This window comes from Leifsonia stereocauli, from assembly GCF_038432415.1.
Lineage (GTDB): Bacteria > Actinomycetota > Actinomycetes > Actinomycetales > Microbacteriaceae > Orlajensenia > Orlajensenia stereocauli.
In genome coordinates this window covers 1,134,488-1,192,158 of sequence record NZ_JBCAUN010000001.1, presented here as the reverse complement: position 1 = coordinate 1,192,158, position 57,671 = coordinate 1,134,488, and the positions used below count along the sequence as shown (strand labels likewise).

The following is a 57,671-nucleotide window of genomic DNA, read 5'->3' as shown; positions in this document are numbered from 1 at the left end:
CCTGGAGGACGTGCTCGAGGTCATCCACGCCGAGTCGCAGTCGGGCGAGCTCGTGGGCGTCGTGGTGCAGCTCGGCGGCCAGACCGCGCTCGGGCTCGCCAAGGGCCTGAAGGAGGCCGGCATCACCATCCTCGGCACCACGCCCGAGGCGATCGACCTGGCCGAGGAGCGCGGGGAGTTCTCGCGCATCCTCGACGAGGCGAACCTGCTCGCCCCGCGCAACGGCACGGCGTTCGACTTCCAGGGCGCCGTCACCGTCGCCGAGGAGATCGGCTACCCGGTGCTCGTGCGCCCCAGCTACGTGCTCGGCGGCCGCGGCATGGAGATCGTCTACGACAGCGCGTCGCTCGCGGACTACTTCGAGCGCATCGAGGGTCAGGGCATCGTCGGCCCGTCGCATCCGCTTCTCGTCGACCGCTTCCTCGACGACGCCATCGAGATCGACGTCGACGCCCTCTACGACGGCGAGGAGCTCTACATCGGTGGCGTCATGGAGCACATCGAGGAGGCCGGCATCCACTCGGGCGACTCCAGCTGCACCCTGCCGCCGGTGACCCTGGGCCGCGGCGTCATCGACCGCGTGCGTGAGGCGACCGAGGCCATCGCGAAGGGCATCGGCGTTCGCGGCCTGCTCAACGTGCAGTTCGCCATCGGCGCCGGAGTCCTCTACGTTCTCGAGGCCAACCCGCGTGCGTCGCGCACGGTCCCGTTCGTGGCGAAGGCCCTCGGCATCCCCCTGGCGAAGGCCGCCTCGCTCATCATGGTCGGCCGCACCATCGCCGACCTCAAGGCCGAGGGCATGCTGCCCGAGGTCGACGGATCCCGAGTTCCGTTCGACTCGCCGGTCGCCGTGAAGGAGGCCGTGCTCCCGTTCCGGCGCTTCCGCACCAAGGACGGCCAGATCGTCGACTCCGTGCTCGGGCCCGAGATGCGCTCCACCGGCGAGGTGATGGGCATCGACCGCGACTTCCCCCGCGCCTTCGCCAAGAGCCAGCTGGCCGCCTACGGCGGGATGCCGCTCGATGGCACAGTCTTCGTGTCCGTGTCCGACCGCGACAAGCGCGCCATCATCCTCCCCGTGCTGCGGCTGCAGGAGCTCGGGTACAGGATCATCGCGACTGAGGGAACAGCCGAGGTGCTGCGTCGCAACGGCATCGCTGCCGGCGTCGTCGGAAAGTTCAGCGAGAAGGCCGACGTGGAGGCGGACTCCATCGTCGAGCTCATCCACCGCTCAGAGGTGCAGGTCGTCATCAACACCCCGAGCGGTCGTTCGGCGCGTGCGGACGGCTATGAGATCCGAGCGGCGGCCGTCGCCAGCGACATCCCGCTGTTCACGACCATCGCCGAGCTCTCGGCCGCGGTCGGGTCGCTCGAGGCGGTGCGCGGCGGCTTCGAGGTCACCTCGCTGCAGGAGTACGCGCTGCAGCGGGCGGCGGCCATCGCATGAGCGTGACCCCGTTCGGCGACAGGCTCGGAGCCGCGTTCGACCGCTTCGGACACCTGTGCGTCGGGATCGATCCCCACGCCTGGCTGCTCGACCGCTGGGGCCTGGAGGACAACGCCGTCGGCGCCCGCGAGTTCGGACTCCGGGTGATCGGCGCCGCGCACGGGAGGGCGGGCATCGTCAAGCCGCAGGTCTCGTTCTTCGAGCGGCACGGCTCGGCCGGGTTCGCGGCGCTCGAGCGGGTGCTGGCCGAAGCCCGCTCAGCTGGAATCCTCACCATCGCCGACGCGAAGCGCGGCGACATCGGCTCGACGATGGAGGCGTACGCCGAGGCCTGGCTGCGGCCGGGGTCTCCCCTCGAAGCGGATGCCGTCACGGCGAGCCCGTACCTGGGGGTCGGGTCTCTCGCCACGAGCCTCGACTACGCGGCAGCGCGCGGCAAGGGTGTGTTCGTGCTCGCCGCGACCTCGAACCCCGAGGCCGCTCGCGTGCAAGATGCTCGGGTCACGGCAACGGGCACGACTGTCGCCAACGACGTCATCGGCGCCCTCACGGGGTGGAACGCGCAGCAGGGCGGCTCACGATTCGGCTCAGCCGGTGTCGTGATCGGGGCCACCGTCGCCCTGGCCGACTTCGGAATCGACATCGGCGCCGAGCAGCCGACGGCGACCCTGCCGGTGCTCGCGCCGGGATTCGGACACCAGGGAGCAGACCCGCGAGACACCCGGAGGATCTTCGGGAATCTCACTCCGGGTGTCATCGTGTCGGAGTCACGCACCATACTGGAGGCGGGACCCGAGGGCGTCGCGGACGCGATCGCCCGTCGCTCCGAGGAAGTGGAGTCGCATCGTGGCTGAATACGGCACGCCCCCCGAGGTCGATCGCGTCGCCGCATCCCGTGCCGCCGTCGCCGCTCGACGGGCACGTGCCGCGGTCAAGGCGGCCATCTCCGCCGGAGAGCGCAATCCGCTCGACGTGCTGCGGGTCGCTGGGGAGGATCCGGCAAGCGTAGAGGGCGGCATCCGCGTCACCGAGTACCTCACCAGCATCCCGTCCATCGGCGTCACCAAGATGCACCGCTTCATGGAGGAGCTCGGCATCTCGCCGGCGAAGCGCCTCGGCGGCCTCGGCCGTCACCAGCGCCGCCGGTTGCGCGGCTTCCTGACCGACAGGCTGGCTGCCCAGACCGGGCGCCACAATCGACTCGTCGTGCTCGCCGGGCCCACGGCCGTCGGCAAGGGCACCGTCGCCGGTCACATCCGCACGCACTACCCCGACGTCCTGCTCTCGGTGTCGGCGACGACCCGAGCCCCTCGCCCCGGCGAGACCGAGGGGGTCAGCTACTACTTCGTGGACGACGCGGAGTTCGACCGCCTCATCGAGGCTGGCGAACTCCTCGAGTGGGCGACAGTGCACAACGCCCACCGCTACGGCACGCCCCGCGGTCCCGTCGAGGAAGCGCTCGACTCCGGTCGCAGCGTGCTGCTCGAGATCGACATCCAGGGTGCGCGCAAGGTGCGCCGCGCCATGCCGGAGGCGTCACTCGTGTTCCTGCTCCCGCCATCGTGGGAGGAACTGGTGCGCAGGCTCATCGGGCGGGCCACGGAAGACGGCCCGGAACAGCAGCGCCGGCTGGAGACCGCGAAGGTCGAACTGGCCGCCATCGACGAGTTCGATTTCGAGGTGGTGAACACCGACGTGAGCACCGCCGCTCAAGAGGTCGTAGACTTGATGCAGACTCGCAAGCCGAAGCGCTGACCCGTTCGCCGCTTGCCCATCTTTTTCACGCGTTCATCCGACGCCTTCGGAACGCAACGCACGATCGCACTGAGGAGTGTTCTCACATGGCTGACAAGCTGACCGGAATCATCGACCCGCCCATCGACGAGCTGCTGTCGAAGGTGGACTCCAAGTACGCCCTCGTCATCTTCGCGTCCAAGCGCGCGCGCCAGATCAACGACTACTACGCCGACCTGCACGACGGCAGCCTGTTCGACAACGTCGGCCCCCTGGTCGACTCGTCCATCGAGGACAAGCCGCTCTCCGTCGCCATGCGAGAGATCAACGAGGACAAGCTCCAGCTCAGCCCGATCGTCGAGTAGCACCCGCTCACAGCACAGCAATCGACACCGTGGCGCTCAACGTCGTCGTCGGCATCACCGGCGGCATAGCGGCCTACAAGGCCGTCAACGTCGTGCGCTCGCTCGTGCTCGCCGGCCATGACGTGCATGTCGTGGCCACGGATGCCGCCCTGCGCTTCGTGGGGCGGCCAACTCTCGAGGCCATCTCGCGCAACCCGGTGCACTCCGAGTTGTACGAGGGGGTCGCCGAGGTGCGCCACGTGGCGATCGGCCAGGCGGCCGATCTCATCGTGATCGCCCCAGCGACGGCCAACACGATCGCCAAACTCGCGGCCGGCATCGCCGACGACCTGCTCGGCAACACCGTGCTCGCCAGCACGGCCCCGCTCGTCATCGCCCCGGCCATGCACACCGAGATGTGGCAGAACCCGGCGACGGTCGCGAACATCGCGACCCTGCGGAGCCGCGGCGTCTCCGTCGTCGGTCCGGCCGTCGGCCAACTGACGGGCCGCGACTCGGGCCCGGGCAGGCTCGAGGAACCCGAGACCATCGTGGTCGCCGCCCTCGCCGTGCAGGCAGAGCACGCTGCCAGGCTCGCGGCATCCGGCGACCTCTCCGGTCGACGTGTCGTCGTCACGGCCGGCGGAACCCGCGAACCGCTCGACCCCGTGCGTTTCCTCGGCAACCGCTCGAGCGGGCGCCAGGGCGTCGCCATCGCGGCGGCGGCCCGTGCGCGTGGAGCCGAGGTCACCCTCATCGCAGCCCATCTCGAGGTGGCTCCTCCCGAGGGCGTCACCCTCGTCGAGGCATCCACCGCCCGCGAGCTGCAGCATGCGGTGACGGATGCCGCGGCCGACGCCGACATCCTCGTGATGGCAGCGGCCGTGGCCGACTATCGACCAGCTGTAGTCGTCGACTCCAAGATCAAGAAGGAGGCTCAGGGCGACACGCTCGAACTCTCCCTCGTGAAGAACCCCGACATCCTGGCCGAGCTGGGCGCCTCCCGGCGCGCAGGGGAGTACCCCGGGCTGCGCCTCGTCGGCTTCGCCGCCGAGACCGAACCCGACCAGGCCGCATTGCTCGAGATGGGTCGCGCGAAGATCGCCCGCAAGGGCGCCGACCTCCTCGTCGTGAACCGCGTGGGCTGGACGCAGGGTTTCGCAACGGACGGCAATTCCGTCGTTGTGCTCGATGGGGCCGGCGATATAGTGAGCGAGGCCGCCGGCAGCAAGATGTCGGTGGCCGACCGTATTCTCGACGCCATCGTCGCACTCGACTGAGCTGCGGCGCCGGCGTCGAAACCCGATGCGGTCGCCGATCCATGACGCTCGTCACACTAGAAACGGGGCACCATGAGCGATCTCCGCCTGTTCACATCCGAATCCGTCACCGAAGGACACCCAGACAAGATCTGCGACCAGGTGTCGGACTCCATCCTCGACGCCCTCCTCGCGGTCGACCCTCATGCTCGCGTCGCCGTCGAGACCCTCGTCACGACGGGGCTCGTGCACGTGGCTGGTGAGGTGACGACCTCGGGCTACGTCGAGATCCCCGCGATCGTGCGCGACCGCATCACCTCCATCGGCTACACGTCCTCCGACGTCTGGTTCGACGGCCGCTCCTGCGGAGTCTCGATCTCGATCGGGGCCCAGTCGCCCGACATCGCTCAGGGCGTCGACGACGCCTTCGAATCGCGTGAGCAGGCCAGTGGAGACGCCCTCGACCAGCAGGGCGCCGGCGACCAGGGCATCATGTTCGGCTACGCCACGACCGAGACCCCGCAGCTCATGCCCATTCCCATCTGGATCGCGCACAGGCTCTCCGAGCGGCTCGCCGCAGTGCGCAAGGAGGGGCTCGTCGACTACCTGCGACCGGACGGCAAGACCCAGGTCACCGTCGGTTATGACGGCATCGTGCCGCGCACCATCGACACCGTCGTGCTCTCGACCCAGCACTCCCCGAAGGTCTCGACAGACGACCTCCGCCGCGAGGTGGAGGAGCTCGTCATCCGCCCGGTCCTCGACTCCGTCGAGCTGAGCAGCGCCGACCTGAAGGTGCTCATCAACCCGACGGGCCGCTTCGAGATCGGCGGCCCCCAAGGCGACGCCGGCCTCACCGGCCGCAAGATCATCATCGACACCTACGGCGGTGCGAGCCGGCACGGCGGTGGAGCCTTCAGTGGCAAGGACCCCTCGAAGGTCGACCGCTCTGCGGCCTACGCCATGCGCTGGGTGGCCAAGAACGCCGTTGCAGCAGGGCTCGCAGACCGGGTCGAGGTGCAGGTGGCCTATGCCATCGGCAAGGCGGCGCCCGTCGGGCTCTACGTCGAGACCTTCGGCACCGGACACCTGCCCGACGACGTGATCAGCGCCGCCATCCGCGAGGTGTTCGACCTGCGGCCCGCCGCCATCATCCGCGACCTCGACCTGCTGCGTCCCATCTACGCCCAGACGGCGACCTACGGCCACTTCGGCCGTGAGCTGCCCGACTTCACCTGGGAGCGACTCGACCGCGTCGACGACCTCCGCAGCGCAGCCGGACTGTAGCGGACGGTGCCGGGACTCATCGCCCGGGTGCTCATCGATTCTCCGCTTCCGCAACTCGATCACCCCTTCGACTACAGCGTTCCCGACGACCTCGTCGACGGAATCGGCGTGGGAGTGAGGGTGAAGGTGCCGTTCCGCTCCGCGACACGGCTCACGAGCGGGTACGTCATCGGTCTCGTCGATGCCGATGACGCTGAGTTCGGCGGCAGGCTCAGCGCCCTCGACTCCGTGGTGTCGTCGGCGCCGGTGCTCGACCCGGCGGTCTGGACCCTCGCCCGCCGGGTCGCCGACCGCTCCGGCGGCACCGCGAGCGACATCGTGCGTCTCGCCGTGCCGCCGCGGCAGGTGCGGGTCGAGAAGAGGTGGCTGGCTCGGCGGGCGGATATCGCTGCACTCGAGGCAACCGAGGCAACCGAGGCCACCGAAGCGGATGCCGCGGCACCCGCCGCCGAGTCCACGGTCGAGGCCGTCGCGGTCACCGGGTATCCCGTCGCCCTCGCCAACGCAGTCTCCGTCGGCGAGCGCATAGCCCTCCGGGCCATTCCCCGGCTGGTGGAACTGCCGGGCGGAGCCTGGGTCGGGCACTGGGCCATCACCCTCGCGGAGCTCGCCGTCACCATGCTCGCGTCGGGTCGGAGCAGCATCCTCGCCGTTCCCGACTACCGCGACCAGGCTCAGCTCGAGGCAGCGCTGGCTGCGGCCCTTCCGGCGGAGGCCGTCGTGCGCCTCGACGCCAGGCAGCCCGACGCCGAGCGCTACGCGGCCTTCCTGCGCTGCCTCGAGCCCGAGCCCGTGGTCGTCGTCGGCAATCGCGCATCGATCTACGCTCCTGCCGCCGCCCTCGGACTCATCGTGGTCTGGGACGACGGCGACCCGCTGTACGCCGAGCAGCTGGCGCCCTATGTGCACACCCGCGACGCCGCCCTCGTGCGGCAGGAGCAGTTGGGCTGCGCGCTCGTGCTCGCCGGCAACGCCCGCAGCGTCGAGGCGCAGCGGCTCATCGAGATCGGCTGGATGCGCGCCGTCGACCCCGATCGCGCTCCGCGACCCCGGGTGATCCCCACGGGACGCCAGTCGAGCGAGGATCCCGTTGCCCAGGCGGCCCGCATCCCGTCGACGGCTTGGCGCGAGGCCCGCACGGCACTCGAGACCGGCCCGGTGCTGGTCCAGGTGGCCAGCCCCGGCTACTCCCCGTGGATCGCCTGCGCCACCTGCCGCGAACCTGCTCGCTGCACCCGCTGCGGCGGGCCCCTCGGCGTCTCCAAGCCTGGAGCCATCCCGGCCTGCAGGCTGTGCGGCTCCGTCGCAGCCGATTGGAGCTGCTCGAACTGCCAGGGCCGCACCTTCCGCAGCATCGGCGCAGGCTCCGGACGTACGGCCGACGAGCTCGGTCGGGCCTTCCCCGGGGCACTCGTCGTGCTCTCCGACGGCGATCACGAGGTCCTCACGGTCGGTGAGAAGCCCGCCCTCGTCATCGCCACGCGCGGCGCCGAACCCATCGCGGCAGGCGGCTACCACGCGGTCCTGCTGCTCGATGGCGAACGGATGCTGGCCCGCGAGTCACTCCGCGTCGGTGAGGACTGCCTGCGCTGGTGGTCGAACGCCGCCGCCCTCGCCGCCCCGGGCGCCCCCGTCCTCCTGGCCGGCGCCACAGGCCCGGTGTCCGACGCCCTGTCGTCGTGGCGTCAGGACTCCTTCGCCGCGTCCGAACTCGCCGACAGGCGCGCCCTGCGGTTCCCGCCCGCCGTGCGGGCGGCATCCGTCACCGGATCCGCGGCAGGAGTGGCAGAGGCCCTCGCCGCGATCGAACCCATCGAGGCCGCTGAGGTGCTCGGACCGGTGCCCGTCGCCGACGGCCAGGTGCGCGCCATCGTGCGGTTCGACTACGCGGCCGGAACCGCTGTGGCGGGCGAGTTGCGAGCCGTGGTCGTGCGCATAGCGAGCCGCACCCGCTCGGGCCCACGTGGGGACAAGCGCCGGGTCGCGCCTACACTCAGAATCAGATTCGACGACCCGGAGATCCTGTAACGCCATGAAAATCCTCTTCGCCGGGACCCCCGAGGTCGCGGTGCCGTCGCTGCGTGCCCTGCACGCCGCCGGCCACACCATCGCGGCCGTCGTGACCCGCGCAGACGCGCCCGTCGGGCGCAAGCGCGTACTCACGCCGTCTCCCGTCGCTGCTGCGGCTGAAGAACTCGGACTCAGCGTCGTGAAGGCCAACCGCCTCGACGCCACCGTCACCGAGCAGCTGCTCTCCTTGGGCGCCGAGCTCGGCGTCGTCGTCGCCTACGGCGGACTCGTGCGCGAGCCGCTGCTCTCGACTCCCCGGCTCGGCTGGGTCAACCTGCACTTCTCGCTGCTCCCGCGCTGGCGTGGAGCGGCCCCCGTCCAGCGCGCCATCGCCGCGGGCGACGCCGTCACGGGTGCCGATGTCTTCCAGCTCGTCCCGGCGCTCGACGCCGGAGACGTCTTCGGCCGCATCGAACGCCCCGTCGCGGCCGACGACACCGCCGGAACCATGCTCGACGCACTGAGCGTCGACGGCGCCGCCCTGCTCGTCGACGTCGTGGGGCAGCTCGAGGCGGGAACAGCCGTGGCAGTTCCGCAGACAGGCGAGGTGACCCTCGCCCCCAAGCTCACGATCGACGACGCCCGCATCGACTGGACGCTCCCACTTGCGAGCATCGACAGCCGCATCCGGGGCATGACGCCGGAACCCGGCGCCTTCACCGAGATAGACGGGGCGCGCTTCAAGGTTCTCGAGGCGCGTCCGGCTCCGGATGCCGCCCCGCTGGCGCCCGGCGCCATCCGCAGCGTCGACGGCCGTGTGCTCGCCGGCACCGCCGATGCCCCACTCGAACTCCGCCGGGTGCAACCAGCCGGCAAGACCCCCATGGCTGCCGCCGACTGGTGGCGTGGCGCCGGAACAGACGAGGTGATCGCCGGATGAACTCCCGCATCCAACCTGCACGACGAGTCGCCTACGACGTGATCTCGGCTGTCAGCACGAGCGACGCCTACGCCAACCTGCTGCTGCCCGTGCGGATCGATCGCGCGAAGCTCTCGACGAGCGACGCCGCCCTCGCCACGGAACTCACCTACGGAACGCTCCGGATGCGCGGCTTCTACGACAGGGTCATCTCGCTCACGGCGGGCCGCCCGGTCGAGAAGATCGACGGCCCGGTCCTCGACGCCCTGCGACTCGGCGCGCACCAACTGCTCTCCATGCGCACGGCGGACCATGCTGCTGTCAATGAATCGGTGGAGCTCGCTCGCGAGTACGGCTCGCGCTCGGCCTCCGGATTCGCCAACGGCGTGCTGCGCACGATCTCCCGCTCCACGCTCGAGGAGTGGCGCGAAGCCGTCGTCGGCGAGGAGTCCGACCCCGACGAGAAGCTGGCCCTGCTCTACTCGCACCCGGCCTGGATCGTGCGGGCGCTCCGTCAGGGGCTCGACGCCGAGGGGCGCGCCGAGGAGCTCGAGGCCCTGCTCGCCGCAGACAACGCAGCCCCCCGGGTGAATCTCGTGGCGCTGCCGCACCTGGTCGATCCCGAGATCGCCGCGTCGCTCGGGGAGGCGAACCGCTACTCGCCGGTCGGTCACGATCTCGGCGGCGGCGACCCGACGGCCATCACGAAGCGCTCGCACGGCACTGTGCGCGTGCAGGACGAGGGCTCTCAGCTCGCCGCGTTGGCCCTCAGCCGCGTTCGTCCCATCGAGGCAGGGGAGCGCTGGCTCGACCTCTGCGCCGGCCCGGGCGGCAAGGCGGCGCTTCTGGCGGCCGAGGCGCTGGCAGGCGGAGCCGAGCTCCTCGCCAACGAGTTGGTGCCTGCGCGCGCCGAGCTCGTCCGATCGGCGCTCTCGGCAGTCTCCAGCGACATCGAGGTGGCCGAGTTCGACGGCACCGAGGTGGGGGAGATGCATCCTGCAGCCTTCGACCGCATCATGCTCGACGCTCCGTGCACAGGACTCGGCGCCCTCCGGCGGCGCCCCGAGGCGCGTTGGCGCAAGTCGCCGCGCGACGTCGCCGAGCTGAGCTCGCTCCAGGCTCGGCTGTTCGACGCCGCAGTCGTGGCGCTGAAGCCCGGCGGAGTGCTCGCCTACGTCACCTGCTCGCCGCACACCGGCGAGACCCTGGGCGCCGTCCGAGCCGCAGTTTCGCGCTGGAGCGGCGAACTGGAGCCCCTCGACACCAGGGCCGTGCTCGCCGACGTGGTGGAGCATCCGCTCGACCTCGCCGGAGACCCGCACACGGTGCAGCTCTGGCCGCACCGCCACGGCACAGACGCCATGTTCATCGCGCTGTTCCAGCGCCGCTAGCCAGATCGGACACCATGCCCGCCAGGATCAACCCGAGCATTCTCTCCGCCGACTTCGCCAACCTCGAAAGCGAACTCGGCCGAATCCGCGGTGCCGACGCCGTGCACGTCGACATCATGGACAACCACTTCGTGCCGAACCTCACCTTCGGGCTCCAGATGGCCACGCGCCTGCAGCAGGTTTCTCCGCTGCCCCTCGACGTGCATCTCATGATCGACGACCCCGATCGCTGGGCCCCGGGCTACGCGGAGGCCGGAGCGTTCTCGGTCACCTTCCACATCGAGGCTGCACGGGAGCCCATCGCCCTCGCCCGCGCCCTGCGCGAGCGCGGCGCCCGCGCCGGCCTCGCCCTCAAGCCGGGGACGCCCGTCGAGCCCTACCTGGAGATGCTCGACGAGTTCGACCAGATCCTCGTGATGACCGTCGAGCCCGGATTCGGCGGCCAGAGCTTCATGCCGTCGACCATGCCCAAGCTCACCCGACTCGCGGATGCCGTCCGTCGGACCGGCGCCGACGTCTGGCTTCAGGTAGACGGCGGCATCACGGCGGACACGATCCTGGTCGCCGCCGAGGCCGGGGCCGACACCTTCGTGGCGGGCTCCGCCGTGTTCAACGCCGACGTGCCCGACGATGCCATCGCCGGACTTCGCGCCGCCGCGGCGTCACACGTGCACGGTCACTAGTACCGTTGATGCTGTGAAGACATTCGACGAACTGTTCGCCGAGCTCTCCGAGAAGGCGCAGACGCGCCCCGAGGGCTCCGGCACCGTGCGCGAGCTCGACGCCGGCGTGCACGCGATCGGCAAGAAGATCGTCGAGGAGGCGGCCGAGGTCTGGATGGCCGCCGAGTACCAGTCCGACGAGGAGACCGCCGAGGAGATCTCGCAGCTCGTCTACCACCTCCAGGTGCTCATGGTCGCGAAGGGTCTGACCCCGGCCGACGTGTACCGACATCTGTGAACGAGAGTTCGCCAGTTGTCCAGCCACGTTTCGCCTGACCCATCGGAAGACCCATCACCATGCTGAGAATCGCAGTGCCCAACAAGGGCTCGCTGTCAGAGACCGCCGCCGACATGCTCTCGGAGGCCGGGTACGCCGGTCGCCGCGATGCCAAGGAACTCCACATCGTCGACGAGCGCAACGGCGTCGAGTTCTTCTACCTGCGCCCACGCGACATCGCCACCTACGTCGGCTCGGGCGCGCTCGACGTCGGCATCACCGGCCGCGACCTGCTCATCGACTCCGGCTCCGCCGCCACCGAGACCGCAGAGCTCGAGTTCGCCCGATCCACCTTCCGCTTCGCCGGTCCGGCCGAGCGCTTCAGTGACCTCGCCGACCTCGAGGGCGTGCGCATCGCGACGAGCTACCCGATCCTCGTCGGCGAATTCCTCGAGCGCCACGGCGTCTCGGCCACGCTCGTCACCCTCGACGGGGCCGTCGAGTCCGCCGTGCGTCTCGGGGTGGCTGACGCCATCGCCGACGTCGTCGAGACCGGCACGACGCTGCGCAAGGCCGGTCTCTCGGTCTTCGGGCCCGTCATCCTCGAGTCGACGGCCGTGCTCATCAGCTCGCCCGACGAGAAGCCGGGAACGGCCACGCTGCTGCGCCGCCTCCAGGGAGTGCTCGTCGCCCGTCGTTACGTGCTCATGGACTACGACGTGCCGGCCCGCCTGCTCGTGCAGGCCACGGCGCTCGCCCCCGGCTTCGAGTCGCCGACGATCTCGCCGTTGCACGACCCCGACTGGGTCGCCGTGCGCGTCATGATCCCGCGTGACGACACGAACAACGTCATGGACGCGCTCTACGAGCTCGGCGCCCGCGCCATCCTCGTCACGACGATCCACGCCGCGCGTCTCTAGGGAGCGAGAGATGTCACTCTCCGTGCGCGTCATCCCGTGCCTCGACGTGGCCGACGGCCGTGTCGTGAAGGGCGTCAACTTCCTGAACCTGCGCGACGCCGGCGATCCCGTCGAACTCGCCCGCACCTACTACGAGCAGGGCGCGGACGAGATCACCTTCCTCGACGTCACGGCGACGGTCGACGACAGGTCGACCACCTACGACATCGTGGAGCGCACCGCCGAGCAGGTCTTCATCCCCCTCACCGTCGGCGGCGGCGTGCGCAGTGCCGACGACGTGGCGCGGCTCCTCGCGTGCGGCGCAGACAAGGTCGGCGTGAACAGCGCGGCCATCCGTCGCCCTGCACTGATCGGCGAGATCGCCGATCGCTTCGGAGCCCAGGTGCTCGTGCTCTCGCTCGACGTGAAGCGCAGTCCGTCCACGGCATCCGGCTTCGTCGTGACGACCCACGGCGGTCGGACCGAGACGACCCTCGACGCCCTCGACTGGGCTCGGCAGGCCATCGAGCTCGGCGCAGGCGAGCTGCTCGTCAACTCCATCGACGCCGACGGCACCAAGGCGGGCTTCGACCTCGAGCTGGTGCGCGCCATGCGTGCCCTGAGCAGCGTTCCCGTGATCGCCTCGGGCGGGGCCGGTGCCCTCGAGCACTTCGCTCCGGCGATCGAGGCCGGGGCGGATGCCGTGCTCGCCGCGAGCGTCTTCCACGACGGACTGCTCACCATCGGCCAGGTCAAGCAGGAACTCGCACGAGAGGGAGCGGTGGTCCGCGTATGAGCACCACGGGACAGGGCGTTGCAGGACAGGGCGACTCCGAGGCAGCAACCGACGTCGACGCCGTCCTGGCGCGCGCCACGTTCGGGAGCGACGGCCTGCTGCCCGCCGTCATCCAGCAGTGGGACACCCGCGAGGTGCTCATGCTCGGCTGGATGGACGCCGAGGCTCTGCGCCGCACCCTCACCGAGGGGCGCGTCACCTTCTGGTCGCGTTCGCGTCAGGAGTACTGGCGCAAGGGCGACACGTCCGGCCACGCCCAGTACGTGCGCGGAGCCGCCCTCGACTGCGACGCCGACACCCTGCTCGTGCAGGTCGAGCAGATCGGTGCGGCCTGCCACACGGGCGAGCGCAGCTGCTTCGACGTCGATCCGCTGCAGCCCGTGACGGCATCAGCACCCCAGACAGTGAACCAGGACGAGAATCCGGAGGGATCATGACGGCCACCACCGCCACGACCACCCGTGAGGCGTTCGACGCCCTCACCCCAGACCACCGCGTCATCCCCGTCATCCGCGAGTTGTTCGCCGACGCCGAGTCGCCCGTCGCCATCTACCGAAAGCTCACCGGCGGACGCCCCGGCAGCTTCCTGCTGGAGTCCGCCGAGCAGGGCGGCATCTGGTCGCGCTACTCCTTCGTCGGCGTCAACTCCTTCGGCGTGCTCACCCAGCACGACGACGCCGTGCGCTGGATCGGCGCCACCGAGGGCGCAGACCGCATCCTCGGCGACATCGCCGGACTCGCCCCGCTCGAGGTGCTCGGCCAGGTCTACACGCGCTGGCAGACGGCCCCCGTCGACGGCCATCCGCCCCTCACCGGCGGACTCGTCGGGTTCATCGGCTGGGAGGCCGTGCGCCAGCTCGAGCACCTGCCGAACCGGCCGCCGGCAGACTACGAGGTGCCCGGACAGGCGTTCGCCTTCGTCGCGGACCTCGTGGTGCTCGACCACCGCTTCGGTACGGTGTCGCTGATCGCGAGCGTGCTGAACGACGGGCAGACGACGACGGATGCCGCCTGGGCGGACGCCCAGGCCCGGCTCGACGCGCTGCAGGCAGCCCTCGCGGCGCCCTCGGAGCCCGCTCTGGCCATCGTCGACCTGTCGACACCGGCCGATCCGACCCACCGCGTACCGCGGTCGGACTACGAGGACGCCGTCGAGAAGTCCAAGCACTACGTGCGCGAGGGCGACGTCTTCCAGGTCGTCGTCTCCCAGCGATTCGACCACCCGGCCGAAGCGCATCCGCTCGACGTCTATCGCGTGCTCCGCAGCCTCAACCCGAGCCCGTACATGTACCTGCTCAGCCTCGAGGACGTGGCCGGCGAGGCGTACTGGATCGTCGGGTCGTCGCCGGAGTCGCTCGTCAAGGTGCAGGACGGCCGCACCTTCACGCATCCGATCGCAGGGTCCCGCCCGCGAGGTGCGAACCCTGAGGAGGACGCCGACCTCGAGAAGGAGCTGCTCGCCGACGCCAAGGAGCGCGCGGAGCACCTCATGCTCGTCGACCTCGCGCGCAACGACCTCTCGAGGGTCTGCACGGCGGGAACCGTCGAGGTCACGGAGTTCATGCGCGTCGAGCGCTTCAGCCACATCATGCACATCGTCTCCTCGGTCGAGGGTGACCTCGCCCCCGGACGCACGGCCATCGACGCCTTCCGCGCGACCTTCCCGGCCGGCACTCTCTCCGGGGCTCCGAAGCCGCGCGCCCTGGAGATCATCGACGAGCTCGAGCCGGCCCAGCGCGGCGTCTACGGCGGCGTCGTCGGCTACTTCGGCTTCGGGGGAGACGCCGACCTGGCGATCGCCATCCGCACGGCCGTCATCGCCGGCGGTGTCGCTCACGTGCAGGCCGGCGCCGGCCTGGTGGCCGATTCCGACCCGGCGACGGAGTACGAGGAGTCGCGCACCAAGGCCGCGGCGCCCTTGCGAGCTGTCGCCATCGCCAACGCCATGACGCGGGTCGCGCAGTGATCGCGGGTCGCGCACCGATGAGGACCCCGTAGTGCAGAAGCCCAAGTACAAGGTCATCCTGGTCATCGTCGTGGGGGCGGCGTTGGCGCTGCTCGCGGCGACCCAGCAGTGGTTCACACTCACCGTGACGTCGGGAGCCGGCGGCTCGACCGAGCTCGAAGTGAGCGGAGCCGTCGCGGCACCGGCGCTCAGCGCCCTCGCCTTCGCGGCGCTGGCGCTGGCCGCTGCCCTCGCCATCGCCGGGCCCTTCATCCGGGTCGTGCTCGGCGCGCTCGGGGTGCTTCTCGGCGGCAGCGTGATCCTCTCCACGACTCTCGCCCTCGGCGATCCCGTCGCGGCCGGAGCCTCCGTCGTCACTGCGGCGACAGGAGTCTCGGGATCCGACTCCGTGCACGAGCTCGTCAGCTCCGTCGCGGGCAGCGCGTGGCCGGTGCTGGCGCTCGTCGCCGGCATCGTCATCGCCATCGGAGCCATCGGCGTCCTGGTCACGACCCGCCGGTGGCCGGCATCCGCCCGCAAGTACCAGGCCGTGCGACTCGAGAGCGCCGAGGTGAGCGCGAAGGACCGCGCCGTCGACGAATGGGACGAGCTCTCGCGTGGCGACGACCCGACCGCCGAGCCCGACGCCGGTCCGGCCAACCGGTAGACTTCCACAGCACCCCAACCCTCAGGAGAACCATGAGTACAGAGACCGCCGAGCTCGGGCACGGACATTCGCCGGCCGCCTGGACCGCTGTCATCATCATGCTGGTCGCTTTCACGATCGGCACGATCGCCTTCTTCTTCGAACTCGTCTGGCTCGTCTGGGCCTCGGCCGTGCTCCTCGTCATCGGTGCCATCGTCGGATGGGCGCTCGCTCGCGCCGGCTACGGCGTCGGCGGCTCGAAGACCACGGTGAGAGAACACTGAACCTCCTGACCGCCCTCACGAGCGGATCCATCGAGGACTCCGAGACGCGCCGCAGCGAGCGGTCGCTCGCCGTGGTCGAGCAGGCCGCTCTCGCGCGACCTGCGGCCCTCGATGTCCTGACCGCCCTCGCCCCCGCTGATGCCGTGCGCATCATCGCGGAGGTCAAGCGGGCGAGCCCGTCCCGTGGCTCCCTCGCCGCCATCGCCGACCCCGCCGCCCTCGCGCTCTCCTACGAACGCGGCGGAGCCTCGGCCATCAGCGTGCTGACCGAGGAACGTCGCTTCGGCGGCTCCCTCGCCGACCTCGAGGCCGTGCGGGCAGCCGTGCGCATCCCCGTGCTCCGCAAGGACTTCATCGGCACGGCCTACCAGGTCTTCGAGGCCCGCGCCGCCGGCGCCGACCTCGTTCTGCTCATCGTCGCAGCCCTCGACCAGCCCGTCCTCGCAGAGCTGCACGCCCTCATCGGCGAGCTGGGTATGACAGCCCTCGTCGAGACGCACAGCGCCGACGAACTGTCCCGCGCGATCGACATCGGCGCCGGCCTCATCGGCGTCAACGCCCGAGACCTCTCCACCTTCGAGCTCGACCGCGATCTCTTCGGCCGGCTCGCGGGATCCATCCCCGACGGCGTCATCCGCGTCGCCGAATCCGCCGTCAAGACCGTCGACGACGTCGCGCACTACCGTGCTGCCGGCGCCGACGTTGTTCTCGTCGGCGAAGCCCTCGTCACCCATGGCGACCCGGAATCCACGCTCCACGACTTCCTGCAGGTGTGAAAACGATGTCCCTCCGTACTGAAGAAGGCCCATACTTCGGCGATTTCGGCGGACGCTTCGTCCCCGAGTCGCTCATCGCCGCTCTCGACGAACTGTCAGAGGCCTACGAGCTGGCCAAGCTCGACCCAGACTTCACCGCCGAACTGACCGACCTGCTCGTGAACTACGTCGGCCGCCCGTCGCTCATCACCGAGGTGCCGCGGTTCGCCCAGCACGCCGGTGGTGCCCGCATCATCCTCAAGCGTGAAGACCTGAACCACACGGGCTCGCACAAGATCAACAACGTGCTCGGGCAGGCCCTGCTCACCCGGCGCATCGGCAAGACGCGCGTCATCGCCGAGACCGGCGCGGGCCAGCACGGCGTCGCCACGGCGACGGCGGCCGCCCTCTTCGGCCTGGACTGCGTCGTCTACATGGGCGAGGTCGACACCGAGCGCCAGGCCCTCAACGTGGCCCGCATGCGTCTCCTCGGCGCCGAGGTCATCCCGGTGACGGCCGGATCGCGCACCCTGAAGGACGCGATCAACGAGGCCATGCGCGACTGGGTCACCAACGTGGAACACACCAACTACATCTTCGGAACCGTCGCCGGGCCGCATCCGTTCCCCGCGATGGTGCGCGACTTCCAGAAGATCATCGGCGAGGAGGCCCGTGCGCAGGTGCTGGAGCGCACAGCCGCCCTGCCCACCGCCGTCGCGGCCTGCGTCGGCGGCGGATCGAACGCGATCGGCATCTTCCACGCCTTCCTCGACGACACCGACGTGGCGCTCTACGGCTTCGAGGCCGGGGGAGAAGGCGTCGACGGGCCCCGTCACGCCGCCACGATCACGAAGGGCAAGCCCGGCGTGCTGCACGGAGCGCGCAGCTTCATGCTGCAGGACGAGGACGGCCAGACCATCGAGTCGCACTCCATCTCGGCCGGCCTCGACTACCCGGGCGTCGGTCCTGAGCACTCGTGGCTCTCCGACATCGGTCGGGCGCAGTACCGTCCGGTGACGGATGCCGACGCCATGAGCGCCCTGCGCCTCCTCAGCCGCACCGAGGGCATCATCCCCGCCATCGAGTCGTCCCACGCCCTCGCCGGCGCCATCGAGCTCGGCAAGCAGCTCGGTCCCGACGCCGTCATCCTCGTCAACCTGTCGGGCCGCGGGGACAAGGACATGGAGACGGCCGGCCGCTACTTCGACCTCATCGACGCCGGAGCGGAGCAGTCATGACCACAAGCACCGTCGCATCCGCCATCCGCACCCGGGTCGATGCCGGCAGCGGCGCCCTGATCGGTTACCTTCCCGTCGGATTCCCCAGCCTCGGAGCCTCTGTCGACGCGGCCGTCGCGCTGGTGGAGAACGGCGTCGACGTGCTCGAGATGGGCCTGCCGTACTCCGACCCCGTCATGGACGGTCCCGTCATCCAGGCCGCCACCCAGCGCGCCCTGGCCGACGGCTTCCGCCTGCGCGACGGGTTCACGGCCGTCAAGGCGATCACCGAGCAGGTGTCTGCGCCAGTGCTCATCATGACCTACTGGAATCCCGTCGTTCAGTACGGCGTCGACAGGTTCGCCGACGACCTGGCCGCGGCCGGGGGAGCAGGGCTCATCACGCCCGACCTCATCCCCGACGAGGCGGCTCCGTGGCTGAGCGCATCCGAGCGCGTCGGCCTCGATCGGGTCTTCCTCGCCGCCCCGTCGTCGACGGATGCTCGCCTGCGGCAGGCCGTCGAGGTCAGCCGTGGCTTCGTCTACGCCGTCTCCACGATGGGCATCACCGGAGCGCGTTCCGATGTCGACGCCGCGGCGCGCACCCTCGTCGGACGCCTGCGTGATGCCGGAGCCACCAGCACCTGCGTGGGCATCGGGATCTCGACCGCAGCCCAGGTGCGCGAGGTGCTCGAGTACGCCGACGGCGCCATCGTCGGATCCGCGCTCGTCAAGGCCCTCTCCGAGGGTGGCATCGAGGCCGTCGGCGCTCTCGCCGCGGAGCTGTCGAGCGGCACGCGGATCCCGGCATAGCCCGCTGCGGTAAAGTGACCGAGCGACGCGGCCCCCTGCGGGGAGCGCGCTCGAGAGAACACAACGAAAGGTACGTCGTCCGGTGTCTGCACCCCTGAGCATCCCCAGCCCCTCCTGGGATGGTTTCGAGATCCCGCTGGGGTTCGTCACCCTGAACATCCACGCGTACGCGCTGTGCATCCTCGCCGGCATCATCGTCGCCACCATCTGGACCAGCCGCCGCCTCACCAAGCGCGGCGCCGAGCCCGGCATCGTTCTCGACATCGCCCTGTGGGCCGTGCCCCTCGGAATCGTCGGCGCGAGGCTCTACCACGTCTTCACTCACCCGAGCGACTACTTCTACGAGGGCGCCAACATCTGGAATCCGTTCCAGCCCGGTTCCATCTGGGCCATCTGGGAGGGCGGCGGAGCCATCTTCGGCGCACTGATCGGCGGCGCCGTCGGCGTGCTGATCGCCTGCCGCATCACCGGCGTCCGCTTCCTCTCCTTCGCCGACGCGCTCGCCCCCGGACTCTTGGCCGCTCAGGCTCTCGGCCGCCTCGGCAACTGGTTCAACCACGAGCTGTTCGGCCAGCCGACGACGATGCCGTGGGGCCTCGAGATCGAGTCGACCAACCCCGCGTGGCCGGCCGGTCTCCCCGAGGGCACCCTGTTCCAGCCGACCTTCCTGTACGAGATGCTCTGGAACATCCTCGGCATCATCGTGCTGGTCGCCTTCCTCGAGCGACGCTTCAACATGCGCTGGGGCAAGGCCTTCGGCTTCTACCTCGTCTGGTACGGGCTCGGCCGCTGGCCGCTGGAGACCATCCGTCTCGACCCGAGCGAGATCTTCCTCGGCGTGCGCGTCAACGTCTGGGCGGCCTGGGGAGCGATCCTGCTCGGCATCATCATCATCCTCGTGCAGAACCGCCGTCACGTCGGCGCCGAGCTCTCTCCCTACAGCCCCGGCCGGGAGTGGAACGCGCCAGTGGACAGCGACGAGTACGCTGATGACGCTGAGGTAGACTCGCAGGGAACCGATGAGATCGAGCCTGGCGACGATGCCTCTGTGATCGATTCGAGCGATGCCGGTGCCACAAGCACGACCGGCTCGCGCGCTTAGGTCCGGGCAACCCCGCAGTCCTCTTCGCGACAGGATCCCCACCGGGGACGTACGCGACTTGTTTCCTTTCGGGCCGACGTCGTCCCGCCTCCGATAGCTTCCTGAGGGCGGTCTCCATGGCAGTAACACCCGTGTTCTCACGTTTCAGTGCGGTCCCCGCGCGACAGGGTCTCTACGACCCCGCCGCCGAGAAGGACGCCTGCGGTCTGGCGATGGTCGCGACGCTCCGCGGCACGGCCGGTCACGACATCATCGAGACAGCGCTCAACGCCCTGCGCAACCTCGAGCACCGTGGCGCCGTCGGCTCCGACGCCGGAACCGGCGACGGTGCCGGCATCATCACCCAGATCCCGGATGCCTTCCTCCGTGCCGTCTCCGGCTTCGGCCTGCCCGAGGTCGGGCGCTACGCCGTCGGCAACGCGTTCCTCCCGACGGACCCCACGGCCCGCAGCAACGTGAAGCGCCGCCTCGCGCAGTTCGCGCAGGAGGAGGGGCTGGTCGTGCTCGGCTGGCGCGAGATCCCCGTGCGCCCCGACGAGGTCGGCTCGCTCGCCCGCGCGGCCATGCCGGCCATCCAGCAGCTCTTCCTCTCCAGCGCCCAGACCGACGAGAACGGAGACGCCCTCAGCGGCCTCGCCCTCGAGCGTCAGGCCTACAGGCTGCGCAAGCGCGTCGAGCGCGATCTCGAGGTCTACTTCGCGTCGTTGTCCAGCCGCACCCTCGTCTACAAGGGCATGGTCACCACGCTCCAGCTCGAGCCGTTCTACCCAGATCTCTCCGACGAGCGCTTCGCCTCGAAGCTCGCCCTCGTGCACTCGCGGTACTCCACGAACACCTTCCCGTCCTGGCCGCTGGCGCAGCCGTTCCGCATGATCGCCCACAACGGCGAGATCAACACCATCCAGGGCAACCGCAACTGGATGCGCGCGCGCCAGTCGCAGCTGGAGTCGGAGGTGCTCGGCCCGATCCAGCCGCTGCTTCCCATCGTGACCCCTGGGGGCAGTGACTCGGCCTCCTTCGACGAGGTCGTCGAGTTGTTGCAGCTCACAGGCCGCTCGCTTCCGCACGCCGTCATGATGATGGTCCCCGAGGCGTGGGAGAAGCAGACCGAGATCGACCCGGAGCGTCGGGCGTTCTACGAGTACCACTCGATGCTCATGGAGCCGTGGGACGGCCCGGCGGCGATCGTCTTCACCGACGGCTCGCTCGTCGGCGCCACCCTCGACCGCAACGGCCTGCGCCCCGGTCGGTTCCTGGTGACCGATGACGGTCTCGTCGTGCTCGCCAGCGAGATCGGCGTCATCGACGTCGACCCGTCCAAGGTGGTGCGCAAGGGGCGTCTGCGCCCCGGACGCATGTTCCTCGTCGACACCGAGGCCGGGCGGCTCATCGAGGACGACGAGATCAAGGCGGAGCTCGCGGCCGCCCAGCCGTGGGGCGACTGGCTCACCGACGAGCGGATCAAGCTCTCCGACCTGCCCGAGCGAGAGCACATCGTGCACCCGCCGGCATCGGTCGTGCGCCGTCAGAAGACTTTCGGCTACACAGAGGAGGAGGTGCGCATCCTCCTCTCGCCGATGGCGAGGAACGGAGCCGAGCCTCTCGGCGCCATGGGGTCGGACACCCCGATCGCCGTGCTCTCGGATCGTCCGCGCCTCATCTTCGACTACTTCACGCAGCAGTTCGCCCAGGTGACGAACCCGCCGCTGGACAGCATCCGTGAAGAGGTCGTCACCTCGCTCGGAACCTCCGTCGGCCCCGAGCGCAACCTGCTCAGCGCCGGGCCGGAGCACGCCCGCCAGGTCGTCCTCACCTTCCCGGTGATCGACAACGACGAGCTCGCCAAGATCCAGCACATCGATCCAGACCCCGGGGCGCGCACCGCGTCGACGATCAAGGGCCTGTACCGGGTGGATGCCGGCCCCGAGGCCCTGCGCGACCGCCTGGCCGAGATGTGCGCCGAGGTCGACGAGGCCATCGCAGCCGGCGCGGAGTACATCGTGCTGAGCGACCGCGACTCCACCAAGGAGCTCGCGCCCATCCCCTCGCTGCTCATGACGGCTGCCGTTCACCACCACCTCATCCGCGCCCAGAACCGCATGAAGGTCGGACTCCTCGTCGAGGCCGGCGATGTGCGCGAGGTACACCACGTGGCGCTGCTCATCGGCTACGGGGCATCCGCCGTCAACCCCTACCTCGCCATGGAGACCAGCGAGAACCTCGTGCGCTCCGGCGTGCTGCAGGGCGTCACTCCCGAGAAGGCCGTGGCCAACGTCATCAAGGCCCTCGGCAAGGGCGTGCTCAAGATCATGTCGAAGATGGGCATCTCCACCATGGCGTCCTACGCCGGCGCCCAGGCCTTCGAGGCGATCGGCCTCTCCGACGACTTCATCGCCGAGTACTTCACCGGAACCACGTCGAAGCTCGGGGGCATCGGCATCGACGTGATCGCTGCCGAGAACCTGGCGCGCCACACGGCCGCCTACCCCGAGGACGCAGCTGCCACGGCGCACGAGCGTCTCGCGACGGGGGGCGAGTACCAGTGGCGCCGCGACGGCGCCCCGCACCTGTTCAACCCCGAGACGGTTTTCAGGCTGCAGCACTCGACGCGCACGCGCCGCTACGACATCTTCCGCGAGTACACCAAACTCGTCGACGACCAGGCCGAGCAGCTCATGACCCTGCGCGGCATGTTCAGGTTCAACGGCGCCCAGCGCACTCCCGTTCCGATCGACGAGGTCGAATCCGTCGCCTCGATCGTGAAGCGCTTCTCCACGGGGGCGATGAGCTACGGCTCCATCTCCAAGGAGGCGCACGAGACCCTCGCCATCGCGATGAACCGCCTCGGCGGCAAGTCGAACACCGGCGAGGGCGGCGAGGATCTCGACCGTCTGCTCGACCCGGAGCGCCGCAGCGCCATCAAGCAGGTCGCCTCGGGCCGCTTCGGCGTCACGAGCATGTACCTGACCCACGCGACGGACCTGCAGATCAAGCTGGCCCAGGGCGCCAAGCCCGGTGAGGGCGGGCAGCTGCCGTCGACCAAGGTCTACCCCTGGATCGCCCGCACCCGCCACGGCACCGCCGGTGTCGGCCTCATCTCGCCGCCGCCGCACCACGACATCTACTCGATCGAGGACCTCAAGCAGCTCATCTTCGACCTCAAGCGGTCGAACCCGAGCGCGCGGGTGCACACCAAGCTGGTGAGCCAGTCCGGCATCGGTGCCGTCGCAGCCGGAGTGGCCAAGGCGCTCTCCGACGTCATCCTGGTCTCCGGCCACGATGGTGGAACCGGCGCCAGCCCCGTCAACTCGCTGAAGCACGCGGGAACGCCGTGGGAGCTCGGTCTCGCCGAGACCCAGCAGACCCTCATGCTGAACGGCATGCGCGACCGCGTTGTGGTGCAGGTCGACGGCCAGCTGAAGACCGGCCGCGACGTGCTGATCGGCGCCATGCTCGGCGCCGAGGAGTTCGGCTTCGCGACGGCCCCGTTGATCGTCGAGGGCTGCATCATGATGCGCGTCTGCCACCTCGACACCTGCCCTGTGGGCGTCGCGACGCAGAACCCCGTGCTGCGCGAGCGCTTCAACGGCAAGGCGGAGTACGTGGTGAACTTCTTCGAGTTCATCGCCCAGGAGGTGCGCGAGTACCTCGCCGAGCTCGGCCTCCGCAGCCTCGACGAGGCCATCGGACGCCGGGACCTGCTCGACGTCGACCACGCGGTCGAGCACTGGAAGGCGTCCGGCCTCGACCTCGCGCCCATCCTCGTCGGGCCCGACTTCTCCGATTCGGAGCCGCGCAAGAACGCGCGCGGCCAGGAGCACGAGCTCGACAAGCACTTCGACAACGAGCTCATCAGGCTGAGCGCCGACGCCCTCGACCACGGATCGCCCGTCGAGATCGCCCTGCCGATCCGCAACACCGAGCGTGCCGTCGGCACGATGCTGGGTCACGAGGTCACGGTGCGCCACGGCGAGAACGGACTGCCGTCCGGCACCATCTCGGTCACCCTCACGGGATCGGCCGGACAGTCGTTCGGCGCATTCCTGCCCAGCGGAATCTCGCTGCGGCTCGTCGGCGACTCCAACGACTACGTCGGCAAGGGTCTGTCCGGCGGCCAGATCGTCGTGCGCACCCCTGAGGGGTCGACCTTCGAAGCTGAGCACAACGTCATCGCCGGAAACGTGATCGGCTACGGCGCGACCCAGGGTGCGATGTTCATCGGCGGCATGGTCGGCGAGCGCTTCCTGGTGCGCAACTCGGGAGCCACAGCCGTCGTGGAGGGCGTGGGCGACCACGCGCTCGAGTACATGACCGGCGGCCTCGCGCTCATCCTCGGGGAGACCGGCCGCAACCTGGGCGCCGGCATGTCCGGAGGCACGGCCTACGTGTTCGACCTCATCCCCGAGCGCGTCAACACTGACTCCCTCGCATCGGGGGAGCTCGACCTGCTCCCGCTCGGCAGCGCCGATCGCGAGATCGTGCTCGATCTGCTGCGCCGGCACGCGTCCGAGACCGGATCGGTGCTCGCCGAGCGCCTGCTCTCGGATGAGGAGGCGACCCTCGGTCGCTTCACGAAGGTGCTCCCGCGCGACTACGCCGCGGTGCTCGAAACTCGCAACACGGCCGTCGCCGAGGGGCTCGACCCCGACGGGGAAATCGTTTGGACGCGCATTCTGGAGGTCACTGGTGGCTGAGAGAGCTGTTCGTCTGGACAAGGCTGTGCTTATTCAAGACTCGGAGGTGACCGGTGGCTGACCCCAAGGGATTCCTGAAGACCACGGATCGCGAACTGCCCGCCCGCCGCCCGGTTCCGGTGCGGCTCATGGACTGGAAAGAGGTGTACGAGCAGGGGGACGCCACCCAGCTCCGACGCCAGGCCGGCCGCTGCATGGACTGCGGCGTGCCTTTCTGCCACCAGGGCTGCCCGCTCGGAAACCTCATCCCCGAGTGGAACGACCTCACCTGGCGCGGCGAGGGCCATGCGGCGATCGAGCGACTCCACGCCACGAACAACTTCCCGGAGTTCACGGGCCGTCTGTGCCCGGCGCCCTGCGAGTCGGCCTGCGTCCTCGGCATCAACCAGCCTGCGGTCACCATCAAGCAGGTCGAGGTGTCGATCATCGACCAGGCATTCTCGAGCGGCTGGGTGCAGCCGCACCCGCCCGGACGCCTGACCGGCAAGACCATCGCCGTCGTCGGTTCCGGCCCCGCCGGCCTCGCCGCGGCCCAGCAGCTGACGCGTGCCGGCCACACAGTCGCCGTCTTCGAGCGCGACGACCGCATCGGCGGTCTGCTGCGCTACGGCATCCCCGACTTCAAGATGGAGAAGCGCCACATCGATCAGCGCCTCCAGCAGATGACCGCGGAGGGCACCCGCTTCCGCGCCGGAGTGAACATCGGCGTCGACATCACCTGGGACGAACTGCGTCGCCGCTACGACGCCGTGATCGTCGCCACCGGCGCCATGATCCCGCGCGAGCTCCCGATCCCCGGCCGTGACCTCTCAGGCGTGCACTTCGCCATGGAGTACCTCACCCAGTCCAACCACGTGGGCGCCGGAGACAAGGTGTCCGACCAGATCACCGCAGAGGACAAGCACGTCATCGTCATCGGCGGCGGGGACACCGGTGCCGACTGCATCGGAACCGCGCACCGCCAGAGTGCCGCATCCGTCACCAACCTCGCCATCGGCAAGCAGCCGTCCACCGGGCGTCCAGAGCACCAGCCCTGGCCGATGGACCCGACGGTCTTCGAGATCTCGAGCGCACACGAGGAGGGCGGCAACCGCCAGTTCCTCGCCTCGACGGTCGAGTTCCTCTCGAACGAGGCCGGTGAGGTGCGCGCCCTGCGCGTCGCCGAGACCGAGTACCTCGACGGACGCCGCGTTCCCAAGGCCGGCACCGAGCGCGAGATCCCCGCCGACCTCGTGCTCATCGCGATGGGCTTCACCGGCCCGGAGCAGCAGGACCTCGGTTCGCAGCTCGACGTGGCCTTCGACGGCCGCGGCAACGTGGAGCGCGACGGCGACTACGCGACGGGTCACGCCGGCGTCTTCGTGGCAGGCGACGCGGGTCGCGGGCAGTCGCTCATCGTCTGGGCGATCGCCGAGGGACGGGCTGCGGCTGCGGCCGTCGACCGGTACCTTGAAGGAACGACGGAACTGCCGTCGCCCGTGCGCCCGACTGACCGCGGCTTCACCATCTAAGACTTTTCACGAGGCCCCACAAGGGCTGCACAACAATCGGAGTAGAAACGCACATGAGACGCGCGAAAATCGTCGCAACACTCGGCCCGGCAGTGTCGAGCTATGAGAACATCCGGGCGATCATCGACGCCGGCGTGGACGTCTGCCGGATGAACCTGAGCCACGGCAGCTATGACGTGCACGAGGGCATCTACCAGAACGTCCGCAAGGCGGCCAACGACTCGGGCAAGGCCATCGCCGTGCTCGTCGACCTGCAGGGCCCGAAGATCCGTCTCGGCAAGTTCGAGGATGGACCCTACGAGCTCGCTGAAGGCGACATCTTCAAGATCACCACGGAAGACATCATCGGCAACAAGGACATCTGCGGCACGACCTTCAAGGGCCTGCCCCAGGATGTCGCCCCCGGCGACTTCCTCCTGATCGACGACGGCAAGGTGCGCGTCGAGGTCGTCGAGACCGACGGCACCGTCGTCACCACCAAGGTGATCGTCGCGGGCCCGGTCTCCAACAACAAGGGCATCAACCTGCCCGGCGTCGCGGTCAACGTTCCCGCGCTGTCCGAGAAGGACGAGGCCGACCTGCGCTGGGGCCTGAAGCTCGGCGCGGACATCATCGCGCTGTCGTTCGTGCGCGACGCCCACGACATCGTGCGCGTGCACGAGATCATGGACGAGGAGGGACGCCGCGTCCCCGTCGTCGCCAAGATCGAGAAGCCGCAGGCCGTCGACCACCTCGAGGAGATCGTCGAGGCGTTCGACTCGATCATGGTCGCCCGTGGCGACCTCGGCGTCGAGCTCCCGCTCGAGGCCGTCCCGATCGTGCAGAAGCGCGCCGTCGAGATCGCGCGCCGCCTGGCCAAGCCGGTCATCGTGGCGACGCAGATGCTCGAGTCGATGATCCACAGCCCGGTTCCCACCCGCGCCGAGACCTCCGACGTCGCCAACGCCGTGCTCGACGGTGCAGACGCCGTCATGCTCAGCGGAGAGACCAGCGTCGGCGAGTACCCCGTCATCACGGTGCAGACCATGGCACGCATCGTCGAGTCGACGGAGCAGCACGGCCTGGAGCGCATCCAGCCCCTCGGCACCAAGCCGCGCACGCAGGCCGGCGCCATCACCCTCGCCGCGGTCGACGTGGCCAACTTCGTCGAGGCCAAGTACCTCTGCGTGTTCACCGAGTCCGGTGAGTCCGTGCGACGGATGTCGCGTCTGCGTTCGCAGATCCCGATCCTGGCCTTCACACCGGATCCCGCCATCCGTCGCCGCATGGCGCTCAACTGGGGCGTCGAGTCCTTCGTGGTGGACCGCGTGACCCACACCGACCAGATGGTCGGACAGGTCGATGAGCTCCTGGCCAAGACCGGCAAGGCGCAGATCGGCGAGAAGGTCGTCATCATCTCCGGATCCCCTCCCGGAATCCCCGGCACCACCAACGACGTGCGCGTGCACATCGTCGGTGAAGTTCTCTAGGGGATCGTTCTCCTGACGTTCGACGGGCCGGTGCGGATCATTCCGCACCGGCCCGTCGTGCGTTCCTAGGATGGAGGTACGCAACGCGACGGAGGAACACGATGGCCGCAGGTGCAGCATCCGATCAGAGCTGGAACAGCCGGGCGGACTCTCCGCTCACCGATGAGACCATCGCCGAGATCGACGCGTGGTGGCGGGCGGCCAACTACCTCTCGGTCGGGCAGATCTACCTCTTGGCCAATCCGCTGCTGCGCGAGCCGCTCACGCGCGAGCACATCAAGCCGCGCCTCCTCGGGCACTGGGGCACGACGCCCGGCCTGAACTTCATCTACGCCCACCTCAATCGCGTCATCCGCGAGCGCGACCTCGACACGATCTACATCGCGGGCCCAGGCCACGGCGGTCCGGGCATGGTGGCCAACGCCTACCTCGACGGAACCTACAGCGAGATCTACAACGACATCGACAGGTCAGACGAGGGAGTGCGCAAGCTGTTCCGTCAGTTCTCGTTCCCCGGTGGCATCCCGAGCCACGCGGCTCCCGAGACCCCCGGATCGATCCACGAGGGCGGGGAGCTGGGCTACGCGCTCTCGCACGCCTACGGTGCGGCCTTCGACAACCCCGACCTTCTGGTGGCCGCCGTCGTGGGCGACGGCGAGGCCGAGACCGGTCCGCTCGCCACCGCCTGGCATTCGAACAAGTTCCTGGATCCGGCCACCGATGGCGTCGTGCTGCCGATCCTGCACCTGAACGGCTACAAGATCGCCAACCCCACGGTGCTGGCGCGCATCCCCGAGGAGGAGCTGTTCGAGCTGATGCGCGGGTACGGCTATACGCCCTACCTCGTCTCGGGCGGCTTCGACGGCGAGGACCCCATCGCCGTGCACGAGCGCATGGCGTGGATCCTCGACGAGATCCTCGACCGCATCGCCGAGATCAAGCGCAGCGCGGCCGACGGCACCCTCGAGGGCCGGCCGGCCTGGCCCATGCTCATCCTCCGCACTCCGAAGGGCTGGACCTGCCCACCTGCCATCGACGGGCATCCGGCCGAGGGCAACTGGCGGTCCCACCAGGTTCCGTTGGCTGATGCGCGGGACACCCCGGAGCACACGCGTGTGCTCGAGGAGTGGATGCGCTCCTACAGGCCGGAGGAGCTGTTCGACGAGTCAGGCGCCCCCGAGCCCGACGTCGTCGCTCTGGCGCCGGTCGGGGAGAGAAGGATGAGCGCGAACCCTCACGCCAACGGCGGGTTGCTGCGGCAGGCGTTGCGCCTGCCGGACTTCCGCGACTACGCGGTCGACGTGCCGGAGCCCGGCGCGACGATCGGGGAGGCGACGCGGGTGCTCGGCACCTGGCTGCGTGACGTCATCCGTGACAACCCGTCGAACTTCCGCATCTTCGGGCCGGACGAGACGGCCTCGAACCGCCTGAGCGACGTGTTCGAGGTGACGGACAAGCAGTGGAACGCCGAGCGCTGGCCGATCGACGACGACAACCACCTCGCCCGCTCGGGGCGGGTCATGGAGATGCTCAGCGAGCACCAGTGCCAGGGCTGGCTCGAGGGCTACCTGCTCACGGGGCGGCACGGCATCGTGAACTCCTACGAGGCGTTCATCCACATCGTCGACTCCATGTTCAACCAGCACGCCAAGTGGTTGAAAGGCTCGCGCGCTCTTCCATGGCGTCGCCCGGTGTCGTCGCTCAACTACCTGCTGAGCTCGCACGTCTGGCGGCAGGACCACAACGGAGCCTCGCACCAGGACCCCGGCTTCATCGACCACGTCGTGAACAAGAAGGCCGACGTGGTGCGGGTCTACCTGCCGTTCGACGCGAACACGCTGCTCTCGACGTACGACCACTGCCTGCGCTCGGTCGACTACGTCAACGTCGTGGTGGCCGGGAAGCAGCCGAGTCCGAACTGGCTCGCGATGCCCGAGGCCATCGAGCACTGCACGCGCGGCCTCGGGATGTTCGACTGGGCCGGCACCGAGGTGTCGGGGGAGGAACCGGATGTGGTGCTCGCCTGCGCAGGCGACGTGCCGACGGTGGAGATCCTCGCTGCAGCGCAGATCCTCCGCGAACGGGTGCCGACGCTGCGGGTACGCGTGGTCAACGTCGTCGACCTCATGAGGCTGCAGAGCGAGGGCGAGCATCCGCACGGGCTGTCCGACAGAGAGTACGACGCCGTCTTCACGCCGGACAAGCCGGTGATCTTCGCCTATCACGGGTACCCGTGGCTCATCCACCGGCTGACCTACCGCCGAACCGGGCACGCGAACCTGCACGTGCGGGGCTTCAAGGACGAGGGGACCACCACGACGCCGTTCGACATGGTGATGCTGAACGACATCGACCGGTTCCACCTCGTCACCGACGTGATCGACCGCGTTCCCGGGCTCTCAGCCCGGGAGGGGATGCTGCGTCAGGAGATGCAGGATGCCCGCATCAGGGCGAAGGCGTACACCCGGGAGCACGGTGAGGACATCCCCGAGGTCGCCGAGTGGTCGTGGACCGGATCGACTCCGGCCGGTCCGTTCTCGACCGGCGGCGACAACGACTGAGTCAGTCGCGCGGGTCGACGCGCTCGGGGGCCCGGGGAGCGCTGCCGTACCGGATGGCGCGCCCATCGGCCTCGTCGCCGTCGGCGCGGGCGGCTCGCTTCTCGGCGAGTGCCGTCGTGCGTGGCGGCATCCGGAGCGTCTCCTCGGCGGCGATGCCCGACTGCAGTTGCCTGCCGCGTTCGACCTCTGAGTCGAACTCGGCGCCGAACAGCAGCGCCAGGTTCACGATCCAGAGCCAGACCAGGAAGATGAGGGCGCCGGCGAGCGACCCGTAGACGCGGCCGTAGTTCGAGAAGCTGAGCACCCAGAGGAAGAACAGCGCCGAAGACACCACCATGGTCGTGAGCGCCAGCAGCGCGCCCATGCTGAGCCAGCGGAAGCGGCGCTGGTGCACGTTCGGGGTCGAGTAGTAGAGCAGGCCGATGACGACGATCGCGAGCAGCACGAGCACGGGCCACTTGACGATCGCCCAGATGCCGAGCCACGGTTCGCCGATGCCCACGGCCTCGCCGACGGCGTCGGCCACGGAGCCCGACAAGACCAGGATCGTGCCCATGATGCCGAGCAGCAGGGTGAAGACCAGGCTGATGAGCAGTTGCTGCGGCTTGAGGACCGTGAAGCCGCGACCCTCGTCGACCTCGTAGATGCGATTCATGGCGCGGCTGAAGGCGCCGACGTAGCGCGAGACCGTCCAGATGGTCAGGGCGACACCGAACACCAATGCGAACCATCCGGACGAGTTCGCGAGCTGGCCGAGCGCATCCTCGATCTCGCCGAGGTCGGTGTCGGGGAACGCCTCCTTCAGGATGCCGAGCACGGAGGTGATCGAGCTGTCCCCGTCGCCGAAGACCACGAAGCCGGCCACGACGGCGATGAGGGCGGGGAAGATCGACAGCACGCCGTAGTAGGTGAGCGAGGCTGCGGCGTCGGGCAGGTCGTCGAAGCCGAACTCACGGGTGGTGCGCTTGAGGATGTACTGCCACGTCTCCCGGCGCAGGTCCTGGGGTCCGGAGGGCTCGGCGTCCTCGTCGATGGCACGCGTCTGGTCCTGCGTCACGGATGCTCCCGATCTCTGTCGGGAATGGTCACTCCCGCTTCTGCTCCGTCGGCTCGTTCAGCTCTGTCGGCTCTAGCAATGTACCGTCTAGTCTGGGCGGCGTGAGCCAGCAGCAGACAGCGCCCGAAGGTCTCGTCCGCACCCCACGGCACGCGCAGTGGTTGGAGCTGTTCTTTGACCTCGTGATGGTCGCCTTCGTCGGCGTACTGGCGCACCGCCTGCACGGGGAACCGTCCGCCTTCGACTTCGCGACCTTCGTGGTGCTCTTCTTCCCTGCGTGGTGGGTGTGGGTGAATGTCACGATCACGATGAACCTCTACGGGGCCGTCGTCACCCCGAGGATCTGGGTCATGGTGAGCGTGGTCATGCTCTCGGTGGGGATCATGGCCGCTGCGGTGTCCGAGGGGCTGGGGGAGCGCGCCTGGGCCTACGCGGCAGGCAACGCCGTCATCCGTCTGGTGATCCTCATCCCGTGGTGGATGGCGAGGCGGCGAGGCGGAGTGCCCTGGTATCGCTCACTCACCTACAACGGCCTGACGGCTCTCATCTGGGCTGTCTCGATCGTGGTTCCGCAGCCTGCGCAGTTCGTGCTCTGGGGCGTCGCGATCGGCGTCGAGGTGCTCCTCCTCGCCTTCCTCGGCAACCAACGCACCTGGCTGCGCGACAACCTCGACATCGACCACATCGCCGAGAGGGTAGGCCTCTTCGTGGTCATCGTGTTCGGCGAGACGATCCTCTCGATCATCGCCGAGATCGACCAGCACTGGACAGCGGCATCCGGGATCACGGCGATCCTCGCATTCGCGGCCATCTCCGGCCTCGCGTGGGCGTTCTTCCAGTACGGGGCCCGGAGCGCGGAGGACGGATGGCACCGACTGCAGCGCGTCGGAGACATGCGCGCGCTCCGTGACACCGTGATGTACCTGCCGTTCGTGCTCGTGGTCGGCATCGTCATGCTCGCGGCCGGGCTCGGAACCGCGGTGGCCGAGGCCGGTCACCCTCTCCCCGTGGGAGCCACGACCTGCATAGTGGCCGGCATCGCGCTGTTCTACGCGGCCAACGCCGCCGTCGCCCTGCGATACGGCGAACCGCCGCGTCGTGTGGCCCGGTGGGGGATCATCGGGGTGCTGCTGCCGTTCCTGCTGTTCGCGGTGGCGGCCCTCGCCGATGCGGGCGTCGTCGTCGCGGCCGTCGTCCTGGTCATCTCGGGAATGGTCGCCATGGCCGAGATCAGCCGGCGGCGTCCTCGGTCCGGTCGGGCGCGATCCACCCGCTCGTGACCGCCTGCACCGCCGAGCCGTCGAGATCGCGCAGGGTGACGCCGACGAAACGCTGGGCCGCGGCGGAGGTCTGCACGCGCGTAGGGGGAGAGTCGGCACCGATGACCTCGAGGATGACCGCAGCGATGTCGCCCGGCTTCTGCGCTGCCGCCGGGTCGAAGGTCGCGCGGGCGTGCCGCACGTACGCATCGAGGGCCGGCGCGTAGTCGGTTCCGGCGACACGCTCCAGTGCGGCGCCGATGCCCGCGTTCCCGGCGAACTCCGTGTTCACGGCTCCGGGCTCCACGATGGTCACTGAGACGCCGACGGATGCCGCCACCGGCGCGAGGCTCTCGAGGAATCCCTCGACGGCGAACTTCGCGGCGCAGTAGGCCTCGTTGAACGGCTGCCCGACGATGCCCCCGACGCTCGAGACCGTGACGATCCGGCCGCCGCTGGCACGCAGGTGGGCGAGTGCGGCCTTCGTCAGCGCCACCACTCCGAAGTAGTTGACCTCCATGGCCGTTCGGTACTCCTCGAGCGAGTCCTGCTCGATGGTGCCGACGTGGCCGGCGCCGGCGTTGTTGACCAGCACGTCGAGGCGGCCGTGGTCGGCCACGACGGCGTCGACGACGGCGACGACGGCAACGGCATCCGTCACATCGAGAGCACGGATGTCGAGTTCGACCCCGGCCTCGCGCGCGGCATCCCGCAGCGGACCCGCCTTGGCGACGTCGCGCATCGTCGCCACGACGGTGGCGCCATCCGAAGCGGCGGCCACCGCGGTGGCCAGGCCGATCCCCGAGGACGTTCCGGTGATGAGGACGATCGATTCGTTCATGGGAGCCCCGATTCCGCGCAGGATGCGCATCAGCCATTCCACCACGGATGCCGCACCCCTACTGTTGGCAGCAGGCCGACAGTGGGGAGCATCATGGATCTGGGACTGACCGACAGGACAGCCGTCGTGACCGGGGCGAGCAAGGGCATCGGTCTCGCCGTGGTGCGGGCGTTCGTGGCCGAGGGCGTGCACGTGATCGCGGGTGCGCGATCGTCGTCGGCCGAACTCGACGAGCTCGCCGCCGGCGGATCCGTCGACGTCGTCGCCGTCGATCTCTCCGAGCCCGATGGCCCCGGGCGTCTCATCGCCTCCACCGACAGGCAGGTCGACATCCTGGTCAACAACGTCGGCCTGGCCACCGCCCGCACCGACGGCTTCCTCTCCGTCAGCGACGAGCAGTGGGTCGCCTCGCTGAACCTCAACCTCCTGGCCGCCGTGCGGGCCTGCCGCGCCGTGCTGCCCGGCATGATCGCGGCTGGTTCCGGCTCGATCGTCAACGTCGCCTCGGTGAACGCCTACCTGCCCGACCCGGCAGTGATCGACTACTCGGCAGCGAAGGCGGGCCTCGCGAACTTCGCCAAGTCCCTGTCGAAAGAGGTCGGCCCGTCAGGCATTCGAGTGAACAGCGTGAATCCGGGGCCGGTGAAGACGGCGCTCTGGCTCGGCGACGGCGGCATCGCGAGCTCTGTGAGCGGCGCGACAGGACTGAGCCGCGAGCAGGTGCAGAACGGTGCGGTGGCGGATGCAGCCACCCGGCGCTTCACCACACCGGAGGAGGTGGCCGACCTCGTCGTCTTCCTCGCCGGCGATCGCGCGGCGAACATCACCGGTGCCGGCTTCGCCATCGACGGCGGCCTGGTGCAGTCGCTCTGATCAGCCCGTCGGCTGGCCGAGCCGGTCGCGGAGCCGGGTCCGGTGACGGTGGCTCCGCCTAGCGTGAGTGTATGACCGAACGCACCCCAGGACGATGGAAACGGGTCGGTCTGACGACGCTGCGGATAGCCGTGCTGGCCGTCGTCGCGGCCGGTGGGCTGGTTCTCGAAGCGAGGCAGGACGCCGTGGGCGACTTCCTCGACGGCTTCAGCTGGCAGTGGTTCTACACAGTCGCCGGTTGGGCGTTGATCCTGCTCGGAATCGTGTCGCAGGTCGTGTGGGGGTGGCGGGTCGATCTCATCGAGGCACGCAACACCAACGACGTCGCCCAGATCCGCGTCTCGATGAAGGACGCGCTGAAGCCCGTGCTGGCGAAGGTGTCGGAGATGCCCGACCTCGATGCCGATGGCCGAGCCGCCCACCTGGCCGTCGTGGCCTCCGACGCCTCGTGGGCTCTGGCCACGTTGCTCCTGCGGCACGTCGATCGGGCGCGGGTGGGCGTCTACGGGATGTCCGGTGACGGGAGTGCCCTGCGCATAGTGGGGTACGGCGGACGAGGAGAGAAGCCCGGTGAGTTCCTCGCCGGGCGCCCCGGTGCCGATCTCGCCCTGCAACGGGTGAAGGACGGCTCGCCGCTGATCGTGCATGATCGACGCAGCGATCCGCCGCCGGGCTGGGATCGTGAGAGTGCCGAGTGGCGGTCCTTCGTGTCGGTGCCCGTCGTCAGCAACGACGGCTTCGCGTACGGCATGCTGAACGTCGATTCGCCCAGCGAGGAGATGTTCCAGGACACCGAACAGCAGATCGTGTCGGTGGTTGCGGAGATACTCGCCATAGCATTCGCTCTCGCCTTCCCGAAGAGCGAACGACGGGCTCCCGCCAGGGGGCGAAAGGTAGGAGCACGAACATGAGCACAGTGTCCATTGCCGGTCTGCCCAGTGCAATCGGCCGCGTGCGCGTGAGCAACCACACCCGCATCGAGACGCCCGACCTGAGTGATCGCTCGGCGGTCGAGGCGATCTTCGCGGATGCCGCCCGCATCGTGAAGGCCGAACGTGCGCGCCGCAGGCCCTGGAGCCGCGGGGCTCGCTGAGGGGTCCTGCCCTGCATGATGAACGGCCCGACTCCTGCAGGGTCGGGCCGTTCTCTCTGTGTATCGTGCCGGTGGTGGGACTCGAACCCACACGTCTCTCGACAAAGCATTTTGAGTGCTCCGCGTCTGCCATTCCGCCACACCGGCGCACGAGCCTGCATCAGGATACCGTAGGCTTTCCGACGTGACTGACGCAGATACCTCCACCGTTCCCCCTCGGCGCGTCGTCGTCGCAGAGGATGAGTCCCTCATCCGTCTCGACATCGTCGAGATCCTCCGCGACAACGGCTTCGACGTCGTCGGAGAGGCCGGAGATGGCGAGACGGCAGTGGCCCTCGCGACCGAGCTGCGCCCCGATCTCGTCATCATGGACGTCAAGATGCCGAAGATGACGGGCATCCAGGCTGCAGAGCAGCTCTCCAAGAACCACATCGCCCCGGTCGTCCTCCTCACGGCCTTCAGCCAGAAGGAGTTGGTCGAGCAGGCCAGCGAGGCCGGTGCCCTCGCCTACGTCGTCAAGCCGTTCACGCCGAACGACCTGCTGCCCGCCATCGAGATCGCCCTCGCCCGGTATGCCCAGATCATCGCCCTCGAGGCCGAGGTCGGCGACCTCGTCGAGCGTTTCGAGACCCGCAAGCTCGTCGATCGCGCCAAGGGCCTGCTCAACGAGAAGATGGGCCTGTCGGAGCCCGAGGCGTTCCGCTGGATCCAGAAGGCGTCGATGGACCGCCGTCTCACCATGCACGACGTCGCCCAGGCGATCATCGAGCAGCTTGCGCCCAAGAAGGCGTAGCGGTCTCACCCGCTCGCTGAGGACCGGACGAGGTCCGCGGCCGAAGCGCCGATTGTGGCGTGCACCGCGTTCGCTTCGGTCGCGCCCTTCGCGCGGACCTCAGCGAGCGAAGGCTCAGCGGCCGGAGACGTCCTTGATCAGGTTCGTGATCCTGATGGTCGAGCAGCGCCGCCCCTGATCGTCCGAGATGGCGATCTCGTGCGTCGTCAGCGTACGCCCGAGGTGGATGGGCGTGCAGACGCCCGTGACCCAGCCGCTCGTGGCGGAGCGCGTGTGCGTGGCGTTGATCTCGATGCCGACGGCGAGCTTGCCCTCGCCGGCGAAGAGGTTCGCGGCCATCGATCCGAGCGACTCGCCGAGCACGACGTAGGCGCCGCCGTGCAGCAGCATCGCGGGCTGCGTGTTGCCCTCGACCGGCATCCGCGCCACCGATCGCTCGACGCGGAACTCGGTGAACTCGATCCCCATCTTCTCGGCGAGGGCTCCCATGCCCCGGGTCTGAACCCAGTCGATCCGGTCGGGGGTCTCGTCGCTCATCGTCGCCTGTCGGTCGGGGCATCCGCGGTGCCGGAGCGTGTCGGATGCGGCTTGTAGTCTGGGGTCGTGTCAGACGCCGAAAAGCCTACCCTCCTCGTCATCGACGGCCACTCGCTCGCCTTCCGGGCCTTCTACGCCCTCCCCGTCGACAGTTTCCGTACCCGCGACGGGCAGCACACGAACGCCATCCACGGCTTCCTGTCGATGCTCCTGCTGCTGCTCCAGAACGAGAAGCCGACCCACATCGCCGTGGCGTTCGACATCTCGCGGCACTCCTTCCGCACCCGCGAGTACGCCGAGTACAAGGGCACCCGCGGCGAGACCCCGCCCGAGTTCATCGGGCAGATTCCGCTCCTGCAGGATGCGCTCGCTGCGATGAACATCGTCACGGTCGAGAAGGAGGACTACGAGGCCGACGACATCCTCGCCACCTTCGCTAAGCAGGGTGTCGAGCAGGGCTTCCACGTGCTCCTGGTCTCGGGCGACCGCGACACCATCCAACTGGTGAACGAGAACGTCACCCTGCTCTACCCGAACTCCCAGGGGGTCTCGCAGCTCAAGCGCTACGACCCTGCGGCGGTCGAGGAGCGCTACGGCATCCGCCCTGAGCAGTATCCCGAGGTCGCTGCGCTCGTCGGAGAGACCAGCGACAACCTTCCCGGCATCCCCAAGGTCGGAGAGAAGACGGCCGTCAAGTGGCTGGGCCTCTACGGTTCGCTGCAGGGCATCCTCGACAACGCCGACGAGATCAAGGGCGTCGTCGGCCAGAACCTCCGCGACAACCGCGAGAACGCCGTGCGCAACCGACGCCTCAACCGCCTGGTCGACGACGTCGAACTCCCCGTCGGCCCGACGGACCTGACGCGCCAGAAGATGAACGAGGACGCGGTGCGGGAGATCTTCGGCCGCCTCGAGTTCCGCACACTCCTCGACCGCGTCTACAAGCTCGAGGGCAGCGGCACGACCGCCGGTGCCGAGGGTGCCGCCGAGATCGCGGCCGCCGCCCCGGGCGTTCCGGCCACTCCGACCCCGCGCCAGCTCCTCGACGAGGAGCTGCGCGCCTGGTTCGAGAAGGCCACAGCCGCCCACCCCGACGGACTCGGCCTCTCGGTCGAGACCCTCGACGGCAAGGTCATCGGCTTCGGCGTCGCGAGCGCCACCGAGGTGCTCGACATCCCGTGGCAGGCCGGCCGAGCCGACTACCTGCCGTTCGAGACCTGGCTCGCCAGCGACGCCCCCAAGATCCTCACCGACGCCAAGCCGCAGCTGAAGGCCCTGAAGCGCAGCGACCTCGTCCTCGGTGGCCTCCGCACGGACAACCTGGTCGCCGGCTGGCTGCTGCGCCCGAGCCTGCAGGAGAAGAACCTCGCCCAGCTCGTGCAGCGCTACCTGCACGAGGTCATGCCGGAGGCCGACGCCAATCAGCTGGTGCCAGACGACTCCGTTGTCGCCGGCCCGCCCATCCAGGCCTGGTACACGCTGCGGGTGGCTCCGGTCATCCTCGGCGAACTCTCCGAGGGCTCCCGCAGCGTGCTCTCCGACATCGAGATCCCGGTGCTCCTCGCCCTCGTCGACATGGAGCTCCGCGGCGTCACCGTGAGCCACGAGCAGCTCTCCGCCCTCTCCAGCGAGCTGGGCGAGAAGGCAGCTGGCCTCGCGGCATCCGCCTACGCCGAGATCGGCCGGGAGGTGAACCTCGGTTCGCCGAAGCAGCTCCAGGACGTGCTGTTCGACCAGCTGGGCATGCCGAAGACCCGCGCGAACAAGACGGGGTACTCGACGGATGCCGGTGCCCTGGCCGACCTGCAGGAGTCGAACCCGCACCCCTTCCTCGACCTGCTGCTGCAGCACCGCGACGCGACGAAGCTGCGCCAGATCGTCGAGACGCTCGACAAGGCGATCGACGCGACGGGCCGCATCCACACCACCTACGTGCAGGTGGGCTCGGCCACCGGGCGCATCTCCTCCAACGACCCGAACCTGCAGAACATCCCCGTGCGCACCGAGGAGGGTCGCCGCATCCGTGCGGCCGTCCAGGCCGGCTCCGGCTACCAGACACTGCTCACCGCCGACTACTCGCAGATCGAGATGCGCATCATGGCACATCTGTCGGGTGACCCCGGACTCATCGAGGCCTTCAACTCCGGTGAGGACCTCCACAGGTTCGTTGGCGCGCGCATCTTCGGCGTCGAGCCCGAGGACGTCACAGCACTCCAGCGCACCAAGGTCAAGGCCATGTCGTATGGCCTGGCCTACGGCCTCAGCGCCTTCGGCCTGTCGAAGCAGCTCCGCATCGACACGGCGCAGGCCAAGCAGCTCATGGGCGACTACTTCGAGCGCTTCGGCGCCGTACGCGCCTACCTCCGCCAGGTCGTCGAGCAGGCCAAGGTCGACGGCTACACAGAGACGATCTTCGGTCGCCGTCGTCCGTTCCCCGAACTCGCCAGTCCCAACCGCGTGCTGCGCGAGGGTGCTGAGCGTGCGGCGCTCAACTCGCCGATCCAGGGCTCGGCCGCCGACATCATCAAGATCGCGATGATCGGCATCGAGCAGGACGTGACCGAAGCCGAACTGGGCTCGCGCATGCTCCTCCAGGTGCACGACGAGCTCATCTTCGAGGTCGTCGACGGCGAGTGGGAGCGGCTCGAGAAGATCGTGCGCGGTCGCATGGCCGGCGCCGCCGACCTGTTGGTGCCGCTCGAGGTGCAGGTCGGCCGCGGAGACGACTGGGACTCCGCGGCGCACTGACCGGTTCGAGCACGGGGGCGCTCCCAGCCCATAGGCTCGAAGAATGACGGCTGACACCCCGCGTACCCCCACTGCCATCGACCGCATCGCCGAGGACTGGGTCGACACCCTCGTGGTGCTCGAACCGACCCTCGGTACCTACATCGGACGCACCGAGGTCAACGACCGCTTCGCGGACCTGTCTCCGGCCGGCCGCGATGCCGTCGTCGACGCCGGTCGAGAGGTGCTGTCCGCGCTGGAATCGGCCGCTCCCGTCGACGACATCGACACCGTCACCCAGGCCGACCTGGCGAGCGAGTTGCGGCTGGCCATCGAGAGCCACGATGCCCGCCTGCACCTGCGGGACCTGAATGTGATCGCCAGCCCCGTGCAGGACCTGCGTGACGCCTTCGACCTCATGCCCACGGACACCGTGGAGGACTGGGAGACCATCGACACGCGCCTCGGCGCCCTTCCGGAGGCTCTCGACGGCTACATCGAGACACTGCGCCAGGGCATCCGAGAGGGTGTCACTCCAGCCAAGCGCCAGGTACGCGAGGTCCTCACCCAGGCGCGCAAGCTCGCCGCGAACGACGGCTTCTTCTCCAGCTTCGTCGCCGACGCGGAACTCGCCGATGGCGACCTCCCCGCCTCCCTCGCCAAGCAACTCTCCGCCTGCGCCGGAGCATCGGCCACCGCCTACGGCGAACTCGCCGAGTTCCTCGCCAACGAACTCGAGCCTGCAGCAACCGACCGTGACGCCGTCGGCCGCGACATCTACGCGCTGCAGTCGCGGCACTTCCTCGGCGCCACCATCGACCTCGACGAGACCTACGAGTGGGGCATCGAGGAGCTCGCCCGCATGGTGGCCGAGCAGGAGGCGATCGCCCGCGAGATCAAGCCCGGGGCATCCGTCCAGGAGGCGATCGAGTTCCTCGACGGCGATGCCAGCCGCAAGCTGCACGGCACGGATGCCCTCCAGCGCTGGATGCAGGAGACCAGCGACCGCGCGGTCGCCGAACTCGGTGCCACGCACTTCGACATCCCCGAGGAGATCCGCACGCTCGAGTGCATGATCGCCCCCACCCAGGAGGGCGGCATCTACTACACCGGGCCGACCGACGACTTCTCCCGCCCCGGCCGCATGTGGTGGTCCGTGCCCGTCGGCGTGACAGAGTTCGACACCTGGCGCGAGCTCACCACCGTCTACCACGAGGGTGTTCCCGGCCATCACCTGCAGATCGGGCAGGCCGTCTACAACCGCGCGAAGCTCAACACCTGGCGACGTCAGCTGGCGGGCACCTCCGGCCACGCCGAGGGGTGGGCTCTCTACGCCGAGCGACTCATGGAGCAGCTCGGCTACCTCGACGACCCCGCAGACCGCCTCGGCATGCTCGATGGCCAGCGGATGCGGGCCGCCCGCGTCGTGCTCGACATCGGCGTCCACCTCGAGAAGCAGCGTCCGGACGGCAACGGGCCGTGGACCGCGGAGTACGCACTGGAGTTCATGCGCGCCAACGTCAACATGAGCGACGAGTTCATCCGCTTCGAGGTGAACCGCTACCTCGGCTGGCCGGGCCAGGCGCCGTCCTACAAGGTGGGCCAGCGCATCTGGGAGCAGCTGCGCGACGACGCCGCCGCCCGCGAGGGGTCGGCGTTCTCCATCAAGGAGTTCCACCGGCGCGCCCTCGACCTGGGTGGCGTCGGCCTCGACACCCTCCGCTCCAGCCTGCTCGGCTGAGCGTGGGGCATCCGCTCTCTCCCTACGAGCGCGCGCTCGGTGACGCGGTCGCGGAGCTGCATCCGCGTCTCCATGCCTACTTCGCGCCGGTTCCGGCCGGCTCGGTCGGGCGGGGCAGCGGCGTGTTCGACGTCGTCGGCACCCCGCGACGATGGACTTGGCCCGTGCTCGCCGTGCTCGCCCGCTCCGGGGTGGTGTTCCCGGTCTGGCAGCGCGATGTGCCGTTCACCGTCGAGAATCGCTGCACTCCCGATGGGGCCGTCGTCGCCCGCAGGATCTTCGACCTCGACGGTGGCGAGCGCACCATGGTCGACAGGGTCTCGATGACCCCCATCGGCCTCATCGACGAGCTCGGCCACGGCCGCCGCGGGGGAGTGGTGCGGGCTGCGTTCCGGGCCGCCGTCGTCGACGGCGCACTGGTCCTCGACTCGACCCGGGTGGGCGTGCGGCTCGGATGGCTGCGCTTCGAGCTTCCCCGACTCCTCGCGCCACGAGTGACGCTGGTCGAGCGCTTCGACGATGCCAGCGCACGGCAGCATGTGGCCGTGGCGATCGACCTGCCCGTCGTCGGGCGGTTGTACGAGTACTCGGGTTCGTTCGCCTACGCCATCACCATCGCAGCAACCGAGATCGCAGTGACCGCGGGGGAGAAGTGACGCGGAGAGTCGTCATCGCCGGAGCATCGGGCTTCATCGGGCGGGTGCTGATCGCACGCTACGAGGATGCCGGGTGGGAGGTGCGCACCATCGGCCGCTCCGGTGCCGATGCGCGGTGGGGTGACGCTGCCGGCATCACGGCCATGCTCGACGGCTCCGAACTGCTCATCAATCTCGCGGGAAAGAGCGTCAACTGCCGGTACACGGAAGCGAACCGGGCCGAGATCTTCCGCTCGCGTCTCGAGACCACGGCCGAGCTGCGCCGCGCGATCGCGGCGACGACCGCGCCTCCGGCCCTCTGGGTCAACTCGTCGACGGCGACCGTCTACCGGCACGCCGAGGACCGACCGATGACGGAGAGTACCGGCGAGCTCGGCACGGGATTCTCCGTCGCCGTCGCGAAGGCCTGGGAGGCCGAACTCTTCGCCGACGCCCTGCCCGGCACCCGCAGGGTCGCGTTGCGCATGGCGATCGTGCTCGGCGACGGGAGCGTCATGCCACCGCTCGTGATGCTGGCGAGGTTCGGCCTCGGCGGCCCGCAGGTCGACGGCCGCTGGTTCGCCACGCGCGCGCGGAAGCGGAACGGAACACAGCACGCGTTTCGTGCCCGTGGGGGAGCGCAGAAGTTCAGCTGGATCCACATCGACGACGTCGCTGGCATCATCGACTTCCTGGTCGAGCATCCCGACGTCGACGGCATCGTGAACGCCAGCTCGCCGCATCCGTCGGACAACCGCACGTTCATGGCGACCCTGCGGCGCGTGCTGGGCGTGCGCTTCGCCCTGCCCGCCCACCGCTGGATGCTCGAGGTGGGATCCGCCGTCATCCGCACCGAGACCGAGCTCGTCCTGAAGAGCCGGTGGGTGGTGCCGGAGCGTCTGGATGACGCCGGCTACGCCTTCATCTGGCCTGATCTGGAGCCGGCGCTCCGCGACATCCTGCTGCCGGCCGGGCCTGCGGCGGACGGTTTGCGATCGGCCCCTCGAAACGGGTAGTCTGGACTGTCACATTTGTGACATCTATCCGCACGCCTCTCGCGGAAAACCAAACTCTGCAACATCACCGCGAGCGGCCTGATCCTGTCCGTACTGGAGCAACTACTACATGACAACCGCAACGACCGAGAAGGCAACGAAGCAGGTCGCCATCAACGACATCGGCTCAGCCGAAGACTTCCTTGCCGCGGTCGAGAAGACACTGAAGTTCTTCAATGATGGAGACCTCATCGAGGGCACCGTCGTGAAGATCGACCGCGACGAGGTTCTCCTCGACGTCGGCTACAAGACCGAGGGTGTCATCCCCTCGCGCGAGCTTTCCATCAAGCACGATGTCGACCCCTCCGAGGTCGTCAACGTCGGCGACACCGTCGAGGCCCTCGTTCTCCAGAAGGAGGACAAGGAAGGCCGGCTCATCCTGTCGAAGAAGCGTGCTCAGTACGAGCGTGCGTGGGGCGACGTCGAGAAGATCAAGGAGGCCGACGGTGTCGTCACCGGTTCGGTCATCGAGGTCGTCAAGGGTGGACTCATCGTCGACATCGGACTCCGCGGATTCCTCCCGGCATCGCTCATCGAGCTTCGCCGTGTGCGCGACCTCACGCCGTACCTCGGCCAGGAGATCGAGGCCAAGATCCTCGAGCTCGACAAGAACCGCAACAACGTGGTCCTGTCGCGCCGTGCCCTGCTCGAGCAGACGCAGTCCGAGAGCCGCACCACCTTCCTGAACAACCTCCACAAGGGCCAGGTCCGCAAGGGCGTCGTCTCGTCGATCGTCAACTTCGGTGCGTTCGTCGACCTCGGCGGCGTCGACGGTCTCGTCCACGTCTCCGAGCTCAGCTGGAAGCACATCGAGCACGCCAGCGAGGTCGTCGAGGTCGGTCAGGAAGTCACCGTCGAGATCCTCGAGGTCGACCTCGAGCGCGAGCGCGTGTCGCTTTCGCTCAAGGCCACCCAGGAGGACCCGTGGCAGGTGTTCGCCCGTACCCACGCGATCGGTCAGGTCGCTCCGGGTAAGGTCACCAAGCTCGTTCCGTTCGGTGCGTTCGTGCGCGTCGCAGACGGCATCGAGGGCCTCGTCCACATCTCCGAGCTCTCCGGCAAGCACGTCGAGCTCGCCGAGCAGGTCGTGTCCGTCGGCGAAGAGGTCTTCGTCAAGGTCATCGACATCGACCTCGAGCGTCGCCGCATCTCGCTGAGCCTCAAGCAGGCCAACGAGGGTGTCGACCCCGAGGGCACCGAGTTCGACCCGGCGCTCTACGGAATGCTCACCGAGTACGACGACGAGGGCAACTACAAGTACCCCGAGGGCTTCGACCCGGAGACCAACGACTGGCGCGAGGGCTTCGAGACCCAGCGCGAGAAGTGGGAGCAGGAGTACGCAGCTGCCCAGGCTCGCTGGGAGGCTCACAAGAAGCAGGTCGCAACGGCCAACGACGAGATCGCCGCGGTTCCTGCCGCTGCAGGTTCCTCGTTCACGAGCGAGTCGGCTTCCGCCGGCACGCTCGCTGACGACGAGTCGCTCGCCGCGCTTCGCGAGAAGCTCTCGAGCAACAACTAGATCCGTCTGACGGAATGAACGGCCGGGTCCTTCTGGACCCGGCCGTTTCATCGTTCCTGGCCGGTGAGCAGTCCTCGGGTGTGGCCGCCTTTGGGGTGACGGATGCTCGCCTTCGGGCATCCGCTCCGTGTTAGCGTGACTCGTCCCATGCTCCCCACCCAGGCGAACCAGCCTCGGAACACCACCCGAAGGACCTCGTGTGAAGCGCTGGATCCTCATCACCGCAGCCCTCGTGGTCGGCGTGATCGCGGCCGCCGTCGCGCTTCCGGGTGTCGTTGGAGCCAGCTATGCGGCGTGGAACGCGACCGCTCCGGTGACCGCAGGGGTCTCGGCCGGGACCTGGTCGTCGACACCCACGCCGACGCCGACTCCGCCCACCAGCGGGAACCCGATCATCTCGGGCTCGGGTCCGACGACCATCGTGGCCCTGAACTGGCAGCTCGGGAGCCCCGTGCAGTTCTGCACCTCCGGTCTGAAGGTCGGCACGACCTCGAGCACTCCCGTTCCCTGGGTTCTGACCATCGACACGAAGCGGGCACCTTTCAACGGTGCCGTCCCCACGCAGATCGAACCCGGCGCGACGACCAGCGGACCGAACGCGAGCGGAATCCTCACGATCACCGGGCTGAACTCGCTCTCGGGGAGCCAGGCGCAGGACGTCTCCATCTGCGTGTACGTCGAGGGCAAGCCGCCGGCGGTCTCCGCTGCCGGCCCGTCCACCTATACCGTCGGGCCCTTCGAGATCACCAGCTACAACGGCTTCGAGTACGCGTGCATCCGCGGAACAGTGACGGGGTACTCGCAGTTCTACGTCGGCTGGACCGCGACTGTCGACTGGGATGCCGTGCTTGCCGCGAAGTACGGCCGCGGATCGACCGAGTACCAGAAGCTCATCGCCAAGCCGCTGGGCTCGTGGCTCGCCACCGGGCCGCGCGGCGGAGGCACCATGGCAGTGACGCGGAGCGGCACCACCTACACCGGCTCGGGAAACGAGGGCTGGACCAGTTCCGGAACCAAGGTCGGCGAGACGCAGGTCGTGACGGCCTGCACCTAGGCTGTGCGGCATGGTTCGTGATTCACACCACGCGGCGTCGTTCGGCGCGAACGCCGGCGGCTACGACGCGCATCGGCCGTCTTACCCGCTTGAGACCGTCCGCTGGCTCATAGGCGGCTCGGCGAATGCGTCGGACGAAGCCGCCGGCGATCTCGAGGTGCTGGATCTCGGCGCCGGGACCGGCAAGCTCACCGAGCGGCTCGTCGAGCTCGCGGCATCCGTCACCGCCGTCGATCCCTCGCCGGAGATGCTCGAGGTCCTGGGCGAGCGGATGCCGCAGGTGCGCACTCTCGTCGGCTCGGCCGAGGCGATCCCGCTCGCCGACGACTCGGTCGACCTCGTCACGGTGGCCCAGGCCTGGCACTGGGTCGACCCCGAGGCCGCGTCACGTGAGGTCCTGCGTGTCCTCCGACCCGGCGGACGGCTGGCGCTGATCTGGAACTCCCGCGACGACACGATCCCGTGGGTCGACGCGCTGTCCGCAGCGATGCACCGAGGGCTGCACGAGGCGACCGCCTTCCACCCGACCCTCGGGGCCGGACTCGAGTTGACGGCCAAGCGGGAGGAGCGCTGGACCTCCCGCACCACCCGGCAGGGCCTGCTCGAGCTCGCGACGACGCGCAGCTACTACCTCACAGCCGCCGCGACCGACCGCTCGGCGATGCTGGAACGCATCGAGCGCGTACTCGATTCCCACCCAGAGACCCGGGCGCCCGAGATCCAGCTGCCGTACGTCACAGATGCCTGGATCGCCGAACCGTGGCTTCCCGGATGCTGACCTCAGTCCGCTGAGGCGGCCCTGCGAGTAGGATCACCACTGTGTACCTCATCGGACTGACAGGCGGAATCGCCTCGGGGAAATCCACCATCGCACGGCGTCTCGTGGAGCACGGTGCCGTGCACATCGATGCGGACCAACTGGCGCGCAAGGTCGTCGAGCCGGGAACCGAAGGGCTGGCCCAGATCCGCGAGGCCTTCGGCGACGCGGTTATCGCCCCGAACGGATCCCTCGATCGGGCGGCTCTCGGTGAGCTGGTGTTCTCGGATGCCGCGGCTCTCGATCGGCTGAACGGCATCGTGCACCCTCTGGTGCGTGCACTGTCTGCCCGTCTGTTCGCCGCGGCCGACGCCGCGAGGCCCAACGCCGTCGTGGTCTACGACGTCCCCCTGCTCGTGGAGGCCGAGGTGGATCATCCGTTCGACCTCGTCGTCGTGGCCCACGCCACGAAGAAGACCCGGGCGGAGCGCCTCGTCGACATCCGCGGCTTCTCCGAGGAGCACGCGCAGGCGCGTATCGACGCCCAGGCGTCCGACACCCAGCGCCTGTCGATCGCCGATGTCGTGATCGACACCGACGGCACGCTGGGTCACACCGTCAGCCAGACGGATGCACTCTGGGCGCGCGTGCGCGAAGAGCTGGCCACCCGGGCCTAGAGCGCCTCGGCGGCGGAGACCTGTCCGCCGTCAGCGGACCCCGCCCCGTCGAAGTGTCGGTGGGCGAACCTAGACTTGAAACCATGCAACCGACACGTTCCGTGCGCCCTTTCGAGGTCATCAGCGAGTACACGCCGAGCGGCGATCAGCCGACAGCCATCGCCGAACTGGCCGGCCGGATCAACGCGGGCGAGACCGATGTAGTGCTGCTCGGGGCCACCGGAACCGGCAAGTCGGCGACAACGGCCTGGCTCATCGAGCAGGTGCAGCGGCCCACTCTCGTGCTCGCGCACAATAAGACGCTCGCCGCGCAACTCGCGAACGAGTTCCGCGAGCTCATGCCGAACAACGCCGTCGAGTACTTCGTCTCGTACTACGACTACTACCAGCCCGAGGCCTACGTTCCGCAGACGGACACCTTCATCGAGAAGGACTCGTCGGTCAACGCCGAGGTCGAGCGCCTGCGCCACTCCACCACGAACTCGCTGCTGAGCCGGCGCGACGTCATCGTGGTCTCCACGGTGTCGTGCATCTACGGCCTCGGCACCCCCGACGAGTACATGAACGCGATGATGGCGCTGCAGGTGGGGCAGAAGGTCGACCGCGACTGGCTCATCCGCAAGTTCGTCTCGATGCAGTACCAGCGCAACGACGTCGACTTCTCCCGCGGAAACTTCAGGGTGCGGGGCGACACCATCGAGATCATCCCCATGTACGAGGAGCTGGCGATCCGCATCGAGATGTTCGGTGACGAGATCGAGGCGCTCTACAGCCTGCATCCGCTCACCGGCGACATCGTGCGCAAGCTCGATGCCGTCGCGGTGTTCCCCGGATCGCACTACGTGGCGTCGACGAACGTCATGCAGCGCGCCATCGGCACGATCCAGACCGAGCTGCACGAGCGGCTCATCGAGCTCGAGCGCGAGGGAAAGCTTCTCGAAGCCCAGCGCCTGCGCATGCGCACGTCGTTCGACCTCGAGATGATGGAGCAGATCGGCTTCTGCTCGGGCATCGAGAACTACTCTCGGCACATCGATGCCCGCGCGCCGGGGGAGGCCCCGCACTGCCTGCTCGACTACTTCCCCGACGACTTCCTGGTCGTCATCGACGAGTCGCACGTGACGGTTCCGCAGATCGGCGCCATGTACGAGGGCGACTCCTCGCGCAAGCGCACTCTGGTCGAGCACGGCTTCCGCCTGCCGAGCGCTCTCGACAACAGGCCGCTCAAGTGGAACGAGTTCAAGGAGCGCGTCGGCCAGACAGTCTACCTCTCGGCCACCCCCGGCCGGTACGAGATGGGCATCGCCGACGGCGTGGTCGAGCAGATCATCCGTCCGACAGGACTCGTCGACCCGCAGATCGTCGTGAAGCCGTCCAAGGGCCAGATCGACGACCTGCTCGAGGAGATCCGCCTGCGTGCGGCCAAGGACGAGCGCATCCTGGTCACGACGCTGACCAAGAAGATGGCAGAGGAGCTCACCGACTTCCTCACCGAGGCCGGGGTGCGCGTGCGCTATCTGCACTCGGATGTCGACACCCTGCGTCGCGTCGAACTGCTCACCGAACTCCGGGCCGGCGTCTACGACGTGCTCGTCGGCATCAACCTGCTGCGTGAGGGGCTCGACCTGCCCGAGGTGTCCCTGGTGGCGATCCTGGACGCCGACAAGGAGGGCTTCCTCAGGTCGTCGACCTCGCTCATCCAGACCATCGGTCGCGCCGCCCGCAACGTCTCCGGCGAGGTGCACATGTACGCCGACGTGATGACGGACTCCATGGCGAAGGCCATCGAGGAGACCACGCGGCGCCGCGAGCGTCAGGTCGAGTACAACACCCTCAACGGAATCGATCCGACTCCTCTGCGCAAGCGCATCGCCGACATCACCGACGTGCTCCAGCGCGAGGAGGCCGACACCGCGGAGCTCCTGCGTGGCCGCGATGCCCGCAAGAAGGCGCCGACACCGAACCTGCGGCGCGAGGGCATCGCCGCCGCCGGAGCGAATCAGCTCGAGGATCTCATCGCAGACCTCAACTCGCAGATGCTCGAGGCTGCCGGTGAGCTCAAGTTCGAGCTCGCCGGGCGCCTCCGCGACGAGCTCTCCGATCTGAAGCGCGAGTTGCGTCAGATGGAGAAGGCCGGCCACATCTGACCTTGTCCCTCATGCGCATGGTGTGGGGCTGGCTCTTCCGGAGTGGCGCTGCGACTGGCGCCTACTCCGTCACCGGGGTTGCAGGGCTGAGCGGGCCCGGGCCGGGTCGATGCCGAGTCTGGAGAGCAGTGCGGCGGCAGGGTCTGGCTCGGGCCGCTCGAGAAGGGCGAGCACGAGGTGGCGGAGTTCGATCCGCCGTGACCGCTCCACGACCGCGTACTCGAGTGTCCGCTTCATCACGACCTTCCCGCCGGCCGTGAGGCGCGGCCGCGGCGTTCCGACGGCGTGCACCAGTGGCCCGTAGGCGGCGACATCGACGCCGATCTCGGACAGTGCCTCTCGGTCCGCCGCGTCGGCCGCGGCCTCGGCTGCTGCTGCATCGACGCCGAGCGCTGACGCGATCCCGTCGTCGTGGAGTGCGGCCAAGAGCAGGTGCTCGGTTCCGAGTCGTCGGTCGCCCCGACGGCCAGCGACCTCGACGGACCGCACCACGGTGTTCCTGGCCTCAACTGCGAATCGCTCGAACATGGCGTTCCTCCTTCGCGTACTTCGTGTGCACGGACTGGCGGGTGACGCCGAGCGCGTCCCCGATCTGCTCCCACGACCATCCGGCCGCGCGCGCTGCGGCGACGTGGGTGGCCTCGACGCGCTCCGCAAGTCGATGCAGGGCCAGCACGGCCCGCAGGCCGGTGGCGGGATCCACCGCCTCGGTCTTCTTTTCATGGTCCATGCTGTCAGTCTGAACTGACAGATGCGATCTGTCAACTCAAACTGACACTTTGCCCATCGGAGCACATGAGTGTCGAGGGCGGGATCGTCGAGGTCGGGGTTCGGCGGGCATCCTTGGGCGGACCTCGAGGATCCCGCCCTCGACACGACCCCCGCGTCACCTCCCAGCTCGGTCCCGTTCGCTGTGGGCACGTGCCACCCGGGGGAGAGTGTCAGTGGGGCCTCGTAGACTTCTGGGGTGTCTGTGTCAAAGGTCGAAAACCACTCCCAACTGAGCGTTCGCGGTGCCCGCGTGCACAATCTCCAGAACGTCGACCTCGACATTCCGCGTGATTCGCTCGTCGTCTTCACCGGCCTCTCGGGCTCTGGCAAGTCGTCGCTCGCGTTCGACACCATCTTCGCCGAGGGGCAGCGTCGCTACGTCGAATCGCTGTCGGCCTACGCCCGTCAGTTCCTCGGCCAGGTCGACCGCCCCGACGTCGATTTCATCGAGGGCCTGAGCCCAGCCGTCTCGATCGACCAGAAGTCGACGAACCGCAACCCGCGCTCCACCGTCGGCACGATCACCGAGATCTACGACTACATGCGCCTGCTCTGGGCGCGCATCGGCGTCGCCCACTGTCCCATCTGCGGCGAGACCATCCAGCGCCAGACCGTGCAGCAGATCGCCGACCAGCTGATGGAGCTCGATGCCGGCATCCGCTACCAGATCGTCAGCCCCGTCGTTTCCCAGAAGAAGGGCGAGTTCGTCGACCTGTTCAAGGAGCTGGCCGCATCCGGCTACTCCCGTGCCATCGTCGACGGCGAGGCCATCCAGCTGAGTGAGCCTCCCGTGCTCAAGAAGCAGGTCAAGCACGACATCTCCGTCGTCATCGACCGCCTCGTCGCGGGCCCCGAGATCCTCGGCCGTCTCACGGACTCACTCGAGACCGCCCTGCGGCTCACCGACGGTCTCGTCAGCATCAACTACGTCGACGCGACGGGCCCCGACGCCTGGCAGAACTTCTCCGAGAAGCTGTCATGCCCGAACAACCACCCGATCCAGCTCACCGAGATCGAGCCGCGCACGTTCTCGTTCAACGCCCCGTTCGGCGCCTGCCCCGAGTGCTCCGGCCTCGGCACGCGCATGTCGGTCGACGAGGACCTGCTGCTCGGCGACCACGAACTCAGCATCGCCGAGGGCGTCATCCTGCCGTGGACCTCGCAGGGCAAGAGCCTCTACAACTACTACGAGAAGCTGCTCGAGGGCCTGTCCCGAGACCTCAAGTTCTCGCTGAAGACGCCCTGGAGCGAGCTGCCCGAGAACGCGCGCAACGCCGTGCTGCGGGGCGAGAACTTCGAGGTGCGCGTCAAGTGGCGTAACCGCTACGGCCGCGAGATGAGCTACACCTCCGGCTTCGAGGGCGTGGTGCCCTACATCGAGCGTCAGTACCTGCAGGCGGAGACCGACGTCCAGCGTGCTCGCTGGTCGGAGTACCTGCGCGAGGTGCCGTGCCCCGTCTGCGACGGCAAGAGGCTGAAGCCCGAGGTGCTCTCGGTGCTCATCCACGGCTCGAGCATCGCCGACGTCGCCGAACTCAGCCTCACCGACGCCCGCGGCTTCATGGACCAGATGGTGCTCACCGACCGTGAGCAGACCATCGCAGCGCAGGTACTGCGCGAGATCAAGGTGCGCCTCGACTTCCTCATCAGGGTCGGGCTCACCTACCTCAACCTGTCCCGCGCCGCAGCGACCCTGTCGGGCGGCGAGGCCCAGCGCATCCGTCTGGCAACCCAGATCGGGTCGGGGCTCACCGGCGTGCTCTACGTGCTCGACGAGCCCAGCATCGGCCTGCACCAGCGCGATAATCGCCGCCTCATCGAGACGCTCCTCGCGCTGCGCGACCTCGGCAACACGCTCATCGTCGTCGAGCACGACGAGGACACCATCCGCACCGCCGACTGGATCGTCGACATCGGACCCGGCGCCGGCGTCAACGGCGGCAAGGTCGTGCACTCCGGGTCCTACGATGACCTGCTCGCGAACCAGCGCTCGCTCACCGGCGACTACCTGTCGCGCCGCAAGGAGATCATCACGCCGCACACCCGGCGCAAGATCGACAAGGAGCGCATGATCTCCGTCGTGGGCGCCGAGGTGAACAACCTGCGCAAGGTCACCGTCGACTTCCCGCTCGGCACCTTCACAGCCGTCACCGGCGTGAGCGGCTCCGGCAAGTCGTCACTCGTCAATGACGTGCTCTACCGAGTGCTGGCCAACAAGCTCAACGGTGCCCGCAAGCTCCCCGGCAAGCACACTCGCGTCACCGGGCTCGACCACCTCGACAAGGTCGTGCACGTCGACCAGGCTCCGATCGGCCGCACTCCGCGCTCGAACCCGGCAACCTACACCGGTGTGTTCGACCGCATCCGCAACCTGTTCGCCGAGACCAATGAGGCGAAGGCCCGCGGGTACCTGCCCGGCCGGTTCAGCTTCAACGTCAAGGGCGGCCGCTGCGAGGCATGTTCCGGCGACGGCACCATCAAGATCGAGATGAACTTCCTGCCTGACGTCTACGTCGCGTGCGAGGTCTGCGGCGGCTCGCGCTACAACCGCGAGACCCTGCAGGTGCACTACAAGGGCAAGAACATCTCCGAGGTGCTCGAGATGCCGATCAGCGAGGCAGCCGAGTTCTTCGAGCCGATCAGTGCCATCCACCGCTACCTCAAGACCCTCGTCGACGTCGGCCTCGGCTACGTCACCCTCGGCCAGAGCGCCACGACGCTCTCGGGGGGAGAAGCGCAGCGCGTGAAGCTGGCGACGGAACTGCAGCGCAGGTCCAACGGGCGCAGCGTCTACGTTCTCGATGAGCCGACCACGGGTCTGCACTTCGAAGACGTGCGCAAGCTCCTCATCGTGCTGAACGGACTCGTCGACAAGGGCAACACCGTGATCGTGATCGAGCACAACCTCGACGTCATCAAGTCGAGCGACTGGGTCATCGACATCGGACCGGAGGGCGGCTCGGGCGGTGGCCAGATCATCGCCACAGGTACGCCCGAGGCTGTCTCGCGCAGCAAGAAGAGCCACACGGGCCAGTTCCTGCGCGAGGTGCTCGAAGCGGATGCGGAGAACCACGGCGTCATCGCCCGAGTCGCGGGCTGAGGCCCATGGCGAACGTCCTGTCATACCGACCGAAGGCGGGGGAGATCCCCACGCAGCCGGGCGTCTACCGCTTCCGTGACGCCACCGGCCGGGTGCTCTACGTCGGCAAGGCGAAGAACCTCCGCGCGCGTCTCAGCAACTACTTCGCGCCGCTGCACACCCTGCATGAGCGCACCCGCCGCATGGTCACGACCGCAGCCGGCGTCGAGTGGACCGTCGTCGGCAACGAGGTGGAGGCGCTCCAGCTCGAGTTCACCTGGATCAAGGAGTTCGATCCGCCGTTCAACGTCATGTTCAAGGACGACAAGTCCTATCCCTACATGGCGGTGACCCTCGGCGATGAGGCGCCGCGGGTGCTGGTCACCCGCAACACCAAGATCCGCGGGGCGCGATACTTCGGGCCCTATCCGAAGAAGTGGGCCGTCGACGAGGTCATCGAGCTGATGATCAAGGCGTTCCCCATCCGCACCTGCAAGGACTCGGACTACAAGCGCGCCATGCAGTCGGGCAAGCCGTGCTTCGCCGGCCAGATCGGCCGCTGCTTCGGGCCGTGCTCGGGCAAGGTCACCGTCGAGGAGCATCGCGAGGCCGTGAAGAGGTTCGTCTCCTTCATGGCCAACCAGGATCGTCGCATGGTCGCAGAGCTCACGCAGGAGATGAAAGCGGCATCGGAGGAGCAGAACTACGAGCTCGCCGCCCGCCGGCGCGACCAGGTGGTGGCCCTCGAGGCCGTGCTCGAGAAGAGTGCCGTCGTGCTCCGGGACTCCGTCGACATCGACCTGTTCGGCATCGTGCACGACGAGCTGGCCGCGGCTGTGCAGCTCTTCGTCGTGCGGGGCGGTCGCATCCGCGGTGTGCGCGGGTGGGTCGTCGACAAGGAACTCGACATGTCGATGGCCGAACTGGTCGACTCGATCGTGCCGCAGGTCTATGCAGAGGGGCTCACGCCGCCGCGCGAGATCGTGGTGCCGGAACTGCCGGAGGACGCCCCCGCGCTCGAGAGCTGGCTCGAGGAGCGCAGCCCCACGAAGGTGCGGCTGCGAGCCGCCCAACGCGGCGACAAGGCAGCCCTCCTCGACACCGCGAACCAGAACGCCGGTCACGCGCTCATGCTCTACAAGACGCGTCGCAGCGCCGACTTCACCTCGCGCTCGAAGGCCTTGGAGGACATCCAGGAGGCCCTCGGCATGGCCGACGCCCCGCTTCGCATGGAGTGCTACGACGTGTCCCACCTGAGTGGAACCAACGTCGTGGCCTCGATGGTCGTCTTCGAAGACGGCCTGCCGCGCAAGGACGAGTACCGCCGGTTCAACATCCCCGAGACGACCGACGACACCGACTCGATCCACCGCGTGCTGACGCGACGGCTGGCCTACCTCACCGACCCCGAGTCCGAGCCCGACCCCATCGAGGTCGTCACGGCCGACGGCGTCGTCGAGCCGGCGAAACGGCGCAAGTTCAGCTACAGCCCCAACCTGCTCATCGTCGACGGCGGCCAACCGCAGGTCGCCGCCGCGCAGCGGGCGCTGCTGGAGTCCGGTGTCACCGGCATCCAGCTCTGCGGCATCGCGAAGCGCCTCGAGGAGATCTGGCTGCCGGACTCCGACTTCCCGGTCATCCTCCCGCGCAACAGCGAGGCCCTGTTCCTGTTCCAGCGCATCCGCGACGAGGCCCACCGATTCGCCATCACCCACCAGCGCACCAGGCGCAAGCGCGACATCGCGTCGGTGCTCGGCGAGGTGCCGGGTCTCGGACCGGCACGCGTGCGCGAACTTCTGCGGCACTTCGGATCCGTGGCCCGTCTCAAGCTCGCGACACCCGAGGAGATCGCCGAGGTGTCCGGCATCGGTGCGACCCTCGCAGGGGCCATTCGCGCCCATCTCGACGCCTGAGCGTCCGCGGGTCGATAGGCTGTAACCTCCCACCCCCTAGAACGAAGGCGCATTCGAAGCCATGACGGACGTCGAGCAGAAGGAAGTCCTCATCATCACGGGGATGTCCGGCGCTGGCCGATCCACCGCAGCCGACGCGCTGGAGGATCTCGGCTGGTACGTGGTCGACAACCTGCCTCCGCAGATGCTGCGACCTCTGGTCGAGCTGGTCGAGCGGGCGTCATCCGGCCTCCCGAAGATCGCCGCGGTCGTCGACATCCGCGGCCGGGACTTCTTCGACGAGATCAGCGAGATGATCAGCGTGCTGCGTGGGGGAACCGAGCTCCGGGTGGTCTTCCTCGATGCGACGGATGCCGCCCTCGTGCGGCGATTCGAGTCCGTCCGCCGGCCACACCCCCTGCAGGCCGACGGCACGCTGCTCGACGGCATCGCGGAGGAGCGCACGCGCCTCGGCTCCATCCGCGAGGCCAGCGACATCATCATCGACACCTCCGAGCTGAACATCCACCAGCTCGCCATGACGGTGACCGACCTCTTCGCCGAGGAGGGCGCCGCCGAGGTGCGGGTCACCATCGTGAGTTTCGGTTTCAAGTACGGGGTGCCGGCGGATGCCGACCACGTCGCCGATGCGCGCTTCCTACCGAACCCCTTCTGGGTGCCGGAACTGAGGGCGCAGACCGGCCTCGATACTCCGGTCAAGGAATTCGTGCTCGGCCAGCCCGGTGCTCGTGAATTCATCGAACGATACGCCGCAGCACTGGAGCCCGTACTCGCCGGCTACCGCCGCGAGAACAAGCGCCACGCGACCATCGCCATCGGGTGCACGGGCGGCAAGCACCGCTCGGTCGCCCTCGCCAGAGAGCTCGCCCACGAGCTGGAGCAGATCCCCGGGATCGGCGTGAGCGTGAGGAACCGCGACCTCGGTCGCGAATAGCTTCGCCTCGAACCCGACGTACGACGACAGAACGCAACAGAATGGAACATCGATTGGCTCTCACAGCCGACGTCAAAGAGGAACTCGCACGCACCGAGATCAACCGCACCACGGTGCGTGCCGCAGAGCTCGCGACGATCCTGCGCTTCTCCGGCGGCCTGCACCTCATCTCGAGCCGCATCGCCGTCGAGTCCGAGCTCGACTCCGCGCTCATCGCACGCCGGGTGCGCAAGGATCTCGCCGAGCTCTACGGGGTACGCAGCGACGTCTCCGTGGTCGCGGCCACCGGCCTCCGCCGCACCAGCCACTACCTCGTGCGCGTGCTCGACGGCGGTGAGACCCTCGCCAGGCAGACCGGTCTGCTCGATGCCCGTCGTCGGCCCATCCGCGGCCTCCCGAACCGCCTGACCACCGGATCCCGCGAGGAGATCTCGGCCGTGTGGCGCGGCGCGTTCCTCGCCAGCGGCAGCCTGACCGATCCCGGTCGCTCAGCGGCCCTCGAGGTCACCTGCCCGGGCAACGAGGCGGCCATGGCCCTCGTCGGCGCCGCTGGCCGGCTCGGCATCCCGGCCAAGGCCCGTGAGGTGCGCGGCGTGCACCGCGTCGTCATCCGCGACGGCGAGGCGATCAGCTCGATGCTCGTCGCCATGGGGGCCACCGACACCGTGCGCAACTGGGAGGAGCTGCGCCAGCGCCGGGAGGTGCGCGCGACGGCCAACCGCCTGGTGAACTTCGACGATGCCAACCTGCGCCGCTCGGCCCAGGCGGCCGTCGCAGCATGCTCGCGCGTCGAGCGTGCGCTCGAGATCCTCGGTGACGACGTGCCCGACCACCTCCAGTACGCCGGAGACCTGCGCCTGCGGTTCCGCGACGCGAGCCTCGACGAGCTCGGCCACCACGCCGAACCGCCGATGACGAAGGACGCCGTGGCCGGCCGCATCCGCCGGCTCCTGGCCATGGCGGATAAGAAGGCCGTCGATCTCGGGATTCCCGACACCGAGGCCAACCTGCCCGCCGACCTCGACGACTGACCTCAGGACGACGGAACGTCAGACGGTCGACGTCGGCGCGCAGACGTCGGCATGTGTCAACCCCGGGAAGCATTCGCGGGCCACGATGGTTGCCGTCACTAGACTGGAAAAGTCGCCCTCACGGGCACCTCGATCGCCACGCGCGACGCGCGTGGCTCCACTAGGAGGATGAACAACGCACATGGCTGACTACACGCTGCCGGAACTCGCCTACGACTACTCGGCCCTCGAGCCGAGCATCAGCGGCACCATCATGGAGCTGCACCACTCGAAGCACCACCAGGCCTACGTGACCGGCGCGAACACCGCCCTGCAGCAGCTCGCCGAGGCCCGTGACAGCGGCAACCTCGCGAACGTGAACAAGCTCGAGAAGGACCTCGCGTTCAACCTCGGCGGTCACGTGAACCACTCGATCTTCTGGACCAACCTCTCGCCGGACGGCGGCGACAAGCCCACGGGCGAGCTCGCTGCAGCGATCGACGACAACTTCGGCTCCTTCGACAAGTTCCAGGCCCATTTCACCGCCACGGCGCTCGGCGTCCAGGGCTCCGGATGGTCGGTTCTCGCCTGGGACTCCATCGGCCAGCGCCTCATCATCGTGCAGTTCTTCGACCAGCAGGCCAACTTCCCCGCCGGCACGATTCCGCTGCTCATGCTCGACGTCTGGGAGCACGCCTACTACCTCGACTACAAGAACGTGCGCGCCGACTACGTCAAGGCGTTCTGGAACATCGCCGACTGGGCGAACGTCGAGCAGCGCTTCGTGACCGCGCGAGAGAAGACCTCGGGCCTGCTGCTACTGTCATAGCGGATGGGTCGTCCTGGCGACCCGGGACACCGTAGTCCGGTTCTGTTCACCATCAAATACGCGCATCTCGCGCCATCTGCAACAGGAGTCATTCGTGTCCGTAAAGATCGGAATCAACGGATTCGGCCGCATCGGCCGTAACTACTTCCGCGCCGCCCTTGCCAAGGGAAGCAACCTCGAGCTCGTGGCGGTGAACGACCTCACCGACAACAAGACGCTCGCACACCTGCTCAAGTACGACTCGATCACGGGTCGCCTCGACGCCACGGTCGAGTACGACGACGAGAACATCATCGTTAACGGCAAGTCCATCCGCGTCTTCGAGGAGCGCGACCCCGCCAACCTCCCG

The 57,671-nt window shown here is 68.6% G+C and carries 50 protein-coding genes and 1 tRNA gene (2 of these 51 running past the window's edge); 45 read left to right on the top strand and 6 right to left on the bottom strand.

The features are described 5' to 3' along the window. From carB to AADV74_RS05680, 25 genes are all read left to right on the top strand, one after another. Positions 1 to 1,447 carry the final stretch of a carbamoyl-phosphate synthase large subunit gene (gene carB, locus AADV74_RS05800; RefSeq protein WP_342112534.1) on the top strand. It extends 1,844 nt beyond the left edge of the window, so only the last 1,447 of its 3,291 coding nucleotides appear in the window; its start codon lies beyond the left edge, outside the window; its stop codon occupies positions 1,445 to 1,447. Continuing rightward, complete coding sequence (gene pyrF / locus AADV74_RS05795; RefSeq protein WP_342112533.1) at positions 1,444 to 2,301, top strand: orotidine-5'-phosphate decarboxylase; 858 nt, start codon at positions 1,444 to 1,446, stop codon at positions 2,299 to 2,301. The genes carB and pyrF overlap by 4 nt, the downstream gene beginning before the upstream one ends. Then, a complete protein-coding gene (gmk, locus tag AADV74_RS05790; protein ID WP_342112532.1) occupies positions 2,294 to 3,202 on the top strand; it encodes a guanylate kinase in 909 nt (302 codons plus the stop codon). The genes pyrF and gmk overlap by 8 nt, the downstream gene beginning before the upstream one ends. Positions 3,203 to 3,288: 86 nt before the next feature. Continuing rightward, positions 3,289 to 3,546, top strand: a complete 258-nt coding sequence (rpoZ, locus tag AADV74_RS05785; RefSeq protein ID WP_055818200.1) for a DNA-directed RNA polymerase subunit omega — start codon at positions 3,289 to 3,291, stop codon at positions 3,544 to 3,546. Positions 3,547 to 3,575: 29 nt separating this feature from the next. After that, positions 3,576 to 4,805, top strand: coding sequence for a bifunctional phosphopantothenoylcysteine decarboxylase/phosphopantothenate--cysteine ligase CoaBC (coaBC, locus tag AADV74_RS05780; protein WP_342112531.1), 1,230 nt, complete (start codon positions 3,576 to 3,578; stop codon positions 4,803 to 4,805). Positions 4,806 to 4,877: 72 nt separating this feature from the next. After that, positions 4,878 to 6,071 carry a methionine adenosyltransferase gene (metK, locus tag AADV74_RS05775; RefSeq protein WP_342112530.1) on the top strand — a complete coding sequence of 398 codons (1,194 nt, stop codon included), beginning with the start codon at positions 4,878 to 4,880 and terminating at the stop codon, positions 6,069 to 6,071. Between the two features lie 6 nt (positions 6,072 to 6,077). Next, the gene (locus tag AADV74_RS05770; protein WP_342112529.1) at positions 6,078 to 8,099 is read left to right on the top strand and encodes a primosomal protein N' family DNA-binding protein; all 2,022 of its coding nucleotides are present in this window, start codon (positions 6,078 to 6,080) and stop codon (positions 8,097 to 8,099) included. A 4-nt stretch (positions 8,100 to 8,103) separates the two neighbouring features. After that, entirely contained in the window at positions 8,104 to 9,021 is a 918-nt protein-coding gene (fmt, locus tag AADV74_RS05765; RefSeq protein ID WP_342112528.1) for a methionyl-tRNA formyltransferase, read from the top strand. After that, entirely contained in the window at positions 9,018 to 10,391 is a 1,374-nt protein-coding gene (locus AADV74_RS05760; protein ID WP_342112527.1) for an RsmB/NOP family class I SAM-dependent RNA methyltransferase, read from the top strand. The genes fmt and AADV74_RS05760 overlap by 4 nt, the downstream gene beginning before the upstream one ends. Positions 10,392 to 10,405: 14 nt before the next feature. Next, a complete protein-coding gene (gene rpe, locus AADV74_RS05755) occupies positions 10,406 to 11,074 on the top strand; it encodes a ribulose-phosphate 3-epimerase (protein ID WP_342112526.1) in 669 nt (222 codons plus the stop codon). A gap of 13 nt (positions 11,075 to 11,087) precedes the next feature. Beyond that, positions 11,088 to 11,351, top strand: a complete 264-nt coding sequence (locus AADV74_RS05750) for a phosphoribosyl-ATP diphosphatase (RefSeq protein ID WP_056163293.1) — start codon at positions 11,088 to 11,090, stop codon at positions 11,349 to 11,351. Between the two features lie 59 nt (positions 11,352 to 11,410). Continuing rightward, a complete protein-coding gene (gene hisG / locus AADV74_RS05745; RefSeq protein ID WP_342112525.1) occupies positions 11,411 to 12,250 on the top strand; it encodes an ATP phosphoribosyltransferase in 840 nt (279 codons plus the stop codon). A gap of 10 nt (positions 12,251 to 12,260) precedes the next feature. Further along, entirely contained in the window at positions 12,261 to 13,025 is a 765-nt protein-coding gene (gene hisF, locus AADV74_RS05740) for an imidazole glycerol phosphate synthase subunit HisF (RefSeq protein ID WP_342112524.1), read from the top strand. Beyond that, complete coding sequence (gene hisI, locus AADV74_RS05735) at positions 13,022 to 13,462, top strand: phosphoribosyl-AMP cyclohydrolase (protein ID WP_342112523.1); 441 nt, start codon at positions 13,022 to 13,024, stop codon at positions 13,460 to 13,462. Before hisF ends, hisI begins: the two co-directional genes overlap by 4 nt. After that, positions 13,459 to 14,991 carry an anthranilate synthase component I gene (locus AADV74_RS05730; RefSeq protein WP_342112522.1) on the top strand — a complete coding sequence of 511 codons (1,533 nt, stop codon included), beginning with the start codon at positions 13,459 to 13,461 and terminating at the stop codon, positions 14,989 to 14,991. Before hisI ends, AADV74_RS05730 begins: the two co-directional genes overlap by 4 nt. Positions 14,992 to 15,022: 31 nt before the next feature. Next, positions 15,023 to 15,637, top strand: coding sequence for a Trp biosynthesis-associated membrane protein (locus AADV74_RS05725; RefSeq protein WP_342112521.1), 615 nt, complete (start codon positions 15,023 to 15,025; stop codon positions 15,635 to 15,637). A gap of 32 nt (positions 15,638 to 15,669) precedes the next feature. Continuing rightward, on the top strand, positions 15,670 to 15,900 hold the full coding sequence (locus AADV74_RS05720) for a DUF6704 family protein (RefSeq protein ID WP_056163274.1): 231 nt from the start codon (positions 15,670 to 15,672) through the stop codon (positions 15,898 to 15,900). Further along, positions 15,837 to 16,676 carry an indole-3-glycerol phosphate synthase TrpC gene (trpC, locus tag AADV74_RS05715; RefSeq protein ID WP_342112520.1) on the top strand — a complete coding sequence of 280 codons (840 nt, stop codon included), beginning with the start codon at positions 15,837 to 15,839 and terminating at the stop codon, positions 16,674 to 16,676. The genes AADV74_RS05720 and trpC overlap by 64 nt, the downstream gene beginning before the upstream one ends. A gap of 5 nt (positions 16,677 to 16,681) precedes the next feature. Further along, positions 16,682 to 17,893, top strand: coding sequence for a tryptophan synthase subunit beta (gene trpB / locus AADV74_RS05710; RefSeq protein WP_342112519.1), 1,212 nt, complete (start codon positions 16,682 to 16,684; stop codon positions 17,891 to 17,893). Further along, positions 17,890 to 18,684, top strand: a complete 795-nt coding sequence (trpA, locus tag AADV74_RS05705; RefSeq protein ID WP_342112518.1) for a tryptophan synthase subunit alpha — start codon at positions 17,890 to 17,892, stop codon at positions 18,682 to 18,684. The genes trpB and trpA overlap by 4 nt, the downstream gene beginning before the upstream one ends. 82 nt (positions 18,685 to 18,766) lie before the next feature. Further along, positions 18,767 to 19,786 carry a prolipoprotein diacylglyceryl transferase gene (gene lgt, locus AADV74_RS05700; protein WP_342112517.1) on the top strand — a complete coding sequence of 340 codons (1,020 nt, stop codon included), beginning with the start codon at positions 18,767 to 18,769 and terminating at the stop codon, positions 19,784 to 19,786. Between the two features lie 116 nt (positions 19,787 to 19,902). Beyond that, positions 19,903 to 24,480: a glutamate synthase large subunit gene (gene gltB, locus AADV74_RS05695; RefSeq protein ID WP_342112516.1), complete on the top strand. Its 4,578-nt coding sequence runs from the start codon at positions 19,903 to 19,905 to the stop codon at positions 24,478 to 24,480. 53 nt (positions 24,481 to 24,533) lie between these two features. Next, on the top strand, positions 24,534 to 25,991 hold the full coding sequence (locus AADV74_RS05690; RefSeq protein ID WP_342112515.1) for a glutamate synthase subunit beta: 1,458 nt from the start codon (positions 24,534 to 24,536) through the stop codon (positions 25,989 to 25,991). Between the two features lie 53 nt (positions 25,992 to 26,044). Next, positions 26,045 to 27,460: a pyruvate kinase gene (gene pyk, locus AADV74_RS05685; RefSeq protein ID WP_342112514.1), complete on the top strand. Its 1,416-nt coding sequence runs from the start codon at positions 26,045 to 26,047 to the stop codon at positions 27,458 to 27,460. Between the two features lie 101 nt (positions 27,461 to 27,561). After that, positions 27,562 to 30,021, top strand: coding sequence for a phosphoketolase family protein (locus AADV74_RS05680; protein WP_342112513.1), 2,460 nt, complete (start codon positions 27,562 to 27,564; stop codon positions 30,019 to 30,021). Position 30,022: 1 nt separating this feature from the next. On the opposite strand, the gene AADV74_RS05675 is transcribed toward AADV74_RS05680, so the two are convergent. Then, entirely contained in the window at positions 30,023 to 31,078 is a 1,056-nt protein-coding gene (locus AADV74_RS05675; RefSeq protein WP_342112512.1) for a YihY/virulence factor BrkB family protein, read from the bottom strand. Between the two features lie 101 nt (positions 31,079 to 31,179). On the opposite strand from AADV74_RS05675, the gene AADV74_RS05670 reads away from it, so the two are divergent. Next, entirely contained in the window at positions 31,180 to 32,358 is a 1,179-nt protein-coding gene (locus tag AADV74_RS05670; protein ID WP_342112511.1) for a low temperature requirement protein A, read from the top strand. Here the strand turns inward: AADV74_RS05670 and AADV74_RS05665 are convergent. Then, entirely contained in the window at positions 32,309 to 33,178 is an 870-nt protein-coding gene (locus AADV74_RS05665; RefSeq protein WP_342112510.1) for an SDR family NAD(P)-dependent oxidoreductase, read from the bottom strand. The two genes, AADV74_RS05670 and AADV74_RS05665, sit on opposite strands and share 50 nt — an antisense overlap. 93 nt (positions 33,179 to 33,271) lie before the next feature. On the opposite strand from AADV74_RS05665, the gene AADV74_RS05660 reads away from it, so the two are divergent. The 3 genes from AADV74_RS05660 (at position 33,272) to AADV74_RS05650 (ending at position 35,144) form a co-directional block, all read left to right on the top strand. Then, a complete protein-coding gene (locus tag AADV74_RS05660; RefSeq protein WP_342112509.1) occupies positions 33,272 to 34,051 on the top strand; it encodes an SDR family NAD(P)-dependent oxidoreductase in 780 nt (259 codons plus the stop codon). 71 nt (positions 34,052 to 34,122) lie between these two features. Then, positions 34,123 to 34,962, top strand: coding sequence for a GAF domain-containing protein (locus AADV74_RS05655; protein ID WP_342112508.1), 840 nt, complete (start codon positions 34,123 to 34,125; stop codon positions 34,960 to 34,962). Then, complete coding sequence (locus tag AADV74_RS05650; RefSeq protein ID WP_342112507.1) at positions 34,959 to 35,144, top strand: hypothetical protein; 186 nt, start codon at positions 34,959 to 34,961, stop codon at positions 35,142 to 35,144. The genes AADV74_RS05655 and AADV74_RS05650 overlap by 4 nt, the downstream gene beginning before the upstream one ends. Positions 35,145 to 35,210: 66 nt before the next feature. Here the strand turns inward: AADV74_RS05650 and AADV74_RS05645 are convergent. After that, positions 35,211 to 35,291: transfer RNA gene (locus AADV74_RS05645), tRNA-Leu, on the bottom strand. Positions 35,292 to 35,328: 37 nt separating this feature from the next. On the opposite strand from AADV74_RS05645, the gene AADV74_RS05640 reads away from it, so the two are divergent. After that, positions 35,329 to 35,937, top strand: coding sequence for an ANTAR domain-containing response regulator (locus AADV74_RS05640; protein WP_055818249.1), 609 nt, complete (start codon positions 35,329 to 35,331; stop codon positions 35,935 to 35,937). A 114-nt stretch (positions 35,938 to 36,051) separates the two neighbouring features. Here the strand turns inward: AADV74_RS05640 and AADV74_RS05635 are convergent, their stop codons facing one another. After that, complete coding sequence (locus tag AADV74_RS05635) at positions 36,052 to 36,474, bottom strand: hotdog fold thioesterase (protein ID WP_135119499.1); 423 nt, start codon at positions 36,472 to 36,474, stop codon at positions 36,052 to 36,054. Positions 36,475 to 36,540: 66 nt separating this feature from the next. Here AADV74_RS05635 and polA point away from each other — a divergent pair, with 66 nt between their 5' ends. The 9 genes from polA (at position 36,541) to uvrB (ending at position 48,786) form a co-directional block, all read left to right on the top strand. Then, positions 36,541 to 39,222, top strand: a complete 2,682-nt coding sequence (gene polA / locus AADV74_RS05630) for a DNA polymerase I (RefSeq protein WP_342112506.1) — start codon at positions 36,541 to 36,543, stop codon at positions 39,220 to 39,222. A 43-nt stretch (positions 39,223 to 39,265) separates the two neighbouring features. Further along, positions 39,266 to 40,942, top strand: a complete 1,677-nt coding sequence (locus tag AADV74_RS05625; protein WP_342112505.1) for a DUF885 domain-containing protein — start codon at positions 39,266 to 39,268, stop codon at positions 40,940 to 40,942. A 2-nt stretch (positions 40,943 to 40,944) separates the two neighbouring features. Continuing rightward, positions 40,945 to 41,598: a DUF4166 domain-containing protein gene (locus AADV74_RS05620; RefSeq protein WP_342112504.1), complete on the top strand. Its 654-nt coding sequence runs from the start codon at positions 40,945 to 40,947 to the stop codon at positions 41,596 to 41,598. Continuing rightward, positions 41,595 to 42,593, top strand: a complete 999-nt coding sequence (locus AADV74_RS05615) for an epimerase (RefSeq protein ID WP_342112503.1) — start codon at positions 41,595 to 41,597, stop codon at positions 42,591 to 42,593. The genes AADV74_RS05620 and AADV74_RS05615 overlap by 4 nt, the downstream gene beginning before the upstream one ends. A gap of 109 nt (positions 42,594 to 42,702) precedes the next feature. Further along, entirely contained in the window at positions 42,703 to 44,151 is a 1,449-nt protein-coding gene (rpsA, locus tag AADV74_RS05610) for a 30S ribosomal protein S1 (RefSeq protein WP_342112502.1), read from the top strand. Positions 44,152 to 44,350: 199 nt separating this feature from the next. Next, positions 44,351 to 45,205, top strand: coding sequence for a hypothetical protein (locus tag AADV74_RS05605; RefSeq protein ID WP_342112501.1), 855 nt, complete (start codon positions 44,351 to 44,353; stop codon positions 45,203 to 45,205). A gap of 10 nt (positions 45,206 to 45,215) precedes the next feature. Beyond that, positions 45,216 to 45,983 (top strand): class I SAM-dependent methyltransferase, encoded by a 768-nt coding sequence (locus tag AADV74_RS05600; protein ID WP_342112500.1) that lies wholly within the window; start codon positions 45,216 to 45,218, stop codon positions 45,981 to 45,983. Positions 45,984 to 46,024: 41 nt separating this feature from the next. Continuing rightward, positions 46,025 to 46,639, top strand: coding sequence for a dephospho-CoA kinase (coaE, locus tag AADV74_RS05595; RefSeq protein ID WP_342112499.1), 615 nt, complete (start codon positions 46,025 to 46,027; stop codon positions 46,637 to 46,639). A gap of 83 nt (positions 46,640 to 46,722) precedes the next feature. Further along, a complete protein-coding gene (gene uvrB / locus AADV74_RS05590; RefSeq protein ID WP_342112498.1) occupies positions 46,723 to 48,786 on the top strand; it encodes an excinuclease ABC subunit UvrB in 2,064 nt (687 codons plus the stop codon). A 69-nt stretch (positions 48,787 to 48,855) separates the two neighbouring features. Here uvrB and AADV74_RS05585 read toward each other — a convergent pair whose 3' ends face one another. Further along, entirely contained in the window at positions 48,856 to 49,314 is a 459-nt protein-coding gene (locus AADV74_RS05585) for a Clp protease N-terminal domain-containing protein (RefSeq protein WP_342112497.1), read from the bottom strand. Further along, positions 49,292 to 49,516, bottom strand: a complete 225-nt coding sequence (locus AADV74_RS05580; RefSeq protein WP_342112496.1) for a helix-turn-helix domain-containing protein — start codon at positions 49,514 to 49,516, stop codon at positions 49,292 to 49,294. Before AADV74_RS05580 ends, AADV74_RS05585 begins: the two co-directional genes overlap by 23 nt. Positions 49,517 to 49,753: 237 nt before the next feature. Here AADV74_RS05580 and uvrA point away from each other — a divergent pair, with 237 nt between their 5' ends. The 6 genes from uvrA to gap form a co-directional block, all read left to right on the top strand. Further along, positions 49,754 to 52,657, top strand: a complete 2,904-nt coding sequence (gene uvrA / locus AADV74_RS05575; protein ID WP_342112495.1) for an excinuclease ABC subunit UvrA — start codon at positions 49,754 to 49,756, stop codon at positions 52,655 to 52,657. 5 nt (positions 52,658 to 52,662) lie between these two features. Then, positions 52,663 to 54,549, top strand: coding sequence for an excinuclease ABC subunit UvrC (gene uvrC, locus AADV74_RS05570; protein WP_342112494.1), 1,887 nt, complete (start codon positions 52,663 to 52,665; stop codon positions 54,547 to 54,549). 61 nt (positions 54,550 to 54,610) lie between these two features. Next, positions 54,611 to 55,483 (top strand): RNase adapter RapZ, encoded by an 873-nt coding sequence (rapZ, locus tag AADV74_RS05565; protein WP_342112493.1) that lies wholly within the window; start codon positions 54,611 to 54,613, stop codon positions 55,481 to 55,483. Positions 55,484 to 55,536: 53 nt separating this feature from the next. Next, positions 55,537 to 56,514 carry a DNA-binding protein WhiA gene (gene whiA, locus AADV74_RS05560; RefSeq protein ID WP_342112492.1) on the top strand — a complete coding sequence of 326 codons (978 nt, stop codon included), beginning with the start codon at positions 55,537 to 55,539 and terminating at the stop codon, positions 56,512 to 56,514. Between the two features lie 181 nt (positions 56,515 to 56,695). Beyond that, on the top strand, positions 56,696 to 57,322 hold the full coding sequence (locus tag AADV74_RS05555) for a superoxide dismutase (RefSeq protein ID WP_056163175.1): 627 nt from the start codon (positions 56,696 to 56,698) through the stop codon (positions 57,320 to 57,322). Between the two features lie 94 nt (positions 57,323 to 57,416). Next, positions 57,417 to 57,671, top strand: partial view of a type I glyceraldehyde-3-phosphate dehydrogenase gene (gap, locus tag AADV74_RS05550; protein ID WP_342112491.1) — the 5' portion only. Its footprint extends 753 nt past the window's final position; 255 of the gene's 1,008 nt are visible here — the first part of the coding sequence; its start codon is at positions 57,417 to 57,419; its stop codon lies beyond the right edge, outside the window.

Bases quoted from the DNA above. Each gene is read 5' to 3' on its own strand.
- AADV74_RS05680 (WP_342112513.1), top strand. From the start codon at position 27,562: ATGGCCGCAGGTGCAGCATCCGATCAGAGCTGGAACAGCCGGGCGGAC.
- pyk (WP_342112514.1), top strand. From the start codon at position 26,045: ATGAGACGCGCGAAAATCGTCGCAACACTCGGCCCGGCAGTGTCGAGC.
- uvrC (WP_342112494.1), top strand. From the start codon at position 52,663: ATGGCGAACGTCCTGTCATACCGACCGAAGGCGGGGGAGATCCCCACG.
- uvrB (WP_342112498.1), top strand. From the start codon at position 46,723: ATGCAACCGACACGTTCCGTGCGCCCTTTCGAGGTCATCAGCGAGTAC.
- AADV74_RS05760 (WP_342112527.1), top strand. From the start codon at position 9,018: ATGAACTCCCGCATCCAACCTGCACGACGAGTCGCCTACGACGTGATC.
- hisI (WP_342112523.1), top strand. From the start codon at position 13,022: ATGAGCACCACGGGACAGGGCGTTGCAGGACAGGGCGACTCCGAGGCA.
- hisG (WP_342112525.1), top strand. From the start codon at position 11,411: ATGCTGAGAATCGCAGTGCCCAACAAGGGCTCGCTGTCAGAGACCGCC.
- fmt (WP_342112528.1), top strand. From the start codon at position 8,104: ATGAAAATCCTCTTCGCCGGGACCCCCGAGGTCGCGGTGCCGTCGCTG.
- hisF (WP_342112524.1), top strand. From the start codon at position 12,261: ATGTCACTCTCCGTGCGCGTCATCCCGTGCCTCGACGTGGCCGACGGC.
- trpB (WP_342112519.1), top strand. From the start codon at position 16,682: ATGTCCCTCCGTACTGAAGAAGGCCCATACTTCGGCGATTTCGGCGGA.
- metK (WP_342112530.1), top strand. From the start codon at position 4,878: ATGAGCGATCTCCGCCTGTTCACATCCGAATCCGTCACCGAAGGACAC.
- AADV74_RS05600 (WP_342112500.1), top strand. From the start codon at position 45,216: ATGGTTCGTGATTCACACCACGCGGCGTCGTTCGGCGCGAACGCCGGC.
- AADV74_RS05665 (WP_342112510.1), bottom strand. From the start codon at position 33,178: ATGAACGAATCGATCGTCCTCATCACCGGAACGTCCTCGGGGATCGGC.
- AADV74_RS05660 (WP_342112509.1), top strand. From the start codon at position 33,272: ATGGATCTGGGACTGACCGACAGGACAGCCGTCGTGACCGGGGCGAGC.
- rpsA (WP_342112502.1), top strand. From the start codon at position 42,703: ATGACAACCGCAACGACCGAGAAGGCAACGAAGCAGGTCGCCATCAAC.
- AADV74_RS05650 (WP_342112507.1), top strand. From the start codon at position 34,959: ATGAGCACAGTGTCCATTGCCGGTCTGCCCAGTGCAATCGGCCGCGTG.
- AADV74_RS05625 (WP_342112505.1), top strand. From the start codon at position 39,266: ATGACGGCTGACACCCCGCGTACCCCCACTGCCATCGACCGCATCGCC.
- rpe (WP_342112526.1), top strand. From the start codon at position 10,406: ATGCCCGCCAGGATCAACCCGAGCATTCTCTCCGCCGACTTCGCCAAC.
- AADV74_RS05555 (WP_056163175.1), top strand. From the start codon at position 56,696: ATGGCTGACTACACGCTGCCGGAACTCGCCTACGACTACTCGGCCCTC.
- trpA (WP_342112518.1), top strand. From the start codon at position 17,890: ATGACCACAAGCACCGTCGCATCCGCCATCCGCACCCGGGTCGATGCC.
- AADV74_RS05585 (WP_342112497.1), bottom strand. From the start codon at position 49,314: ATGTTCGAGCGATTCGCAGTTGAGGCCAGGAACACCGTGGTGCGGTCC.
- rpoZ (WP_055818200.1), top strand. From the start codon at position 3,289: ATGGCTGACAAGCTGACCGGAATCATCGACCCGCCCATCGACGAGCTG.
- pyrF (WP_342112533.1), top strand. From the start codon at position 1,444: ATGAGCGTGACCCCGTTCGGCGACAGGCTCGGAGCCGCGTTCGACCGC.
- AADV74_RS05655 (WP_342112508.1), top strand. From the start codon at position 34,123: ATGACCGAACGCACCCCAGGACGATGGAAACGGGTCGGTCTGACGACG.
- AADV74_RS05720 (WP_056163274.1), top strand. From the start codon at position 15,670: ATGAGTACAGAGACCGCCGAGCTCGGGCACGGACATTCGCCGGCCGCC.
- trpC (WP_342112520.1), top strand. From the start codon at position 15,837: ATGGGCGCTCGCTCGCGCCGGCTACGGCGTCGGCGGCTCGAAGACCAC.
- AADV74_RS05635 (WP_135119499.1), bottom strand. From the start codon at position 36,474: ATGAGCGACGAGACCCCCGACCGGATCGACTGGGTTCAGACCCGGGGC.
- AADV74_RS05730 (WP_342112522.1), top strand. From the start codon at position 13,459: ATGACGGCCACCACCGCCACGACCACCCGTGAGGCGTTCGACGCCCTC.
- gltB (WP_342112516.1), top strand. From the start codon at position 19,903: ATGGCAGTAACACCCGTGTTCTCACGTTTCAGTGCGGTCCCCGCGCGA.
- AADV74_RS05580 (WP_342112496.1), bottom strand. From the start codon at position 49,516: ATGGACCATGAAAAGAAGACCGAGGCGGTGGATCCCGCCACCGGCCTG.
- rapZ (WP_342112493.1), top strand. From the start codon at position 54,611: ATGACGGACGTCGAGCAGAAGGAAGTCCTCATCATCACGGGGATGTCC.